The sequence below is a fragment of the Chryseobacterium sp. IHB B 17019 genome (assembly GCF_001456155.1).
Classification (GTDB): Bacteria; Bacteroidota; Bacteroidia; order Flavobacteriales; family Weeksellaceae; genus Chryseobacterium.
Genome location: NZ_CP013293.1, coordinates 1,438,816 through 1,496,486, shown reverse-complemented (window position 1 = coordinate 1,496,486; position 57,671 = coordinate 1,438,816). Strand labels below are relative to the sequence as shown.

55 protein-coding genes and 1 tRNA gene (1 of these 56 running past the window's edge) are annotated in these 57,671 nt (G+C 35.5%); 20 read left to right on the top strand and 36 right to left on the bottom strand.

Features of this window, described 5'->3' with window-relative positions:
• A protein-coding gene (locus ATE47_RS06775; protein WP_062161250.1) for an acyl-CoA dehydrogenase family protein crosses the window boundary here: on the top strand, positions 1-361 show its final stretch. The gene continues 1,427 nt to the left of window position 1, outside the view; 361 of the gene's 1,788 nt are visible here — the last part of the coding sequence; the start codon falls outside the window, past its left edge; its stop codon occupies positions 359-361.
• Between the two features lie 411 nt (positions 362-772).
• The gene (locus tag ATE47_RS06770; RefSeq protein ID WP_062161249.1) at positions 773-1,219 is read left to right on the top strand and encodes a phosphohydrolase; all 447 of its coding nucleotides are present in this window, start codon (positions 773-775) and stop codon (positions 1,217-1,219) included.
• On the opposite strand, the gene ATE47_RS06765 is transcribed toward ATE47_RS06770, so the two are convergent.
• Positions 1,216-1,932 carry a DUF2490 domain-containing protein gene (locus tag ATE47_RS06765; protein ID WP_062161248.1) on the bottom strand — a complete coding sequence of 239 codons (717 nt, stop codon included), beginning with the start codon at positions 1,930-1,932 and terminating at the stop codon, positions 1,216-1,218. The genes ATE47_RS06770 and ATE47_RS06765 overlap by 4 nt on opposite strands.
• 73 nt (positions 1,933-2,005) lie before the next feature.
• Complete coding sequence (locus ATE47_RS06760; RefSeq protein WP_062161247.1) at positions 2,006-3,817, bottom strand: TonB-dependent receptor; 1,812 nt, start codon at positions 3,815-3,817, stop codon at positions 2,006-2,008.
• Between the two features lie 472 nt (positions 3,818-4,289).
• Here ATE47_RS06760 and uvrA point away from each other — a divergent pair, with 472 nt between their 5' ends.
• Positions 4,290-7,082: an excinuclease ABC subunit UvrA gene (gene uvrA / locus ATE47_RS06755; RefSeq protein WP_062161246.1), complete on the top strand. Its 2,793-nt coding sequence runs from the start codon at positions 4,290-4,292 to the stop codon at positions 7,080-7,082.
• 126 nt (positions 7,083-7,208) lie between these two features.
• Here uvrA and ATE47_RS06750 read toward each other — a convergent pair whose 3' ends face one another.
• Positions 7,209-7,847 carry an NAD(P)-dependent oxidoreductase gene (locus ATE47_RS06750; RefSeq protein ID WP_062163474.1) on the bottom strand — a complete coding sequence of 213 codons (639 nt, stop codon included), beginning with the start codon at positions 7,845-7,847 and terminating at the stop codon, positions 7,209-7,211.
• Between the two features lie 526 nt (positions 7,848-8,373).
• On the opposite strand from ATE47_RS06750, the gene ATE47_RS06745 reads away from it, so the two are divergent.
• Positions 8,374-8,445, top strand: a tRNA-Arg gene (locus tag ATE47_RS06745).
• A gap of 20 nt (positions 8,446-8,465) precedes the next feature.
• Here ATE47_RS06745 and ATE47_RS06740 read toward each other — a convergent pair.
• The 3 genes from ATE47_RS06740 to ATE47_RS06730 form a co-directional block, all read right to left on the bottom strand.
• Entirely contained in the window at positions 8,466-8,927 is a 462-nt protein-coding gene (locus ATE47_RS06740) for a hypothetical protein (protein ID WP_062161245.1), read from the bottom strand.
• 35 nt (positions 8,928-8,962) lie between these two features.
• Positions 8,963-9,877: a helix-turn-helix domain-containing protein gene (locus tag ATE47_RS06735; protein ID WP_062161244.1), complete on the bottom strand. Its 915-nt coding sequence runs from the start codon at positions 9,875-9,877 to the stop codon at positions 8,963-8,965.
• 118 nt (positions 9,878-9,995) lie between these two features.
• On the bottom strand, positions 9,996-10,796 hold the full coding sequence (locus ATE47_RS06730; RefSeq protein WP_062161243.1) for an SDR family oxidoreductase: 801 nt from the start codon (positions 10,794-10,796) through the stop codon (positions 9,996-9,998).
• Positions 10,797-10,955: 159 nt separating this feature from the next.
• On the opposite strand from ATE47_RS06730, the gene ATE47_RS06725 reads away from it, so the two are divergent.
• Positions 10,956-11,354: a VOC family protein gene (locus tag ATE47_RS06725; RefSeq protein WP_062161242.1), complete on the top strand. Its 399-nt coding sequence runs from the start codon at positions 10,956-10,958 to the stop codon at positions 11,352-11,354.
• A 390-nt stretch (positions 11,355-11,744) separates the two neighbouring features.
• On the opposite strand, the gene ATE47_RS06720 is transcribed toward ATE47_RS06725, so the two are convergent.
• The 3 genes from ATE47_RS06720 to ATE47_RS06710 form a co-directional block, all read right to left on the bottom strand.
• Positions 11,745-12,113 (bottom strand): glyoxalase, encoded by a 369-nt coding sequence (locus tag ATE47_RS06720; RefSeq protein ID WP_062161241.1) that lies wholly within the window; start codon positions 12,111-12,113, stop codon positions 11,745-11,747.
• Between the two features lie 2 nt (positions 12,114-12,115).
• Complete coding sequence (locus ATE47_RS06715; protein WP_062161240.1) at positions 12,116-12,550, bottom strand: GNAT family N-acetyltransferase; 435 nt, start codon at positions 12,548-12,550, stop codon at positions 12,116-12,118.
• Positions 12,551-12,627: 77 nt separating this feature from the next.
• On the bottom strand, positions 12,628-13,671 hold the full coding sequence (locus ATE47_RS06710) for a M28 family metallopeptidase (RefSeq protein WP_062161239.1): 1,044 nt from the start codon (positions 13,669-13,671) through the stop codon (positions 12,628-12,630).
• Between the two features lie 88 nt (positions 13,672-13,759).
• Here ATE47_RS06710 and ATE47_RS06705 point away from each other — a divergent pair, with 88 nt between their 5' ends.
• Positions 13,760-14,899, top strand: coding sequence for an aminotransferase class I/II-fold pyridoxal phosphate-dependent enzyme (locus tag ATE47_RS06705; RefSeq protein ID WP_062161238.1), 1,140 nt, complete (start codon positions 13,760-13,762; stop codon positions 14,897-14,899).
• A gap of 128 nt (positions 14,900-15,027) precedes the next feature.
• On the opposite strand, the gene ATE47_RS06700 is transcribed toward ATE47_RS06705, so the two are convergent.
• The 10 genes from ATE47_RS06700 to pdhA form a co-directional block, all read right to left on the bottom strand.
• Entirely contained in the window at positions 15,028-17,766 is a 2,739-nt protein-coding gene (locus ATE47_RS06700) for a sodium-translocating pyrophosphatase (RefSeq protein ID WP_062161237.1), read from the bottom strand.
• Between the two features lie 482 nt (positions 17,767-18,248).
• Positions 18,249-18,860 (bottom strand): inorganic pyrophosphatase, encoded by a 612-nt coding sequence (locus ATE47_RS06695; RefSeq protein ID WP_062161236.1) that lies wholly within the window; start codon positions 18,858-18,860, stop codon positions 18,249-18,251.
• Positions 18,861-18,884: 24 nt separating this feature from the next.
• A complete protein-coding gene (locus ATE47_RS06690) occupies positions 18,885-19,397 on the bottom strand; it encodes a DUF7935 family protein (protein ID WP_062161235.1) in 513 nt (170 codons plus the stop codon).
• An 86-nt stretch (positions 19,398-19,483) separates the two neighbouring features.
• Positions 19,484-20,350 (bottom strand): hypothetical protein, encoded by an 867-nt coding sequence (locus tag ATE47_RS06685; protein WP_062161234.1) that lies wholly within the window; start codon positions 20,348-20,350, stop codon positions 19,484-19,486.
• A complete protein-coding gene (radC, locus tag ATE47_RS06680) occupies positions 20,347-21,024 on the bottom strand; it encodes a RadC family protein (RefSeq protein ID WP_062161233.1) in 678 nt (225 codons plus the stop codon). The genes ATE47_RS06685 and radC overlap by 4 nt, the downstream gene beginning before the upstream one ends.
• Positions 21,025-21,030: 6 nt before the next feature.
• Positions 21,031-21,795 (bottom strand): hypothetical protein, encoded by a 765-nt coding sequence (locus ATE47_RS06675; protein ID WP_062161232.1) that lies wholly within the window; start codon positions 21,793-21,795, stop codon positions 21,031-21,033.
• 6 nt (positions 21,796-21,801) lie between these two features.
• Entirely contained in the window at positions 21,802-22,383 is a 582-nt protein-coding gene (locus ATE47_RS06670; RefSeq protein WP_062161231.1) for a murein L,D-transpeptidase catalytic domain-containing protein, read from the bottom strand.
• 12 nt (positions 22,384-22,395) lie between these two features.
• Positions 22,396-23,064 (bottom strand): ABC transporter ATP-binding protein, encoded by a 669-nt coding sequence (locus ATE47_RS06665; RefSeq protein WP_062161230.1) that lies wholly within the window; start codon positions 23,062-23,064, stop codon positions 22,396-22,398.
• Positions 23,065-23,313: 249 nt separating this feature from the next.
• The gene (locus ATE47_RS06660; RefSeq protein ID WP_062161229.1) at positions 23,314-24,927 is read right to left on the bottom strand and encodes a pyruvate dehydrogenase complex dihydrolipoamide acetyltransferase; all 1,614 of its coding nucleotides are present in this window, start codon (positions 24,925-24,927) and stop codon (positions 23,314-23,316) included.
• Between the two features lie 87 nt (positions 24,928-25,014).
• Complete coding sequence (gene pdhA, locus ATE47_RS06655) at positions 25,015-26,016, bottom strand: pyruvate dehydrogenase (acetyl-transferring) E1 component subunit alpha (protein ID WP_062161228.1); 1,002 nt, start codon at positions 26,014-26,016, stop codon at positions 25,015-25,017.
• A 126-nt stretch (positions 26,017-26,142) separates the two neighbouring features.
• Here pdhA and ATE47_RS06650 point away from each other — a divergent pair, with 126 nt between their 5' ends.
• Genes ATE47_RS06650 through ATE47_RS06640 form a run of 3 tightly spaced genes read left to right on the top strand, consistent with a single transcriptional unit; the run spans position 26,143 to position 29,043 of the window.
• Positions 26,143-26,751, top strand: a complete 609-nt coding sequence (locus ATE47_RS06650) for a phosphatase PAP2 family protein (protein WP_062161227.1) — start codon at positions 26,143-26,145, stop codon at positions 26,749-26,751.
• Position 26,752: 1 nt separating this feature from the next.
• Positions 26,753-27,220 (top strand): BlaI/MecI/CopY family transcriptional regulator, encoded by a 468-nt coding sequence (locus ATE47_RS06645; protein ID WP_062161226.1) that lies wholly within the window; start codon positions 26,753-26,755, stop codon positions 27,218-27,220.
• A 35-nt stretch (positions 27,221-27,255) separates the two neighbouring features.
• Complete coding sequence (locus ATE47_RS06640) at positions 27,256-29,043, top strand: DUF4153 domain-containing protein (protein WP_062161225.1); 1,788 nt, start codon at positions 27,256-27,258, stop codon at positions 29,041-29,043.
• Positions 29,044-29,117: 74 nt separating this feature from the next.
• Here ATE47_RS06640 and ATE47_RS06635 read toward each other — a convergent pair whose 3' ends face one another.
• Positions 29,118-29,870: a PQQ-binding-like beta-propeller repeat protein gene (locus ATE47_RS06635; RefSeq protein WP_082632519.1), complete on the bottom strand. Its 753-nt coding sequence runs from the start codon at positions 29,868-29,870 to the stop codon at positions 29,118-29,120.
• A gap of 140 nt (positions 29,871-30,010) precedes the next feature.
• Entirely contained in the window at positions 30,011-30,415 is a 405-nt protein-coding gene (locus ATE47_RS06630) for an RNA recognition motif domain-containing protein (RefSeq protein WP_062161223.1), read from the bottom strand.
• A gap of 439 nt (positions 30,416-30,854) precedes the next feature.
• Here ATE47_RS06630 and ATE47_RS06625 point away from each other — a divergent pair, with 439 nt between their 5' ends.
• From ATE47_RS06625 to ATE47_RS06590, 8 genes are all read left to right on the top strand, one after another.
• Positions 30,855-31,253: an acyl-CoA thioesterase gene (locus ATE47_RS06625; protein WP_062161222.1), complete on the top strand. Its 399-nt coding sequence runs from the start codon at positions 30,855-30,857 to the stop codon at positions 31,251-31,253.
• A complete protein-coding gene (locus tag ATE47_RS06620) occupies positions 31,250-31,810 on the top strand; it encodes a helix-turn-helix domain-containing protein (protein WP_062161221.1) in 561 nt (186 codons plus the stop codon). The genes ATE47_RS06625 and ATE47_RS06620 overlap by 4 nt, the downstream gene beginning before the upstream one ends.
• A 177-nt stretch (positions 31,811-31,987) precedes the next feature.
• Entirely contained in the window at positions 31,988-34,837 is a 2,850-nt protein-coding gene (locus ATE47_RS06615) for a heavy metal translocating P-type ATPase (protein ID WP_062161220.1), read from the top strand.
• An 18-nt stretch (positions 34,838-34,855) separates the two neighbouring features.
• Positions 34,856-35,584: a DUF72 domain-containing protein gene (locus tag ATE47_RS06610; RefSeq protein ID WP_062161219.1), complete on the top strand. Its 729-nt coding sequence runs from the start codon at positions 34,856-34,858 to the stop codon at positions 35,582-35,584.
• Between the two features lie 127 nt (positions 35,585-35,711).
• Positions 35,712-36,578, top strand: coding sequence for a polysaccharide deacetylase family protein (locus ATE47_RS06605; protein WP_062161218.1), 867 nt, complete (start codon positions 35,712-35,714; stop codon positions 36,576-36,578).
• 122 nt (positions 36,579-36,700) lie between these two features.
• Entirely contained in the window at positions 36,701-37,360 is a 660-nt protein-coding gene (locus ATE47_RS06600) for a YggS family pyridoxal phosphate-dependent enzyme (RefSeq protein WP_062161217.1), read from the top strand.
• Between the two features lie 56 nt (positions 37,361-37,416).
• Positions 37,417-38,601, top strand: a complete 1,185-nt coding sequence (locus tag ATE47_RS06595; RefSeq protein WP_062161216.1) for a sigma-54-dependent transcriptional regulator — start codon at positions 37,417-37,419, stop codon at positions 38,599-38,601.
• Positions 38,602-38,691: 90 nt separating this feature from the next.
• Positions 38,692-40,050, top strand: coding sequence for an MATE family efflux transporter (locus ATE47_RS06590; RefSeq protein ID WP_062161215.1), 1,359 nt, complete (start codon positions 38,692-38,694; stop codon positions 40,048-40,050).
• Positions 40,051-40,065: 15 nt separating this feature from the next.
• On the opposite strand, the gene ATE47_RS06585 is transcribed toward ATE47_RS06590, so the two are convergent.
• The 10 genes from ATE47_RS06585 to ATE47_RS06540 all read right to left on the bottom strand — a co-directional run bounded on the left by ATE47_RS06585 (position 40,066) and on the right by ATE47_RS06540 (position 50,671).
• Positions 40,066-40,488, bottom strand: a complete 423-nt coding sequence (locus ATE47_RS06585; RefSeq protein WP_062161214.1) for a hypothetical protein — start codon at positions 40,486-40,488, stop codon at positions 40,066-40,068.
• An 18-nt stretch (positions 40,489-40,506) separates the two neighbouring features.
• The gene (locus ATE47_RS06580) at positions 40,507-41,010 is read right to left on the bottom strand and encodes a GNAT family N-acetyltransferase (protein WP_062161213.1); all 504 of its coding nucleotides are present in this window, start codon (positions 41,008-41,010) and stop codon (positions 40,507-40,509) included.
• A gap of 127 nt (positions 41,011-41,137) precedes the next feature.
• Positions 41,138-43,540, bottom strand: a complete 2,403-nt coding sequence (locus tag ATE47_RS06575; RefSeq protein WP_062161212.1) for an alpha/beta hydrolase family protein — start codon at positions 43,538-43,540, stop codon at positions 41,138-41,140.
• A gap of 127 nt (positions 43,541-43,667) precedes the next feature.
• A complete protein-coding gene (locus ATE47_RS06570; RefSeq protein WP_062161211.1) occupies positions 43,668-44,096 on the bottom strand; it encodes a DoxX family protein in 429 nt (142 codons plus the stop codon).
• A 66-nt stretch (positions 44,097-44,162) separates the two neighbouring features.
• Complete coding sequence (gene era / locus ATE47_RS06565) at positions 44,163-45,038, bottom strand: GTPase Era (protein ID WP_062161210.1); 876 nt, start codon at positions 45,036-45,038, stop codon at positions 44,163-44,165.
• 127 nt (positions 45,039-45,165) lie between these two features.
• Positions 45,166-46,005: a sugar phosphate isomerase/epimerase family protein gene (locus ATE47_RS06560; RefSeq protein ID WP_228376331.1), complete on the bottom strand. Its 840-nt coding sequence runs from the start codon at positions 46,003-46,005 to the stop codon at positions 45,166-45,168.
• A 42-nt stretch (positions 46,006-46,047) separates the two neighbouring features.
• A complete protein-coding gene (locus ATE47_RS06555) occupies positions 46,048-47,454 on the bottom strand; it encodes a carbohydrate porin (protein ID WP_062161208.1) in 1,407 nt (468 codons plus the stop codon).
• A gap of 3 nt (positions 47,455-47,457) precedes the next feature.
• Positions 47,458-48,705 carry an L-fucose:H+ symporter permease gene (gene fucP, locus ATE47_RS06550; RefSeq protein ID WP_062161207.1) on the bottom strand — a complete coding sequence of 416 codons (1,248 nt, stop codon included), beginning with the start codon at positions 48,703-48,705 and terminating at the stop codon, positions 47,458-47,460.
• Between the two features lie 38 nt (positions 48,706-48,743).
• Positions 48,744-49,640, bottom strand: a complete 897-nt coding sequence (locus tag ATE47_RS06545; protein WP_062161206.1) for a carbohydrate kinase family protein — start codon at positions 49,638-49,640, stop codon at positions 48,744-48,746.
• A gap of 35 nt (positions 49,641-49,675) precedes the next feature.
• Positions 49,676-50,671, bottom strand: a complete 996-nt coding sequence (locus tag ATE47_RS06540; protein ID WP_062161205.1) for a LacI family DNA-binding transcriptional regulator — start codon at positions 50,669-50,671, stop codon at positions 49,676-49,678.
• A 320-nt stretch (positions 50,672-50,991) separates the two neighbouring features.
• Here ATE47_RS06540 and ATE47_RS06535 point away from each other — a divergent pair, with 320 nt between their 5' ends.
• Both ATE47_RS06535 and ATE47_RS06530 read left to right on the top strand, forming a co-directional pair.
• Entirely contained in the window at positions 50,992-51,555 is a 564-nt protein-coding gene (locus ATE47_RS06535) for a Crp/Fnr family transcriptional regulator (protein ID WP_062161204.1), read from the top strand.
• A gap of 127 nt (positions 51,556-51,682) precedes the next feature.
• Positions 51,683-52,012, top strand: coding sequence for a DMT family transporter (locus ATE47_RS06530; RefSeq protein ID WP_062161203.1), 330 nt, complete (start codon positions 51,683-51,685; stop codon positions 52,010-52,012).
• Positions 52,013-52,098: 86 nt separating this feature from the next.
• Here the strand turns inward: ATE47_RS06530 and ATE47_RS06525 are convergent, their stop codons facing one another.
• From ATE47_RS06525 to gpmI, 5 genes are all read right to left on the bottom strand, one after another.
• Positions 52,099-52,866, bottom strand: coding sequence for a class I SAM-dependent methyltransferase (locus ATE47_RS06525; RefSeq protein ID WP_062161202.1), 768 nt, complete (start codon positions 52,864-52,866; stop codon positions 52,099-52,101).
• Positions 52,866-53,675, bottom strand: a complete 810-nt coding sequence (map, locus tag ATE47_RS06520) for a type I methionyl aminopeptidase (protein WP_062161201.1) — start codon at positions 53,673-53,675, stop codon at positions 52,866-52,868. Before map ends, ATE47_RS06525 begins: the two co-directional genes overlap by 1 nt.
• Before the next feature lie 168 nt (positions 53,676-53,843).
• The gene (locus tag ATE47_RS06515) at positions 53,844-54,275 is read right to left on the bottom strand and encodes a BT0820 family HAD-type phosphatase (RefSeq protein WP_062161200.1); all 432 of its coding nucleotides are present in this window, start codon (positions 54,273-54,275) and stop codon (positions 53,844-53,846) included.
• Positions 54,276-54,368: 93 nt separating this feature from the next.
• Positions 54,369-55,349, bottom strand: coding sequence for an acyl-ACP desaturase (locus ATE47_RS06510; RefSeq protein ID WP_062161199.1), 981 nt, complete (start codon positions 55,347-55,349; stop codon positions 54,369-54,371).
• Positions 55,350-55,492: 143 nt separating this feature from the next.
• Positions 55,493-57,034: a 2,3-bisphosphoglycerate-independent phosphoglycerate mutase gene (gene gpmI, locus ATE47_RS06505; RefSeq protein WP_062161198.1), complete on the bottom strand. Its 1,542-nt coding sequence runs from the start codon at positions 57,032-57,034 to the stop codon at positions 55,493-55,495.
• 203 nt (positions 57,035-57,237) lie between these two features.
• Between gpmI and ATE47_RS06500 the strand changes: the two genes are divergently transcribed.
• A complete protein-coding gene (locus ATE47_RS06500) occupies positions 57,238-57,561 on the top strand; it encodes a translation initiation factor (RefSeq protein WP_062161197.1) in 324 nt (107 codons plus the stop codon).
• Positions 57,562-57,671 lie beyond the last annotated feature (110 nt).

Genomic DNA, 57,671 nt, shown 5'->3' with positions numbered 1-57,671 from the left:
AATGGTTTCCGGAGCTGCACTTCAAAAATATATGATGGATATTGAGAAACAACAACATTTACTATTAAATGCTTCTGAAATTCTTAACCAGATCTATATGGCAGAATCTGCGATTTTAAGAGCAGAAAAACACTTCTCTCCTGATTCTGTGGAAGCTGCAATGGCTCAGTTGAATCTTTACAAAGCTGTTGAGAAGATCATTGTTGCTGCAAAAGAAGGAATTATTTCTTTCGCAGAAGGTGACGAACAGAGAATGATGCTTTCCGGATTGAGAAGATTCACGAAATATACAAACAATCCTAATGTAGTGGCATTGACTGAAAAAGTGGCTGCTCATTATATTGGAAAAGGAAATTATTAGTCTTATAATAAATTTGATTTTTAAACGTCTCAATTTTTGGGACGTTTTTTTGTATTTAAATTTTTCTTATTTTTAATTTAAAATACAACAGCAATAACCCAGACAAATTGATACTGCTAAGCTTCGAAAATATTACGAATCCAAAAAAGATCAGAAGCTTAAAGGTAATGATCAGGAATTTTGGTCTAAAAATTCCACATTGGGAGGATCTAAAAAAGATTATTCACCATTTAAAATTTTAAATGGTGTGCCACAGGAACAAAGAGCTGAATCCGATCATTTGGAAATCAACTAATTGTTGAAATCTTCTTTACAATATTTTTTAAGCAGAATTAATTTCTGTAAATAAATTTTGTTAAATGTCTCAATATTTTGGGGCATTTATTATTTTTGTAATCTACTTTATTTATAATGACAAAAGAAGAACTACTCCATAGGGCTATAAAAATTGCCGACAAGGCTCACAAAGGACAAACCGACAAATATCACGCTCCCTACATCGCCCACGTAATGAGGGTAATGGAATACGGTAAAACGATGGACGAAAAAATCGTTGGGGTTTTGCATGATGTTGTTGAAGATCATCCTCTCGAGTTTAGTCTCGATTACCTGAGAAGCGAAGGTTTCCCGGAATATATCATCTTTGCAATCAGCTGTCTGACAAAATTTGATCCTGATGAAGATTACGACGATTTTGTGAAAAGAACCGAACGTTCTCCGCTTGCTGTAGCCGTAAAACTGAATGATCTTCGTGATAATATGGATCTGAGAAGGGTTAATCGTGAGCTTACTCAAAAAGACATCAAAAGATTCAACAAATATTTAAAGGCCTATCATTATCTGATAGAAAAATATTAATCCGCACCCGGGTAATCATACGTTCTCACCGGATGATTTGTACCGTCGATATTGATATTTAAAGCAAGATAAACGAAATGAAGATTTTTGTTTCCTGATGCATCGAACTCCCTTTGCCAAAGATATCCCGATGCAATTCCGAAATGGTCGTCGATCTGATAACCGAATCCGCCATATACCCTGTTTCTGGCGAAAGTAGGTTTCATCGGGCTTACAAGGAAAATTTCGTCATAAACGTTAGCGAAAACGGTTCCTTTTTTCACTTCTTTAGCGTTTAGGGGAACACTGATATTCAGACGGTAACGGTAACGCATTCTTTGTGAAGACTTGTCTGTTTTGGGCTCGTAAAACCAGCTCTTTTCCGCACGCAGACGGTTTTCAAATTTTACAATACCTTTCTTTAAATCAATGACATCCTGAAGCCAAACACGGAACTCTTCACGGTTCAGGCTATGGTTTTTGTAAGTTACATATCTTCCGAGACCTACAAAGGGCTTATGATTTTTAGTAAGATAATATCCCACTCCCCCTTTTATTTCATAATAATCCGGGTAAGTATATTCTTCATTTCCACGAAGCTGGCCTTCTGCATACAGGAAAAATTTTGGATGAAACTTATACGTAAGAGTTAATGCATTAAAACTGGAAATATGTTCCTGAGCTTTTAATAAAGTAAGGCTTAAAAGTAAACTAAGACTTAAGAAAAGTTTCATCTAAAAAATTTTTGCAAATGTAAATTAATTAACAATTTCGTAATATTAACTTTAGTTCATTATTTATTAACATTTAATTAATATTAATAGTATATGAAAAGCCCACGTGGAACCATCTTTTCGGCATTTGTACCCCAAAAGTTTCTGTATATGAAGTATTTGTTAAATTATTGATTAAAACATACACTGAAAAGTCATTTTTAACGAAACTTATTTTTTCATCTAAAAGATTATAACTGCCAAGATTTTCTCTTTCATTATAACGATAAATAATTTCATTGGTGAAATTTTTGAGGAATTTTGTTTCTAGTTTCGCTATAAACTGATGCTTCAGGTTTTCCAGAACATATCGGGAAACAAACTCATCAGAAGCCTTAAACTCATTATCAAGATAAGTATATCCTGCCGTATATTTAAGCCAGCTTAAAACCCTTTGATTCAACTCTATTTCTATTCCTTTAGTATTGATATTCCCCACATTTTGAGCGTACCAGATAGGATCATCTAAAGTGTTTTTTATCCAGTCGATCGAATTGCTGGAATTCCTCATAAAACCACTGATTTTAGCCAACAAATTTTTATTCTGAAACTGATAGCCAACTTCTGCCGATACGGCATTCTCAGGCAATAAATTGACATTGCCTACTTCTGTTTTACTTACATAGTAAAGGTCTGTAAAAGTAGGAACCCTCGAAACCTTTGAAATATTTCCGTAAATTTTATTACTTTGATTAAAACTATATCCAACATCTAATCCCGGATAGAAAAAATTTCCTTCCTTGGAATAATTTGCCCATGAAAAGCCCGGACTGATATTCAATTTTTTGTCAAAGAATGAAAAATGATGCTCAAAGAAAACTTGCGAAACAAAACGGTTTCTGTCGCCCAAATTATTACTCGCTAAAAACTCCTTTCTCAGCTCAACACCAACTCCCGTTGTTCCCAATCCCCATTCATAGCTGGAATTAACCTCGCCGCCTACATTATTCCCGATGTGCATATTGCGATAAATTTCAGGTTTTTCCCTGTTAAAAAGATACATATCCTGGCCTCTTCTCCAATAGATATTAGAATGAAACTTTAGTTTTCCGAAGGTCTGCTGATGCGCCAGACTAACCACAGAAGCCTGCGTTTCCTCATATTGCTCTGTAGCTTTCGGTGAAGAATAAAACCCGTTTGCCCCGAATTTTTTCTCTGAAAAACCAGCCTGCAATCTAAGGTCGCCGTTTTTTATATTTAATTTACTCTGATAAAAAATATTCCTGATTTCATAATCGGTATTGTGCATATAGCCCTGTGAGGAATTGGTATTTGCCTGAAGGGAATTTGAAAACTTTTCATTCCCCAATTGAGCATTCATACCGAAACCATAGCTTTCGTAGTCTCCTCCTTCCGCACTTATTTTCACTCTTTTCCCAATATGGGTTTTGGTGATAATGTTAATGACTCCCGCAAAAGCATTTTGCCCAAACCTCCTTGCTCCGGGACCTTTTATCACTTCTATCCTTTCCACATCTTCCAGATCAATAGGTAAATTCATGGAATTGTGGCCGGTCTGAGAATCATTCATTCTGATTCCGTTCAACAAAAGAAGTACCTGCTCAAACGAACTTCCCCGGAAACCAAGATCGCTCTGTACGCCATTGGCTCCCCTTCTTCTGATATCCATTCCCGGAATCTGCTGGAGGATTTCATCAATACTTTTTGCCGGCGAATTTTGAATTTCTTCCCGTGTGATGACCATAATATTCTGGTTGGCAATTTTATAAGGTATGGAAATCAGTTTTCCCTGAATTTCAATGGTTTCAATATCAGTTGATCTTTCCTGTGCCTGAACAAAAAACAATGCTCCGAGGAAAAAAATACTTCCTATTTTTCTTATCATAATCAGAATATTCTCAATTAGTTTCGCAAGCCCAAAAGTAATGGAGTTCGGGAAGACACACAAATGATAGTTGTCATAAAAAAAGATGCAGTTGGGGACTGCATCTTCTGGGAAGTAATTTCGTTATCTTTTTCTCATTAAATGTGTAACTAGATCTCTGATTAGTTTTCTCATTTCTATATTACATATTTATGAATACAATTTTAAATAATTTTAAAATACAAAACAATAGTCTGAACTTAAAAAAACATAAAAATCTTAAAATTTAACATTGAGTATCAATTATATGCAATGAATAATATATTTGTAAATATATTTTATCACAATAATAAGTCTAATATTTGTCGAGGTTTTAAGCTATAAAGTTGATATCAAATCGAAATATTAAGTGAAAAACATTCATTCAATTTGAGTATAATTAAATCAAAAAAATCCGCTAAAAATTCGTAATTTTGTTAGTCTTAATTTTACTATGGCTCATACAACAGATATAGATATAAAAAAGCAGATTTTCGTTAAGAATGCACACCTTAACAATCTGAAACACATAGATGTACTCATCCCGAAAAATAAATTAATTGTCATCACAGGAGTTTCCGGAAGCGGAAAATCTTCCCTGGCTTTCGACACAATTTATGCGGAAGGACAGAGAAGATATGTAGAGAGTTTAAGCTCTTACGCCCGTCAGTTTTTGGGAAAATTAGAAAAACCTAAAGTTGATGATATTAAAGGCTTGGCGCCTTCAATTGCAATCCAACAAAAGGTAATTTCCTCGAATCCGCGATCAACAGTGGGAACTTCAACGGAAATTTATGATTACATGAAACTTCTTTTCGCAAGAATCGGGAAGACATTTTCTCCGGCTTCGGGTGAAGAAGTAAAAAAAGATTCGGTTTCTGATGTGATAGACTTCATTAAAGCTTCCAAAAAAGATACTTCATTTTTACTGACCGCCCCATTGGAATATGATATCGCAAATTTTGGTGAAAATTTGAATGTCTTAAAGCTGGCTGGTTTCACAAGACTGGAAATCAACGGAAATGTAGCAGGAATTGAGGATCTGGAAAGTTTTGGGTTCACTCCCGAAAAAGATATGGAAATCAATCTGGTAATCGACCGTTTTTCCTACGAAGAAGATGAAAGCTTTTTGCAGCGTCTGGCAGATTCTATTCAGATGGCGTTTTATGAAGGACGCGGATATTGTTCATTAAAGAATGCTGATACCGGAAAAATAAGAGAATTTTCCAATAAGTTTGAGTTGGACGGGATAGAATTTCTTGAACCCAATGTACATTTTTTCAGTTTTAATAATCCTTATGGCGCTTGTCCGACTTGTGAAGGTTACGGAAAAGTTATCGGGATCGACGAAGATCTTGTGGTTCCCAACAAAACACTATCCATTTTTGAAGACGCAGTCGTTTCCTGGAGAGGCGAAAGCATGAGCGAATGGAAAAAAGATTTTATTAAAAAAGCGAAAGACTTCCCTATTCATAAGCCTTATCATCAATTAACAAAAGAACAGAAAAACTATCTTTGGAAGGGTGACGGCAAAAGTACATTTCCATCGATCAATAATTTCTTCAAGATGCTTGAGGAAAATTTATACAAAATTCAGTATCGTGTAATGCTTTCCCGTTATCGCGGAAAGACGCTTTGCCCGACCTGTGAAGGACTTAGATTACGAGAGGAAACGAGCTGGGTAAAAATTGACGGACACAATATCCAGTCGATGATTGAGCTTCCTTTGGACGAGCTTTTTCCATTAATTAACAGCTTAAAACTTTCCGAACACGATCAGGAAGTTGCAAAAAGATTATTATATGAAATCACAACCCGCCTTGAATTTTTATTAAAGGTAGGTCTGGGATATTTAACAATAAACAGGACTTCAAATACCCTTTCCGGTGGTGAAAGTCAGAGGATTAATCTTGCAACGAGCTTGGGAAGTTCCCTGGTGGGGTCTATTTATATTTTAGACGAACCGTCAATCGGGTTGCATTCAAGAGATACTGAAAATTTAATTGAAGTATTGAAAAACCTTCGTGACCTGGGTAACACAGTAATTGTTGTAGAACATGATGAAGATGTGATGAAAGCCGCGGATTATATTATTGATATTGGTCCGGAAGCAGGATATCTCGGTGGCGAACTGGTTTTTGCAGGTGTTTATAAGGACTTGAAAAGTGCAGATACTTTAACGTCAAAATACCTGACCGGAAGACTAGAAATCAAAGTTCCGGAAAAACGCAGAAAAGCAAAGGAATGGATCAATATAAAAGGAGCCCGACAAAATAACCTTAAAAATATCGACGTTGATGTTCCTCTGGAAAGTCTGGTGGTGATTTCCGGTGTTTCTGGAAGTGGAAAATCTACTTTAATGAAGGAAATCCTTACGAACGATATTCAGATTCAATTAGGAATGGGCGGAAAAAAAGGAGATTATGATTCTGTAGAGTTTCCGAAAAAGCTGATTAAGCATATTGAGCTTATTGACCAAAACCCGATCGGAAAATCTTCAAGATCCAATCCCGTGACCTATCTGAAAGCTTACGATGATATTCGTGATCTTTTTGCGAAACAAAAGGTGGCAAAAATGATGGGCTACAAACCGAAACATTTTTCCTTCAATGTGGATGGCGGAAGATGCGATGAATGTAAGGGTGAAGGTGTGATCAATGTTTCCATGCAGTTTATGGCGGATATCGAGCTTGAATGCGAGGTTTGCAAAGGAACCCGTTTTAAAAACGAAATTCTGGATGTAAGATACGACGAGAAAAATATTTCCGATATTCTTCACATGACTGTTGATGAATCGCTTGAGTTTTTCAAAGATAATAATGAAGATAAAATTGTAACGAAATTAAAGCCATTACAGGATGTAGGTCTTGGATATCTGCAGCTGGGGCAAAGCTCTTCTACCCTTTCCGGCGGTGAGGCACAGCGTGTAAAACTGGCTTCATTCCTGGTAAAAGGTGTAACGACAGATAAAACGTTATTCGTTTTTGATGAGCCGTCGACAGGTTTGCATTTCCATGATATTCAAAAATTGCTGAAATCTTTGCAGGCTTTGATTGATCTGGGGCATTCCGTGATTGTTATTGAGCATCAGCCGGATATTATCAAATGTGCAGATTACATCATAGACATTGGCCCGGAAGCTGGAAAACACGGTGGCGAGGTTGTTTTTGCCGGAACACCGGAAGATCTCACAAAAAATAAAAAATCCCATACAGCAAAGTATATAAAAGAAAAGCTGGAAAATTAAAAATAAGAAGAGAGTCGGTTTGACTCTCTTTTTTGTTTGTTTAAAGACTAATATCACAAATACTTTCACAAATATTCACACATTTAAAAAAGTGGAATTTATGGAAAAAGTTACTGGAATTGGTATTTAAAGGATATTATACAAAAACGGACTCTGCCGAACAAAAGTTTTATCATCAATTTGAGAAACCAAAAATTCTGCAAGATCTGTTGCACTGATATTTCCTCCTTTGCAGTCTTCTAAGCTTGTTTCGGTTTTGAAACTTTCCGAAGTCAGATTGATTAGCGGAAGCCTTACCAAAGTCCAATCCAGGTTACTATCAGCGAGAAGTTCGTATTCTTTTTGCTTGTCTTCTGTGGTTTCGGGGTAATTTTGATACATCCAGTCGGTTGCCATTTTCATTTTTTCATTTTTACTGTCAAAAGGTGAATTTACACTCAAGCCGGTTGTTGCAATATATCTTTTAATCCCATTAAAATTCATTGCTCTGATAATGTTTTCCGCAGCATCACTGAAAATTGATTTTTCGTCTTTCGGCTGGCCAAGCGTACTTATTACAACGCTGCAATTTTTAATTAGATTATTGATTGATTCATAATCTCTTGCATCGCCTTTTACGATTTCAACTAAAGGATTTTTAATGGTGAAATTCTCAGGATTTCTTAGTAGTAATTTGATTGAATAGTTTTTATGTAAAAGATTCTGAACAAGATATTTTCCTGATTTTCCTGTTCCGCCGATTACGGCAATAGTATTTGTTTTCATAACTGTCTCTTTATAGTTATTGGCCAATTAGCAATTAGCAAATAAGCCTTTTTGATTTAAGATAATAGATAATTTTGGCCCGGAAAAATCAGGCCTTAGTTCTCAGGCTAGAAGATTTTGTCCTGAGTTTTATAGGTAATATTTATAAAGAGATTTTAATGGTTTAAAGTTAATATTTTTCTTAATTAAAACAACAGAAAGCTTTTTGGGGCACTTATCCACAAAAAAATGTGGATAACATGTGAATTTTAACATTTAGTTCATTGTTTATAAAGAAAATTATTCCTACATTTACTATGAAATAAAACTGAAGTGGAAACATATTTTGCTTTTTTCAGCTTTGAAATCGCAATTAAATTTATAAAAATTTAAGCACAGCATTGTCGGCTGTGCTTTTTTATTGTTGTCTAATTAAAAAAATGAGATGTATTTATCTACTGAATCCGTTCCTAAAGAGCGGATTCTTTCATCTCTTTTTACTATCCTATTGATTTTTTACAGATAAGTTTATAAATTTACAGCAATAGGCCTCATAGTTCAATGGATAGAATAGAAGTTTCCTAAACTTTAGATCCAAGTTCGATTCTTGGTGAGGTTACAAAATATAATATTTTAAAATTATGAACCTGTTTTTTTATTTTTTTTATTAATAGGTTTCTCTTTTGATATCCAAAGACCGCCAATAACATTTTTATCGTGATAAACCCAAGCACTTAAATATTTTAAAGTCTGATCTTTTTCATTATTAATATCGAAAATAAATAGCTCAACAGGATCATCATTTTTAGTACTATTTAGAATATAAGCAGAATTAAATTTTGAAATTTTCACTTTTTCAGTATTTGAACATGCTTTTTCCATTCCTTCATTTACTTCTTTTTCTATTCTTTTAGAAATAATAAAATCCTTAAATTCAGTATAATCCTTATTTCTACATTTGTCTAAATATTGATTGATAAATTTTTCTGCGATCTGAAGTCTTTCTTGATTTACTTTAGAATTGTCAATTTTTGTATAAAGTTTTTGAGCAAAACTAAAAGTTGAAAGAATTGTTAAGCTTGTTAATAATATTTTTTTCATTCATTTGTTTTAGAACACAAAAATAAAAATTATATTTAATTAAAAGATTGCTTATATCCCAACGGTGTCACATTCATCTTCTTTTTAAATAATTTATTGAAAGACTGTGAATGCTCAAAACCGAGCTGATAAGCCACTTCTGACACGGAAAAATTCGTTGTGGTGAGATATTCTTTAGCTTTTTCGATCAGTTTTTCATGAATATGCTGCTGCGCATTCTGGCCCGTAAGATTTCTAAGCATATCACTAAGATAATGAGGTGACAAATTCAGTTCGGAAGCCAAAAATTCTACTGTTGGAAGCCCTTTTGTTAAGGTATTTTGGGTATTGAAGTAGTTTTCCAGAAGATCCTCCATTTTGGTAAGCAGATCATGATTTACCACTTTTCGGGTAATGAATTGCCTTTTGTAAAAACGGTTGCTGTAGTTCAATAAAACTTCCAGGTATGAAATAATAACATCCTGACTTATTTCATCAATTGATGTATTCAGTTCATCATTAATATTATTCATTAATCCTGTAATTAAAGTTTTTTCTTTTTCTGATAAATGCAATGCTTCATTCGTATCATAAGAAAAGAAACCGTATTTCTTGATATTTTTCGCTAAAGGATAATTTCGCAGGAAGTCTGGATGAATAAACAATGTATATCCTTGATATTCAGCATCGCTATCAGTAAATAAAACCTGATTGGGTGCCGTAAACATCATTCCACCTTCATTAAAATCATAATATCCCTGCCCATAACCCATTTTGCCGTTTTCAGAAAATTTATAGGAAACTTTGTAAAAGCCTAATGTAAAACTTCTGTCAAGATAGTATTTATCAACACTCATTTTCGTATTGTCCACCAAACTGATCAGCGGATGAAGCGGTTTCTGAACACCCAAAACCTGGTGAAGCTCAGAAATTGAAGAAAATTTTAAAAGAGAATTGTCTTTTTTTTCCATGATTTAAAGGTACAAAATTAAGTTTTAGAGTTTTTGTATTGGAAGGTTTGAGTGTTTGAGTGTTTTAGTGTTGCTTGGAAAAATAAACCCTAAAACACTCTAGCCCTCAAGCTCAAGCTCAATTAATAAACTGCTTCCCAAACTGCTCTCTAAAAGCTTCCACACCCATTTCCAATCGCTGTGCATATAATGCTTTGGCATCTTCTCCTGCAATGTATGTCAATTGCTTTTTACCGTCTGTTGCAGCTTCGTACACTACTTCCGCGATACGTCCCGGAGCTGTTGCATGCTCCATCATGGCTTCCGTATTCGAGAACATGGTATTGACAAGACTTTCATATTCAGGCTGATTTCCCGTGTCCAAAGAACGGCTGATAAAATCTGTTTTAATTCCGCCCGGAGCAACGGTTTTAATATTGATGCCTAAAGTATTTAATTCAAAAGCCAAACTTTCGCTCCATCCTTCCAATGCCCATTTTGTTGCATGATAAATTGAGCTGATCGGGAAGGTTAATAATCCGCCAATTGAAGTTGTTGAAATAAACATTCCCTGTTTTTTTTCTCTGAAATAAGGAATAAAAGCCTGTGTCACACGGATAACTCCTAATAAATTTGTTGTGATCTGTCTCACCACCTGGTCATCAGTTAAGGATTCCAACGGCCCAATCAATCCGTAACCCGCGTTGTTGAATACTACATCAACATCACTGATTTCCAATGCTTTTTTTGTTGCTGATTTGATCTGTTCCAGATTTGTAACATCTAATGGAAGTAAAGTAACGTTATCCATTTGTGTTAATTCTGTTTCTGCTTCCGGGTTTCTCATCGTTGCAATGACGTTCCATCCTTTGTTCTGAAATAATTTTGCTGTTGCTTTTCCAAGTCCTGTAGAGGCGCCTGTTATGAAAATTGTTTTCATTTTTTTATTGTTTAAAAATTACATGACAAAGGTCTGCACTTCAAAAAAGATTAAAGTTGCCAAAACGGATATTGATGTAGTCAAAATGAATTGGTCTGAAAATTTCATTCTTTAAATCATTAAGGATTAATTAATTATATTCACCATAAAATATTCAATATGAAAACGAAACAAATCTGGGCAAATCTTGCAGTAAAAGATCTTGATGTGACAACGAAATTTTATATCGCATTAGGTTTTACATCCAACAATTCTATGAAATCTGATGAACTGACGAGCTTTTCTTTCGGAGAAAATAATTTTATCATTAACTTTTTCCTGAAAGATGTTCTCGAAACCAATACCAAAACGGAATTTTCTAATCTTCAGACCGGAAATGAAGTTATCTTCAGCTTCTCAGCCGAGAGTAAAGACGAGGTTGACCAATGGATGGCCATTATCATCAAAGCAGGTGGAAAAATTTTCGCCGATCCTTATGAAATTGGCGAAGGATATACTTTTGGATTCTCTGATCCGGATGGTCATAAATTCAATGTGCTGTATTGGCCGGGAATGTAAAAAATCTATATAAAAAAGGGAACTGAAAAGCTTCCTTTATTTATTTAACTGAACCGTAAGCTTTCGGTATTTATTAAAGAAAGTAAAAACAACAATCAGGATCAGGATTAAATAAATATTTTAATTAACATAAACCGAATTCATAAATAAAGAAAAAACCGACATAGATGCCGGTTATAAAAAACAAAATTGATATGGATATGATAAGATGTGTTTTTTAATGTGACAAATTTATATTTATTTAGAATTAATAAAAATAATATTCTAATGACATTTATCACCTTTTATGGAATTTATTAATCCAATTAAATCTTATCAATCATTTATTGTCTGTGAGCTGGTCCAATTTTTTAATAGTGCTATAATTCTGAATTACAATATCTGCTGTAATTATTTATCAAAAAACTCACCAAAATGCCACAAGATTCCGGAAGGATCGTGAACAAAACATTCTTTTCCCCAAGCCATTGTCCTGATTGGTATAAGTTTTACCCGGTCATATTTTTCTGTAAGATTTAAGCCTATAAGTTCCTGCCAGAATTCATCTACATTTTCTACCTCAATGAAAATCATGGTGTTATCAATCCAGTCTTTTACGTAAGCATCCTGGAGGTAGAAACCTGTTTTCTGCTTTTTAAATAAAGATAATTTGGGCTCTAGAATAATTTCTTCAAAACCTAAGTCCTTATAAAAATTACGGCTTACTTCGAAATTTTCAGCTCCGATGAATGGACGAATTGATTGTAAATTTTGTTTCATGATTACTTATTTTTCCAGTTATTGTAAGTCATTTCAAATTTTATTTCACTTTTTCCGTGTAGTCCGATTTCTTTCCAGCCGGTCTTCCGGTAAAAACTTTCGGCTCTTGTACGAGGAGAAGTTCCGAGCCAGACCTCTTGTCTTGTCCGTTCAAAATACCAATCAAGCATTATATTGTGAAGTTTTCTTCCAATCCCATTATTCTCGAAATCAGGATGTACGAACAAAGCCCAAATATTATTCTCCTTCATATCAACAATCGAAAACCCCACAATCTGTCCATCAGCTTCATACACCCAGCCTTTTCCTCTTTCAAATAAAAATTCTTCACAGTCTTTGTCTGTCACCAGATTTGGGTCAGACAGTGTGTTTTCTTTCACGGAATTCCTTACGATTTGTATCTGCGGAATATCTTCTAATCGGGCTTCACGGATCATTTTTAAAAGTATTTTAAAATAAAAAGGCAAACCGCTTATTTCGCCAATTTGCCTTTTATCCTTTATTAATTATATTATTATTTTTTATCAACGACAATTCTCGTTGGCATATTTGCTAATTCCCAGGCAGTTGCAAACACAAGCTGGGTTCTTTTTTCAAGCAGCTTATAGTCAATTTTTTCAACATCATCTGTCGGTTTGTGATAATCTTCGTGAATTCCGTCGAAGAAAAATGCTACCGGAACATTATTTTTTGCAAAATTGTAGTGGTCTGATCTGTAATACAATCTTTGAGGATCATTCGGATCGTCATAACTGTAGTTCAATTCAAGATTATTTGTTTTTTTATTGGCTGCTTCATTGATTACTTTTAATTGTGAGCTTAACATCTCAGAACCAATCACATAAACATATTGTTTTCCTCTGTTTTGTGGATCATCGCGGCCAATCATATCAATATTCAGGTCTGCAACCGTATTTGCCAACGGAAATACCGGATTATCAGTATAATATTCAGAACCGAATAAGCCGTGCTCCTCACCTGTCACATGAAGAAATAAAATTGATCTTTTCGGGCCTTTTCCTGCTTTCTTAGCACTCTGGAATGCTTTTGCAATTTCCATTACGGCAACCGTTCCGCTCCCATCGTCATCTGCACCGTTGTAAACAACACCTTTTTGTGTCCCGACATGATCATAATGCCCTGAAATAACAATAATTTCTTCCGGTTTTTCACTTCCTTCAATAAAAGCGAGAATATTTTCAGAATCAGGAAGGTTGCTTCCACCTCGCTGCTTCATATAATCCGCCGGAACTTTCTGATAATAAGATCCTAAAGCTTTAGGATAGGAAATTCCCAGGCTTTTATAATAGTTAACCATATATTCCCCAGCTTTTTTCTGTCCGGGACTTCCAGTATCTCTCCCTCCCATCTCATCGGAAGCAATTACATATAAGTTTTTCTTTAAGTCATCAGCTTTAATTTCCTTATATGCAGTAAGAAACGCTTTATCACCTTTTACATTTGAAGATTGATCGGTAGCGGCGTCAGCAGGAGTTTTTGCCGTTCCACAGCTCACCAGCATTACGATTGAAAATATTGGAATAAATAGTCTTTTCATTATAAAATAATTTGCTTAAAAATAACAAAATTTATTTAATGTTTAATGGATTGCTATTTTTCTTATATTTGAATTAAATGCAAAAAGGATGAACAATATTTACGGATTCAATCATTACTCATTTTTCACGGACATGTCTGAGTTGGCTTCAAAACACAAAAGTTTTGACCTGTCTCTCGGCTTGCCGGATTTTGATATTGATGTCCGTCTGAAACAGTATTTGAAAGAAGCTGCTGATCTTAATAACCATCAATATGAGCCACTTGCGGGAAATCCTTTATTGATAGAGAATGTGATTAAATTTAATCTTCAAAGAAAAAACTACATTAACATTCCAAAAAACGAAGTAACCATTGTTCCCTGTGCAACCTTTGCTTTATATACTTCCCTCAAATGTATTTTGAATCAGGGAGATGAAGTGATCGTAATTCAGCCTTCTTACTATACTTATGGACCATCAATTTTCCTAAACGGCGGGGTTCCTGTCTATTATGATCTTGATAATGATTTCACTGTAAATTGGGAAAAACTGCAAAATTGCATTTCAAAAAAAACAAAAGCGATTATTGTCAATTCCCCACAAAATCCTACAGGAAAAATCTGGTCAAAAGAGGATTGGAACCATTTATATGAAATAATAAAAGACCAGGAAATCTATCTGATTTCGGAAGAAATTTACGACACTTATTGTTATGACAGTGTTGAACATTACAGCTCGTTTCTCCATTCAGAACTTAAAAAAAGGACGTTTTGCATTTTTTCTTTCGGGAAAATGTTTCATACAACCGGCTGGAAAGTTGGTTATTTATTAGCATCAGAAGAGCTTACTGCAAAGTTCAGATGTCACCAGCAATATATTTCTTATAGTGCAAATTCGCCCTGTCAGTATGCTTTGGCAAAATATCTTGAAGTTTTTGAGCCTTCAAAAAATCAGGTTTTAATGCAGAAAAAGCGAGATATTTTTAATGAATTAATTAAAGAAACACCATTAATTGTCGAACAAAAAGCTGAGGGCGCGGTTTTTCAGATTGTCAATTTCAGGAATGTCTCAAAGACCATGACTGATGTAGAATTTTCAAAATGGCTGACTGTTGAGAAAAAAGTGGCCTGTCTTCCGCTTTCTGCTTTTTATAATTCGAAGCAGGATTCTGATTATGTTCGTTTTAGTTTTGCTAAAAATGATGATTTAATTATTGATGCTTTGGAACATTTGAGGAAAAATTTATAATTCATTTTTAATATAGAGTTTGTTATTCCGGGATCTCTGTGTCCATTTGTGAAAAATATTTGTGTGATTTGTATTTAAAAACAAAAAAGCACCGCAAAAGCAGTGCTTAATTATATTTTAAAATTGATTTAAAGCGCTAAAATCCTTACATCAATTCTTCTGTTTTTAGCTTTACATTCATCTGTATCATTTTCCGGACAAACAGGATATTGAGAGCCATATCCTTCCGCTTCTACCCGATCTCCCGCAATTCCTAGTTCCAATAATTTCAGTTTTGCAGTCTGTGCCCTTAAATTAGAGAGTTTTTGATTACTTTCCTCGTTTCCGGTATTATCAGTATAGCCTCCCAGTTTAATTTTTAAATCTGGATACGCAGTAAGAATTTCAACTAAATTTAATAACTGAACCTCTGAACCCGGTTTCAAATCACTGGAACCTGTTTGAAAATAAAGATTTTCGATAGTGTACCAGTTAGTAGGATCTAATACTTTCTGGTCTTTGGTTTTAACCGAATTATATAATTGAAACAATTGGCTGCCTTCACCAATGGAAATTTTCTTTCCGCCTTTTAATTCCACTTCCTGGATATTGCCTGTTTCATAAACAAAATCTCCGCTTTCATTCAAATGACCTTTGATTTCTTTTGGGCCTACAGGAATTATTCCGCTTTGAGAATTTGCCCCGGATACGGCATGTATTCCGGCAACTCCTGTTAAGGCTTCAATTTTTGCTTGTCTGTTAGCATCAATTTTATCTTTATGGATAACAGCTAAAGTAGGTGCTATTACCAATGAAACGATCGACATTAATTTAATCAAAATATTCATGGACGGTCCGGAAGTGTCCTTAAATGGATCTCCCACCGTATCTCCAGTGACTGAAGCTTTATGCGGCTCAGAACCTTTATAATAGGTCTGTCCGTTGATATCAACTCCTTTTTCGAAAGATTTTTTAGCGTTATCCCAAGCTCCACCTGCGTTGTTTTGGAACATTCCCATCAGAACCCCACAAACAGTAGCGCCGGCTAAGAATCCGCCTAACACTTCAGGCCCAAAGATGAACCCAATTAATAAAGGTGAAATAATAGCAATAGCGCCCGGAAGCATCATTTTTCTGATGGAAGCATCGGTAGAAATGGCCACACACTTTTCATATTCAGGCTGTGCCGTACCTTCCAGAATTCCCGGGATCTCGCGGAACTGTCTTCTTACTTCCTCTACCATTGCCATTGCCGCCTGTCCTACCGCCGTAATGGCCAGTGAAGAAAAGATAAACGGAATCATCCCTCCAACAAATAATCCAGCTAAAACATCAGCCCTGTAAATATCAATCCCGTCGATTCCTGCAATTCCCACGAAGGCCGCAAACAAAGCCAAAGCCGTTAACGCCGCCGAAGCAATAGCAAAACCTTTACCTGTGGCTGCTGTTGTATTCCCGACTGCATCAAGAATATCTGTTTTCTCACGAACTTCTTTTGGTAATTCGCTCATTTCGGCGATACCTCCTGCATTATCTGCAATCGGCCCGAAAGCGTCAATTGCCAGCTGCATAGCTGTTGTTGCCATCATTCCTGCTGCTGCAATAGCAACACCGTACAATCCGGCACATAAATAAGATCCGTAAATCCCGCCCGCCAAAACAATAATTGGAAGCAATGTGGATTCCATACCAACGGCAAGTCCGCCAATGATATTGGTTGCATGCCCTGTGGAAGACTGTCTTACGATACTTTTTACCGGCCTTTTACCCATCGCAGTATAATATTCTGTAATGATACTCATCAAAGTACCTACAACCAATCCCACCATGATGGCTCCGAAAACGCCCATTTTAGTGAATTCGTATCCTCTTAAAACCATTTTTTCCGGTAAAATATATGTTACCAGAAAATATGAAGCTATAGCTGTGATCACAATACTTCCCCAGTTTCCCAGGTTTAAAGCGTTCTGAACGCTTGAGGTTGAAGAATCTTCATTGTCATTAATTCTAACAAATAAAGTCCCTATCATCGAAAAAATAATTCCTGTTCCTGCAATAAGCATTGGTAAAAGTATCGGTGCAAAACCGCCGAAAGCATCTTCGGAAACGGTTTCCCTTCCTAAAACCATTGTTGCTAAAACTGTTGCAACATAAGAACCGAACAAATCCGCTCCCATTCCTGCAACGTCTCCCACATTGTCTCCCACGTTATCAGCGATTGTAGCTGGATTCCTTGGATCATCTTCAGGAATACCTGCTTCAACTTTTCCTACTAAATCGGCTCCAACATCCGCCGCTTTTGTATAAATTCCCCCACCAACTCTTGCGAAAAGTGCTATTGATTCTGCACCTAAGGAAAATCCTGTGAGAATTTCAATGGTTCTTTCCATTTCATGGGAATCCACCGGTGCATCCGGGGCGAAAATTTGTTTTATAATAATAAAAAGAGTCCCTAATCCTAAAACAGCCAATCCTGCAACTCCCATTCCCATTACCGAACCTCCTGTAAAAGAAACTTTAAGAGCTTTTGAAAGGGAAGTTTTTGCAGCCTGTGCAGTTCTTACATTCGCTTTTGTAGCGATTTTCATTCCGATAAAGCCGGCCAAGGCAGAGAATATTGCCCCTACCACAAAAGCAGCACCTATTGTCCAGTGCGAATTGGCATTGGTCATACCCATCACGGCTAAAAGAATGGCTACAATGACCACGAAATAGATTAAAACCTTGTACTCAGCTTTTAGAAAAGCCATTGCACCGTCAGCGATGTGTCCGCTGATAACTTTCATTTTTTCATCCCCGGCATCCTGTTTACTCACCCAGTTACTTTGAAGAAAAGTGTAGAGTAAAGCAACAACACCAAAGATTGGTACTAACGCAAATAGATCCATAGTTTAATATTTTTTTGGTAATAGAAATTTAAATATAATGAATAATTCTTATCATATTAATGAAAAATATTTATAACTATTTAAAAATTAATAGTTAAACGGTTAAGCGGAAATGATCTTAGTCTTAAAATTTGAGATTAATTTTATTGAATTATTATGTTGAATATTGTAATCACAGATTTACAGGTTTTGAACAGATTTTCTATAATTGATCCTTCGAGGTAAACTATTTACTGAATTATACTGCTAAAACATTGTGGGTAAAGACTGCCGTTCTACGGTGGCTGAGGCTCTCGAAGCCCCCAATCCTGCCATCCTAGCCCCGATTGCAGCATTTGTTTGAGCTCATTTTGTAATGTTTTGGCGCGGCGGCAAAACATTACAAAATAGCGAGTGCGGAAAGCGGGAAAAGCTCCTAAAAAACAAAAAAAGGATAAACGAAATTTCATTTATCCTTAATTTATTTTTCAATAAAGAGAATTTTATCCTCCGTATTTGTTTGCGTAATCTTCCTGAGAGGCTTTGATCACTTTTTTAGCGTGTTCAGCACCGTAAACCTCCTGGATTCTGCATTTTGCGGGCTCATCCGGCAAGTTTTTGTATGTTAAGAAGTAGTGCATTAATCGTTTCACTTCAGCTTCAGGCAATTCTGAAATATCTCTGAAATGTCCGAAAGCGTGATCACCGATCATTACGGCAACAATTTTATCGTCAGCTTCCCCTCCATCAATCATTTTGAAACCTCCGATTGGGATGGCTTCCATCAATAGACCACCTCCATGAATATTGTGAGAGCTTAAAACACAGATATCCAAAGGGTCATGATCTCCCATTGTAACGTCGTCCGCACCTCTTTCGATTGCTAAATTCATAACAGCATTGTCACAATATGTTCTTGGAACAAAACCGTAAAGGGAAGGAATAATATTTGAGAATTTCTGAGGTCTGTCAACCTTTAAAAATCCGGTTTCTTTATCTACTTCATATTTAATAGTATCTGAAGGAACGATCTCCACGAAAACATTTACAACATTCGGCGCATCTTCTCCTGCAGAAATTCCGTGCCATGGATGTGCTTTAAAATTTGGAATCATTATTTTTAAATTTTTATTTTTTTGTTAAGCTATTATTAAAATTTCTCTCCTTAAATCTTCTATTGTTGCAGAAATATAATCTTCACCATTGATGTAGTTCATGATGAAAATTGTTTTAAATTCTTCAAGGTTTGCATCACCTTTTAACCCTTCGTAGGTTGTATGAAGCAAATCGATGACAGCATTCTTTGAATCAACAATATTCTTCCAGGAATTTTTCGTTATATAAAGCTGTTGGGAAGAGTTGTATTCAAATTCTTCACTAATTACTTTTTCCGTAAGAAAGATAAATTCATGAACGGCCAGCTCTTTATCAAACCTTTGAACAATATTCGACGGTTTCATTCTTTCCAGAAACAGAACCATTCTTTCGTAAGACTGAGCCTTATTTTCAGAATTTGATTTTACGGTAAGCAACCTGATTTCCTGTTCTTTAAGTTTAATATAAGTAAACACAAATTGTCTGAGCAAAACCAAAAAAGGTATCGCAATGATCAATGCAAAAGCATAAGGTAAATATCCTGAAAAACTTGTCATAATTGAGGTAGCAAAATTACTAATATTTTCTGAATTTATCGCTGAAAAACACAGGATTGTGCAATAGCTGAAAACAATTAACTTTTTTAAGAGATTTTCTTTAAAATTTTATTTTCCAAGTGACAGTATTCTTGAAGTTCAGCCCCAAAGCTTTTGAAAAAAACTTCAATTCCGCGAATGTTGCTTCCCATAAAATTGAAACTTTTTTCATGGATATAAAGATGAAGGATTTTATCGATAAGAAAAGAAGGGCCATTTTCATTTTTGTAGGTTTCATCATTGATTAAAGCCAATAAAGAAAGCTGACCTTTTTCTGAAATAAGAATAGCCAAATTGATTAATTCTTCCCCAAGATAGGCTCCACAAAGTTGAAGGGCCTTAGTTTGATCAAGGAAACGGAGGTATTTGATAAATTTTTCAAAATCAGATTTTTTGGGAATGCCTTTATTGTTGTTTTCAATAAATTTCAATGAATCAGCATTTAATTCAATTTCTTTATAAATAAGATGCTGCGCGCATTTTGCCGTTGATTTTCTCCCCTTAAAATATTTTTTTCTTCTTAAAATTTCATAGTCTGAAATTGGAATTATATAATTTTTCTTTTTTTCAAGATTTTCGCTAAATGAATTATTTTGATTAAATGAATAAAAAAGCACCTGATATTTTTTCTTTAAATATTGCAATAACAGATTATTTATTTCAGGATTGTCTTTCCCTGAAAACACCCCTAATTGCTGGCAGAAAAGAGGCATTATTACAAAATTAATTCCTAGTTTTTTCCTCATCGGAACAGGCAGGACAGCTTCATAATCTCCATAGACAAGGGCTTCCCAGCTTCCCGACAGCTCGTCTAACACTTCTTTCTTCGCATACCAATTCCGTTGCTCAGAATTTTCTAAACATTCGGTGTACTTCTCAAAATCTATTTCATTGTATTTTAGTCTTCTAATCATAATAATCCGTCGTCTGCAAAACTAAAATATGAATCCTGTGTAATAATCAGATGATCTAAAAGCTGGATATTCAGCATATTTCCGGCTGCTTTTATTTGCTGTGTAATATCTATATCTTCCCTGCTCGGTTTTAAATTTCCCGATGGATGATTGTGGGCAATAATAATTGCCGTCGAGAAGTGATCCAAAGCAGTTTTAAATAGGACTCTCACATCGACAATTGACTGATTTATACCGCCCTGGGTCAACTGTGAGATATGAATCACTTTATTACTTTGGTTAAGGAAAATTGCCCAAAACTCTTCTGTCCGCAAATCGGATAAATGATTCCTGAAAATCTGATAGGCGGAATTACTGCTGGTAATAACGGGTTTTTCCGGAACTTCCTGCCCCATTCTCCTTCTTCCGATCTCCAGTGCTGTTGTGATAGAAATTGCTTTTACTTCACCAACACCTTTAAATTTCATCAGATCTTTAATTGAAAGTAAACTCAACTGATTCCAGCTATTGTCCACCGAAGCCAAAATTCTCCTTGCCAAATCAACGGCAGTCTCATCCCTGTTCCCGCTTCCCATAATGATAGCCAGTAATTCTGAATCGGAAAGTGAGCTTTTACCTTTCAGTAAAAACTTTTCACGAGGTCGGTCGTCTTCAGCAAGAAATTTTATGGACATAATTATTTATTCAAAACCTTTCATTTGTGGAGAAATTTTAAACGTTATTTCACCTGTTTCTTTCATCTTTAAGGACTTTTCTCCTGAAATTAACAATCCTGTTTTTCTATCCAGCACATAGGTGCCAATAATTTCGGCTTTATATTTATCCGAACTTCCATGATATCCCATTAATCCTCTGGAACTGATAGCAACAGACTGACTGTCTATTTTTTTAATAGAATAAGTAGTCTTCAATTCTACCGTTTTATCTATCGGGTTGGTTGTCGTTTCTTCCCAGGTAAGCTTTTCGATTAGCTTTCTTTCCGGCAGTGCAAATGGTAAAATATTATATTGTTCAATCAAAAATGGCTTAGCATCAATATTTTTGAATTTCGGTTTCTCGATAATTCGGCCGTAAGCATTTATTTTAAAAGAAAATTCTTTGTTTACTAAATTTTGTATATCATTTCCCAAATCAGAGCCAGCTTTACCGTTTTCACGGGTATCAATAGAAAAAGAATCACCTAAAATATTTTGGTTGGCGTTAACCCTTTTCAATTTTCCAGTCATATAATAGTCGCCATTTTTAGCAATTGAATCGACTTTATAGTTTACTACATTTACTTCGCTTAAAGTCGTTTGTGAGTTTGTAGCGGCATCTGTTTCATAGATTATTGATTGCTCAAAATCTTTTGGAAGGTTTAATTTGATATCTGCTACGGCGTAATTTTCCTTTTTACAGGAAACCAAAATCGCAGCAACAAAAAATGGCAATATAGTTTTTTTCATAATTAATTAATAAAAAGCATAAAGAATAATGGGTTGCTTAGAGCCATCAATATATTTTGCAGTTTGGTTAAATGAATTTTGAGAAAGCATCGGGCAGCCAAAGCTTAAACATGCGGGATCATCAGATTCTTGATCAGGAATGCAATGATAGGAATGAAGTACAATTGCTCTTGACCTTGCATTACTATTGGTTTCGTCTAAACCATCCAATCGATAGGCTTTCCCGAATTTGCCGGTGTAGCTTTCCCTGATTTCGTATTTCCCCAGTGATGATTGATGAGAGCCATCGGTATTGCTGAACTGTAAAATATCCGAATTTTTTACGGCCGATCCTTCACCATGAGCCACAACAGCTTTCTGTAATATTTTATCATTCTTCAAATCGTAAATAAAATACCTGTATTTTCCGGAATGTATTTTAAAATTGATGAAAACAGCCAAATCCTGATTATAATTTTTTCCTTTAATATAATTTTTGATTTCCAGAATTTTTGATTTCGGTAAATAATCAATCGTATTACTAACCTGAGATTCAACTTTTGAACAGGAAATAATTAAGAGGAATAAAAAAATAAAGTGTTTCATCATTTGCAAAGAAAATTAATCGATAATCATTCCGTCTTTCATTACTAATTTTCTGTCAGTGATTTCAGCAAGATTAGGATTGTGGGTTACAATCACGAAAGTCTGGTTGTATTTATCTCTTAAATCAAAGAATAATCTGTGCAGGTCATCAGCATTTTTTGAGTCCAGGTTCCCCGTTGGCTCATCCGCAAAAATAATTTTCGGTGAGTTGATTAAAGCTCTTGCCACCGCTACCCTTTGTGCTTCCCCACCAGACATCTGATTGGGCTTATGGTGTAGCCTCTGCTCAATTCTCAAATCTTCAAATAAAGCATAAGCCTTTTCCATGGCTTCTTTTTCGTTGGCTCCTGCAATTCTTGTAGGAAGCAAAACGTTTTCCAGAGCCGTAAACTCGGGAAGCAACTGGTGAAACTGAAATACAAAACCAATATTCTGATTTCTGAATTTAGAAAGCTGCTTGTCATTCATATTAATAAATGATTCTCCGGCAATGGTAATCTCCGTTTCATTTTTATGTGATGCAGTAGGCTGGTCCAAAGTTCCTAAAATCTGCAGAAGCGTGGATTTTCCTGCTCCGGACTCTCCAACGATAGAAACAACTTCGCCTACTTTAATATGAATATCAACACCTTTTAATACTTCTAAATTCCCATAAGATTTATGGATATTTCTTGCTCTAATCATGATTCAAAAATAGTGATTTGATTTTAAATATGGATAATTTTAGCGTGAATTGTGAAGGATGAATTTGGTTTGTTTAACAATATTTTTAAATTTGATTTTAAGCGCGGTGTCCGCAAAGATTTTTTGAAATGTTATCTGCATATTTTCCGGTTCGCAAGGGCGCTAACACTCAGCAAAGACAAAACAGGGCGATAAAAAAAACGCTTCCCAAATTTGAGAAGCGTTTTTAATATTTTAACAATTAGAAAATTACAGTAACAAAGTTAAAGGACTTTCTAAATATGTTTTTAATGTCTGTAAGAACTGAGCACCTGTAGCACCGTCTACCACTCTGTGATCACAAGCTAATGAAAGCTTCATGATATTTCCAACTACGATTTGTCCGTCTTTTACGATCGGTTTTTCTATAATTGCTCCTACTGAAAGGATCGCAGAGTTTGGTTGGTTGATGATACTTGTAAATGTTTCAATTCCGAACATTCCCAAGTTAGAGATAGAGAATGTGGAACCTTCCATTTCGTTTGCCTTAAGACCTTTAGATTTTGCTCTTCCGGCCATATCTTTTACAGCAGCAGAAATCTGAGTATAGTTCATCTGGTCTGTATTCTTAAGCACTGGAACTACCAATCCGTCAGGAATTGCAACCGCTACGCCAATATTGATATTTCCTCTGTGAATGATCTTGTCACCTGCCCAGCTTGAATTTACCTGAGGGTGTTTTCTTAAGGCAACTGCAGTCGCTTTAATGATCATATCGTTGAAAGAAATTTTGGTATCCGGTAAAGAATTGATTTCTTTTCTGGCCTCAATAGCTTTATCCATATTGATTTCTACCATTAAATAGTAGTGTGGCGCCGTAAATTTACTTTCCGCAAGACGTTTCGCAATGATACTTCTTACTTGAGAGTTTGGAGTTTCTGTATCTTCGCCCTGAACAAAACTTACTGCAACCTGAGCCGCTGGGCTTGCAGACGGAGCTGAAGCTGCGGGTTTTGCAGATGGCTGATAGTTTTCAATATCTTTTTTAACGATTCTTCCATTTTCACCCGAACCCTGAAGACTGTGAATATCAACTCCTTTATCCTCAGCCATTTTTTTAGCTAATGGAGAGATTGCAACTCTTTCAGAAGATGAAGAACTTACAGCCGGAGCTGCTTTTTCTTCTACTTTAGCTTCAGTTTTTTGCTCAGCCGGTTTTTCTGCTGATTTGGTTTCTGTTTTTGCTGCACCAACTCCTGAAACGTCTGTTCCTTCAGGTCCGATGATAGCTAATACAGAATCCACAGGAGCTGCGCCACCTTCTTCAACACCTTGCTTCAACAGTACTCCATTAAATTCAGATTCAAAATCCTGAACGGCTTTATCTGTTTCGATCTCAGCAAGAAGATCACCTTCTTTTACTGTATCGCCTACATTTTTGTGCCATTTCGCCACTTTACCTTCTGTCATTGTATCAGAAAGTCTCGGCATTGTAATCACTTCTACTCCTGCAGGAACTTCCGCAGAAGTTTGCTCTACGCTTGTAGCATTATTTTCTGTTTTATTTTCTTCTTCAGATTTTTTCTCTTCAGAGACACTTGCAGACGGAGCAGCAGCCCCACCCGTTAATCCTGAAATATCTTCTCCTTCATTTCCGATAATTGCCAGCACAGAATCTACAGCTGCAGCATTTCCTTCTTCTACACCTACATACAGAAGAGTTCCGTTCATTTCAGATTCAAAATCCTGAACCGCTTTATCTGTTTCGATTTCAGCTAAAATATCTCCTTCCTTTACTGTATCTCCTACTTTTTTATGCCATTTTGCCACCTTTCCTTCCGTCATTGTATCGGAAAGACGTGGCATTGTAATTACTTCTGCCATAATTTTCTAATATGATAATTTGTTAATGTGATGATGTGAGAATTAAAAATAATTAACTCATTTTGAAATTCTCAAATTATCTAATTATTAATTTTCTAATTTGTCTAAGAATGGATAATCTTCCTGTGCGTACACATACTCATAGATTTTTCCTGGATCCGGATATGGAGAATTTTCCATGAACTCGATGCATTCTTCAACGAAATCTCTTGATTTGTTGTCCATTGCTTCCAATTCCTCTTCAGTTGCCCAGTTATTAGATAAAATTCTTGACTTTAACAACTCAATTGGATCATCATTTTTGTGGATAGCAACTTCATCCTTAGATCTGTAGGGCTCAGCATCAGACATAGAATGTCCTCTGAAACGGTAAGTTCTGGCCTCGATGAAAGTTGGCCCGTCTCCTCTTCTTGCTCTTTCGATCGCTTCATAGGCAGCTTCCGCTACTTTTTCCGGATCCATTGCATCTATTGCAAGACAAGGCATTTCGTATCCTAAACCTAATTTGTAGATATCTTCGTGGTTGGCTGTTCTTTTTACGGAAGTTCCCATTGCATACTGATTGTTTTCAACAACAAAAACAACAGGTAATTTCCAGTTCATGGCCATGTTAAACGTTTCATGTAATGAACCCTGTCTTGCAGCTCCGTCTCCGAAGAAACAGATATTTACAGCTTTTCTATCAAAATACTGATCTGCAAAAGCAATTCCGGCTCCTAAAGGGATTTGCCCTCCAACGATACCGTGTCCCCCATAAAATCTGTGCTCTTTGCTGAAAATGTGCATAGATCCACCCATACCTCCGGATGTACCTGTAGCTTTACCACAAAGCTCTGCCATGATTCTTTTCGGATCTACCCCCATCGCCATTGGATGGATGTGGCATCTGTAAGCGGTGATCATACTATCTTTAGTTAAATCCATTGCATGAGTGAATCCGGCAGGGATTGCCTCCTGACCATTATACAAATGTAAAAAACCTCTGATTTTTTGTTTTAGGTAAAGAGAACGGCATTTGTCTTCAAACCTTCTCCACATTGTCATATCTTCATACCACTTCAGGTATACCTCTTTAGAAAATTCTTTCATGTGTTAGCCTTTGCTTATTTATTATGAAATAGTTGAGCAAAATTATAAAAAAAACTTTGTTTTTATTGTATATCGATCAATTGTTTTTTTAGTTATAATATTATATTTACATTATCAAACTTAATTATGGAAGAAAAGCAGCCTTCAATTATTCATAAAGCATCAAAAATTATCTCTGATTTTTTCAATCCTCTGGTATCTTTGTTTATCTTTTTTGTTTTTATGAGCATTATGAGGTATTCATTAAGAGAGTCCGTACTTTATTTTCTTCCGATACTTTTAATGGTCATTTTACCTGTAATCATCTGGCTGGTCTGGAATGTAAAAACCGGCAGATATACGAATATGGATGTTTCCAACCGGATCCAGCGAAAGACTTTATATATCTTCATTGCAGTGTGTGTGGTTGCCTATCTTACCTTTAATTATTTTAAAAACGGGTATATTGATTTTGTAATGCTTTTTATTTTAATATTACTTTTTGCATTACAGATCAGCAATTACTTCATTAAAAGCTCTATGCATACGGCTTTCAATGTATTTGTTGCGGCTTTATTCTTTGCTTTACACATAAAGGTAGGATTTATCTGGCTGGGAATTGCAGTGTTGGTAGGTGTTACAAGGGTTATTTTGAAAAGACATACTCCGCAGGAAGTATTGATGGGTGCCGCGATTGCTTTTGTGGTATCTTTTATTTATTTATATTGCAATATACAATTCAACAGTGAGATCTGATATGAAAATAAATCACCTGACGTCTGCGGAAGAGACCTTAATGAGACTATTCTGGAAGCTGGAATCCTTTTATTTAAAGGACATTATGGAACAACATCCGGAGCCCAAGCCACACCAAAATACAGTTTCCACCTATTTGAAAATCCTGGTTGAAAAAGGATATTTATCTACTGAAAAAGAAGGAAGAATCTTTAAATACAACGTTCTTGTACCTTTAAAGGATTACAGAAATTTCTTATTAAAGGAACTTTTGCATCATTTTTTTAATAATTCAGGGAAAGAAATTTTACAGTCTTTGATTCTTGAAAACCTTATTTCTGAAGAAGATCTGAAAGATTTCAATCTTACTATTGAAATACCGCCGGCAAAATCAAAAGAACCACATTTTGAATATGTCAACGAAATCCTGAATCCTAAAAAAGATAAGAAGAAGGACAAAAACAAGAAGAAAAAGAAGAAAAAGGATTAATCCAAATAATAAATTACCAGAAAAACACTAAAACCATGAAAAAATTAAAAGAGACCCTAAGCCGCGCGAATGAGGTTATTTTCCAATATCCAATAGTTCTGGTAATGGCTCTCCTGGCCTCAGTCGGGGCGATTTGTATGTTTGAAAACGATAATGATAAGGATTTATTTTTCGTCTATTCCAAATTCACCATCTGCGCATGCCTGGGAATTTCTTTGATGTTTGCCTTAAAAATGCTGTCTCAAAGAATCGGAAAGACTTTACTGTTGCAGCTTTTGGGAATCATTTTCCTTATCGGCTTTTATTTTATCCTGCCCGAAAAGCAGAAGGATTTCACAGAAGTCTACGGGTTTATCATTGCTGTTACGGCACTTTTGAGTCATTTATTAGTTTCTTTCGTTGCATTTTTGGAAAAAAACAAAGAGCTTGGATTTTGGCAATATAACAAAAACCTGTTTGTCAATATCTTTCTCACAGCCGTATTTACGGGCGTCTTGACCGGTGGTGTCGAATTAGCTATCCTGGCTGTTGACAAGCTTTTTGATTTCAATTTTAATGATAATCTTTACGTTGATACCTTATATGTGCTTGCCATTTTCGGAAGCTGTTTTATTTTCTTATTATTCAACGAAAAAGGTTTATATACGCTTGAAAAGGACGGGACTTATCCTATAATTTTAAAGTTTTTCACACAATTTATATTAATTCCTTTATTGCTTATTTATGTAGTTATCCTTTATTTTTACTCTTTTAAAATCCTGATCAACTGGGAACTTCCAAGAGGTTGGGTTTCATACCTTATTTTGGCATACAGTATCGTTGGGATTCTGGCGCTGCTTCTCGTTTATCCGTTAAAGGAAGAACATGCAAAATCTTGGGTTAAAATCTTTTCAAAAGCGTTTTATTTCACTATTGTTCCGTTAATTATTTTACTTTTTGTAGCTATTTTTACAAGGATCTTGGAATACGGCTACACAGAACCGAGATATTTTGTACTGCTTCTGGCTTTATGGCTGTTGAGTATCATTATTTACTTTATTTTCAATAAAAAAGCAACTATAAAGTTTATACCTGTCAGCTTATTCATATTTGCCCTTTTTGCTTTGATTTTTCCTTATTTAAATGCTTTCAGCGTAGCCAAAAGAAGTCAGAAAAACGAACTTTTAAAGGCTTTGAATGACCACAAGCTTTTAGATAACGGTAAGATAAATTTCAACAAAAAAATTACGGATACAATCAGTATTGAAATAGCAGATAAATTTGAATTTTTAGCCCGAAGAAAGCAAGGTGAATTTTTATTAAACCTATTAAATAAACAAGATCAGGCAAAATTAACAGAAACTATCAAAAAAGGTAATTTTTATAGTGTAAGATATGATATTCAGGACAAATTTTCTGATGTCCACAAAACATCTAAAACCAGGCCTGATGAAGTACAGCGAATTATGATTGTCCCGGAAAAACAGTCAATAGCAATCGGCGATTATCAATATTTACTCAACTTTTCCAGGTATGATGATGAGCCAAAAACATTGAACAGCGATGAATTTAAAATAGTAGATCAGCTAACTGAAAAATCTTCATTAAAATTACTATTAAACTCTAAGGATGAAGTAGATTTCGGCCCTCAAATTTTAAAATTATTTAAAGAAAATAAAGAAAAAAGAGGAACGGTAAAAGTTCCTGAACTTAGCATGGAAACTGACTTGGGTATGTATCATGTCAAGCTGATTTTTAAAGATATTATGAGTGAAAAACAGCCTTACAACAATCGGGTGAATATCTATTATACTGACGCTTACTTACTGATAAAATTAAAATAAGATTCAGTTTAATTCAAAATTTTGACAATAAAAAAGCATTACTTTTTGTAATGCTTTTATTTATATAAAGAGTATTAATATCGTTGTGTTCCAGAACTCCAGACCGGCGAAGAACCCGCATAAATAACCAGATTGCCATCATCTTGAATATCCAGTCTTGTTGCTCCTCTATTGGAAGTATTGGAAGTCCACACTGCTCTGTTATAAGAATCGTAAACAACCAGATTTCCGTCATTCTGGAACTCTGCCCTGCTGCCTTTATTGTCCGTTCCTGCTCCCCAAACCGGATCACCGTTATTATTTGATAAAACTAAATTTCCGTCGTTTTGAAATGCAAGGTAGTAATTGCGGTTAGCCGAAAAAACCTTACTTCCCCTGGTGAATTTATGTCCCGGGTTAAGATATCCTCCTCTAAATCCCCAACCATTGCCATTCCCGTTATCGGAGCCATTTTTAGACGCCCACAAAGCATTTGAATTACTGTAAATCACAAGATTTCCATCATCCTGTACAGCTAGTCTGTTGGCACGTTTTCCACTCGTGTTGGAAGTAAATGCAACGCCATTTCTCGGTGCGTACACTACCAGATTTCCATCGTCCTGAAAGCTGGCTTTTACTCCTCTTCCCTGTGTTTTGGATGCCCAGATTGAACTTCCGGCTCTGTTATAAAAAACAAGATTTCCGTCATTCTGAAATATAAGATAATATTGTCTGTTTGCTGACCAGTATTTCCTGTTTTGCTGTAGATCCTGGCCATTGTAGATGTTTTGTGCGCTTAATAATAATCCGCTGAACATCATTATTAATGCTAATAAATGTCTTCTCATTATAATAATATTTTAATTGGTTAAAAGTTTTCTAAAACTATGCCAATTTATGGCTGCTTATCAATCTAAGATACTAATTTAATGATATACTGTGAATTAATTATATAAAAAAAGCGGCTTATTTAAGCCGCTTATATTTTTTACCAACGTTTTCCGCCGTTTCCACCTCCGCTGTAGCCACCGCCACCGCTTCTGTTACCTCCGCCGTAGCCACCGCCACCGCTTCTGTTACCTCCACCGTAGCCACCGCCACCGCTTCTGTTACCACCTCCAGTGTTGTTACCAAAAGTTCTTCTTGGCTTCTCCTCTCTTGGTTTAGCTTCTGAAACGTTAAGTTCTTTTCCGTTAAATTCTTTCTGGTTAAGAGCTTCAATAGCTTGCTGTCCTTCAGCATCTTCCATTTCGATAAAACCGAAACCTCTTGAACGACCAGTTTCTTTGTCAGTAATGATTTTTACTGAAGAAACTTCTCCAAATTCTGAAAATAAATCTTGCAACTCATAATCTTTAGTTGCGTAATTGATGTTTGAAACAAAAATGTTCATCTGGGTTAAAAAATTAAAAATGTTAAAAATGATTTGGTTTATAAAAGAAAAACAACATAAAGTAATGAACAAATATTGATTCCAAATATAGACTGATGCAAGTTACAATTAATAATTTTATTTCAAAATTTTTTTTGAATAATTTTAATAAAATTTTCATCCAAATTTTTATTTTGTTAAAAAGTATTAATTTTTCATTAAAAAAATATGAATATTTATTAAAATATAACATTATTACTAATAAAATACAAAAAATGAAATCCGTTTGAAAACAATGATTTTAAAGAATTTAAACAGTTTTAAATGAAAATTTAAACCATAATTAGGTAATACGCTCAAAAAACAATCGAATATATAAATAATACTGTTTTACTAACTAAATCCAAATTCTTTCATAGTGCTGTTTTTTGCGCTAAATTTGTGGTGCAAATTATTCAATATGAACTATCACACCAGAAAATGGGTAAAACCAGAAGACCTGAATCCTAATCACTCTCTTTTTGGAGGAAGATTACTGCAGTGGATTGATGAAGAGGCCGCACTTTACGCCATTATTCAATTGGAAAATACAAAAGTCGTTACAAAATTTATTTCAGAAATTAATTTTGTGAGCTCAGCAAAACAGGGAGATATTATAGAAATCGGGATTGAAGTGATGAAATTCGGTTCTACTTCTCTTACGCTCGCCTGTGAAGTGAGAAATAAAATGACGCATCAGACCATCATTACTGTTGATAAAATCGTTATGGTAAACCTTGACGAGGATGGCAATCCTTCACCTCATGGAAAAACAAAAGTCGAGTTTGTAAAAGACAGGCTAAATCAGAATCGGTTATGAAAATTTTTGTAAAAAATATGGTCTGCAACAGATGTATTTCTGCTGTTTCAGCTATTTTTAATGAAATTAATATTAAGGTTAAAAGTATTAACCTTTGTGAAGTTGAAACAGAATCTGAAGTTTCGGATAAAGATCTTTCCACTATAGAAAATCTTTTACAGGAAGCAGGATTTGAACGAATAAAAGACTCTGCACATCAGCTTATTGAGAAAATTAAAAATTTTATCATCATAAAAATCAGTGAACTTGATATTGATGAAAATTTTCTTTTATCCGAATTTTTAAGTTCAAAACTTCATAAAGATTACAGCTCACTTTCAAAGGCTTTTTCCCAAAACGAAAATATTACATTAGAACAGTTTTTTATCCTCCAAAAAATTGAAAAAGTAAAAGAACTGCTTCTTTACAATGAACTTACCTTAACGGAAATCGCCGGAAAACTAGGCTACAAAAGCGTTCAGCACCTATCTTCACAATTCCGGAATATCACGGGCTTCACTCCCACCGAATTTAAAAAGTTGAAAGTCCACAGTAGAAAGCCGTTGGATCAAGTTTGAGAGGGTTAGCGTTAGAGGGTTATAGAGTTGTTTACTAAAGCCCTCAAACGCTACAACTCTATAACCCTTAAACCCTCCTACTCGAATTCTCGATCAAAATTCTATAAACATTATCCTTAAATTTATAACAAGCTTCCGTTTACATTGTAGAAATTTGTACTATAAATTGAAAGGATCATGGAACAACAATATAAAATACTTGGAATGACCTGTTCTGGCTGTCAGAAAAAAATCTCTGAAAAGCTGAACAGTATCGAAGGAATAAAAGCTGATGTCAATCTTGAAAACAACACAGCAACGATAGTTTCTGATAAAGAAATTGAATTAAATACTTTAAATAAGGCTCTTGAAGAAGTCGGAAATTACAAGCTTGAAGACCCCAACAATCCCGAAAAAGCATTTGTGAAACCGCAAGACAGGATTTCACCATCTTCCGTATACTATTGTCCTATGGAATGCGAAGGGGAAAAAGTCTATTTTCAGCAAGGAAAAAGGTGCCCCGTATGTAATATGTTCTTGGTTCCAATAGAGGAAAAGCTAGCAAAAGCCCCAAATTTTAAACCAACCTATTCTTCCACAAACCTGCCTGAAAATTTCAAGGATAATATTGGGAAATATTACTGTCCAATGTTTTGTGAAGATGATAAAATCTACCCCGAAAAAGGTGATTGTCCCGTTTGTCACATGCATCTTGAGGAAATTACAGAAACCCTGGTTGAAAATTCGCAAACTCATTCACATCATTCCCACCATTCACACGACCACGGCCATCATCATGAAACACCGATGGTTACAGATGAAATGGCAGGAAAATATTATTGCCCGATGTATTGTGAAGGTGATAAAGTTTACGACACCAATGTTGGCTGCCCTGTTTGCGGAATGGATCTGGTAAAATATCCCGAAAAGAAAACCGCAAAATATACATGCCCGATGCACCCGGAAATTATTCGTGATGAGCCGGGAAATTGCCCGATTTGCGGCATGGATCTGGTAAGAATGCCCGATAAAGAAGGTGATGAGGACGAAACTTACAATATTTTAAAAAGAAAATTCACCATTTCTTTATTATTCACCATTCCGGTTTTTATTCTTTCGATGGGTGGAATGTTTTTTAATTTTCCATTTTCACACCAGGTTCAAGGTGTTATAGAATTGATTTTAACGCTTCCTGTTTTATTTTATTCGGGTTGGTTTTTAATGAAAAGAGGCTGGGTTTCTTTCAAAACATGGAATTTGAATATGTTCAGCCTTATTGCTCTGGGAGTCGCCGCAGCCTTCATTTTTAGCATTGTAGCGTTGGTTTTTCCGGATATTGTACCGCATGAAATCCGTGGTCACAATCATGAGATTCCACTTTATTTTGAAGCTGTTTGTGTGATTTTGACATTGGTAATTTTGGGTCAGCTCATGGAAGCTGCAGCACATAAAAAAACAGGGAATGCGATCAGGGAATTATTGAATCTTTCGCCTGATGAAGCCAATCTTATCATAAATGGTGAGGAGAAAAAAGTGCTTCTTTCTCATGTGAAAATCGGCGATTTATTAAAGGTAAAACCGGGTGAAAAAATTCCTGTTGACGGAAAAATAACGGAAGGAAATTCTTACGTTGATGAAAGTATGATTACAGGAGAGCCCGTTCCTGTAGAGAAAAGTATCAATGATAAAGTTTCTTCGGGAACCATCAACGGAAATCAGGTTTTCATCATGAAAGCTGAAAAAGTAGGTGATGAAACGCTGCTTTCACAAATCATTAAAATGGTCAACGAAGCCAGCCGAAGTAAAGCCCCGATCCAGAAATTAACGGATAAAGTGGCTAAAGTTTTTGTCCCGACTGTCATTTTAATTGCTGTATTAACCTTTGTTTTATGGCAGTTTTTCGGGCCGGAAGGTAAGAAAAGCCTGTTCGCTTTTGTTAATGCGGTTGCGGTTTTAATTGTTGCCTGTCCATGCGCTTTAGGTCTGGCAACACCCATGTCATTGATGGTTGGGATTGGTAAAGGAGCAAAAAATGGTATCTTAATTAAAAATGCCGAAGCACTTGAACAAATGAATAAGGTAAACGTCCTAATTACCGATAAGACAGGTACTTTAACTGAAGGAAAACCATCTGTGGAGTATATTGAAACTATTAATAATGAAAACAATTCAATATTAAAATTAGCCTATTCATTAAATCAGAATTCCGAGCATCCTTTATCCAATGCTGTTATTAAAAAAGCAAGAGATAAAAATATTTTACCGGAAAAAGTAGAAAACTTTGAAAATATTTCAGGAAAAGGAGTAAGGGGAAAAATCAATGGAAAAACTACCTATCTCGGAAACGAAAGCTTGTTAACTTCAAATCAAATTTCAATCCCTGAAAATCTTAAGCAAAAAGCGGTTGAAGTCCAGTCAAAAGCTCACACCATCTCTTATGTAGCGCAGGAAAACGAAGTATTGGGATTCATCAGTTTTACGGATAAAATCAAGGAAACTTCTAAAAAAGCAGTTCAACAATTATTAAGTGAAGGAATTGATATTATCATGATGACAGGCGATAATGAACATACCGCCAAAGCCGTTGCAGACGAACTGGGAATCAAACATTTTAAAGCAAACTGCCATCCTGAGGATAAATTAAATGAAGTCAAAAAACTACAGCAACAAGGGAAAATTGTAGCCATGACCGGCGATGGGATTAATGACTCCCCTGCTTTGGCTCAGGCAAATATCGGGATTGCGATGGGTACGGGAACGGATGTCGCCATTGAAAGTGCAGAAATTACACTGCTGAAAGGTGACATTTTAGGCGTCGCAAAAGCTAAACTATTGAGCGAAAAGCTTTTGAAAAATATTAAGGAAAATCTGTTTTTTGCTTTTATTTATAATGTTTTGGGAGTTCCGGTTGCGGCAGGATTATTGTATCCGTTTTTTGGTATTCTCTTGTCACCGATGATCGCGGCTGCGGCGATGAGTTTCAGCTCTTTATCTGTGATTTTGAATTCATTACGGCTGAATTCCGTTAATCTGGATATTAAAAATTGATTTAAAGATTTTTAAACTATGAAAAAAGAAGATCTCTATATCGGGTGTTCAGGTTTTTATAATAATGACTGGAAGGGTTCATTATATCCTGAAGATGCAAAAAGCAAGAACTTTCTTTCGCTGTATTCTCAGAAATTCAATTCAGTGGAGATCAATTCTACTTTTTACAGGAAGCCAACTTCAAAAACCCTTTTGAAATGGGCAGATGAAACTCCCGATGATTTTAAATTTTTCATTAAAATTCCAAAAACAATTTCTCATGAAAAGCGTTTGAAAGATTGTAAAGAAGAAATTTCAGAATTTTGTAATCTTATTCAAGCCAGTTTGAAAGAAAAAGTTTCCGGATTTTTGTATCAATTCCCTCCATCCTTTAAAAATAGCCAGGAAAATATTGATTTAATTCTTACTAATCTTGATTTTAATTTTTTAAATGTAATTGAATTCCGTCATGAATCCTGGTGGCGAAATGAAATTTTTAAAATTTTAAAAGAACATAATATTGTATTTTCAGGGGTAACTTTTCCCGGAAACCTATCGGAGGACGTTATTGTCAATCATCCTGAAATTTTATATTACAGACTTCACGGAAAACCAATTCTTTACAAATCTGAATATAGTGAAGAATTCCTCCATAATTTAGCTGAAAAAATTAAAGCAAATCAAAAGAAAACATTTATATTTTTCAACAATACCTGGGGAGATGCAGCAATAAAAAATTCTTTGTATTTAAAGAAAATTCTCGAATAATCTTTGTCGCAAAATATAATATTAAAATAAGCTTAAAAGTAAAATTTCAGGAAGAATCGGCATAGATTTTGTTAATATTAATTAGGAGATTTTAACAATTTTTAACAAATAAATTCCAATTACTTTTATGAGAAAAACTTTTGCGGAAAAGTCTCGAAATAAGACTTTTCTTGGGATGCTTGCAGTGATGAGTGCAACGTCAATTTTATTTCACGGTTGCAGCCGGAAAAATGACAAAAAGGAATCTGAAAAACTGATTCCGAAAGAACATCCCGTCGCAAAAATAATCCTCAAAACCGACAAAGAAAATATAGATTCTGACAAACGTGTTATTTATCTCACTTTCGATGACGGACCAAACCAGGGAACAGAAAATCTTCTCAGAATTTTGAATAAAAGAAACGTCTGTGCCACCGCTTTTCTGGTTGGCAAGCATGTTTACGGAAGCAAAAGGCAAAAAGACGATCTTGAGCTTTTAAGAAAAGATCCATTGGTAGAGCTCGCAAATCACAGCTTTACCCATGCCCATAATAAATACACAGATTTTTACAAAAACCCGGAAGCTGTAGTAAATGATTTTAATATTGCTAAAGACAGCTTAAAATTATACGATAAAATTGCCAGAACTCCGGGAAGAAATATCTGGCGTTTGAACAATATTAATGTTACGGATCTTAAAAGTTCAGCAGAAGCGGCAAACAAGCTTAAACAGGCAGGCTACAAAGTAGTTGGCTGGGATTTGGAATGGAAGCCCACCAACAAAATGGTATTGAAAGGAAAACATGAAGAAATGCTGAAAAAAGTAGACAGCATTTTTTTTAATGACCTGGAAAAGACTTCAAGACACCTTGTTTTTCTCACTCACGATCAGTATTTAACGGATACGGATTCTGTTAATGAATTAGATTTATTTATTGAAAAACTACAGAAGAGCAACCGGTTTGTTTTCAAGAGAATATCCGAATATCCGAAGATTAATGAAGTTTTGAATTGATTTTAAAACATAATAGATTCCGAGCGAAGTCGAAGTATTACTTATAAAACTTTCATTAACAAATTTTAATTAAAATTCATATTTGTTAGTTTTTTGCCATCAAAATTCAGAAATTTGCAATTATGAGCATTCAGGAAAATTACAGCAATATAAAAGATCAGCTTCCGGGGCATGTGCATCTGGTAGCTGTTTCGAAGACGCATCCGGCTGAAGTCATTAAAGAAGTCTATGATTTGGGACAAAGGGTTTTTGGTGAAAATAAAGTCCAGGAACTGCTGGAGAAATATCCTCTCCTTCCAAAAGATATCCAATGGCATTTAATTGGGCATCTGCAAACCAATAAAGTGAAATATATCGCTGAATTCATAGATACCATTCAAAGTGTGGATTCCCAAAAATTATTGTCAGAAATTAATAAGGAAGGAGGGAAGCATAACCGGAAAATCAAAGTTTTACTTCAGGTAAAAATTGCTGAAGAAGAAACTAAATTCGGTTTGGAAGCTGAAGAAGCCAAAGATTTGTTTCAAAAATTTAAAAACGGGGAATTTCCCAATGTTGAAATTACCGGCTTAATGGGAATGGCAACTTTCACAGATGACGAAAACCAGGTCAGAAAGGAGTTTTTAAACTTAAAAAGAATTTTTGACGAATTAAATCAACTAAAATCATTGCAAACTTTATCAATGGGAATGAGTGACGATTTCCCTATTGCCATTGAATGCGGGGCAAACTCTGTGAGGGTTGGTTCAGCAATTTTCGGTAGAAGAGATTATTTAAAATAGAATGTTTAGGTATAGTTTTTGCTAATAATTCAATCAAAAAAATTAAATTTGCAATTATGCAAAAAATCCTTATTGTAGAAGACGAAAAAGCAATCTCAGGAGTACTTCACAGTATTCTTTCTGACGAACTCACTGACTATGAATTTGTTATCGCCGAAGACGGCCTCGAAGGTTATAAACAGGTAGAAAAAGAAGATTTCGCATTAGTGATTTCTGATATTAAAATGCCTAAACTTTCCGGTACCGAACTTTTAAAGCAAAGCCTGGCACTAAAACCGGAAACAACTTTCATCATGATTTCAGGACACGCAGATATAGACTCTGCCGTATCTTGTCTAAAGGATGGTGCATACGATTTTATTTCTAAACCAATTGATATCAACCGATTGATTACCAGCGTAAAAAATGCTTTAATTAAAGAAACGCTGAAAAAAGAAAATAAAAATCTTCAAACCGAAAACAAAACCTTAAAGAAAAAAGTCAGCAAAAAGTATCAAATGATTGGTGAATCTGCAAGCTTGCAGAAGATCCAGGATATGATTGTGAAAGTTGCTGTTTCTGATGCCAGAGTTTTAATTACAGGACCAAACGGTGCCGGAAAAGAACTGGTAGCTCATGCTATTCACAATCAAAGTGAGCGCGCAAGAGGTCCAATGATAGAGGTAAACTGTGCCGCAATCCCTTCAGAACTAATCGAATCCGAACTTTTTGGGCACGTAAAAGGCTCATTTACAGGTGCTATCAAAGATAAGCAAGGTAAATTTGAACAGGCTCACGGAGGTACTATTTTCTTAGATGAAATAGGCGACATGAGCTTAATTGCTCAGGCAAAAGTATTGAGAGCCCTTCAGGAAAACAAGGTTTCACCGGTGGGAAGTGATAAAGAAATTAAAGTTGATGTAAGAGTTCTTGCGGCAACCAACAAAAATATGCAGAAGGAAATTGAAGCAGGAAGATTCAGGGAAGACCTTTACCACAGACTTTCTGTGATCGAGATCTACGTTCCTCCATTGGATGAAAGAAAAGAAGATATCAAGTTGCTGGTAGACCACTTTGCAGGAATGATTGCTGATGAGCACGGCACTGCTGTGAAAAAATTTGATGATAAAGCTATTGATGCATTAAAGGCTCTTTCCTGGACAGGAAATATCAGAGAATTGAGAAATGTAGTAGAAAGATTAATTATTTTAGGCGGAAATACTGTTTCGGCTGAAGATGTTGCAAGTTTTGTAAGGAAGTAATGTAAACTTTACTTTAAAATAAATAAAAATTGCAGTATCATTTGTTACTGCAATTTTTTTTTGTTAAAACTATATATGAATTAATAAACTATGAATTTTTTACATAAAAACTATACAAAAGAATGCCTGACACTGGCTCTTCCTGTGATGTTGACGCAGGTAGGGCAAGTCTCGGTGAATTTATTCGACAATATTATTGTCGGGAAATTATTAGGTGCGGATGCTCTGGCTTCGGTTTCGTTGGGAAATGCAGTTTTTTTCTCAATGTTTGTGCTGGCTTTGGGGTTTTCCTTTGCCATTCCACCGTTGGTTTCTGAGGCGCATTCCAAGGAAGACCATAAAACTATCAATTCTGTTTTCAGTCATGGATTTATTATCAATATTTCTGTAGGAATTCTTTTGATGATAATCCTATTCCTGGGTACGCCGCTACTCTACCGTTCCGGGCAGCCTGAGAAAATTATTCCGGATACGGTTGATTTTCTTACGATTATGGCAATCAGTATTGTTCCGTTTATGGCATTTCAGACATTAAGAGAAGTTTCAGAAGGATTATCTTATACAATTGGGGTTACAAAGGCTACAATTATCGCCAATGTTATTAATATCGTCTTAAATTATGTATTTATCAAAGGGCTTTGGATCTTTCCTGAAATGGGGGTAAAAGGTTCGGCATTAGCAAGTCTGATTGCCCGGATTTTTATGGTGGTTTTCCTTTATTTTGTTCTTTTAAATGAAAAGAAAACGAAGCGCTATATCAAGGATTTTACTTTAAAAATTGAAATTTTCTCAAAACAGATGTTTGATAAAATGGTTAAGCTTGGTTTACCAACAGCTTTACAGATGTTCTTTGAGGTTACTGCCTTTGCAGGAGCTGCGTTTATTTGCGGACTGATTTCTGCGCATGATATTGCTTCCCACCAGATTGCGTTGAGTATGGCTTCATTTACATTTAATCTGTGTGTTGGTTTCAGTGTGGCTTCTACGGTAATGATCGGGAGAAAGCTGGGTGAGCAAAATTTTGTTGAACTAAGAAAAGTAGGAATCAATAATTTGAAAATAGCTTTTATTTTCATGTGTATTTGCGGAATTGTTTTTGTTCTGGGACGAAATATTCTTCCGACGTTCTTTACTAAAAAAGAGGAAATTGAAGTAATTGCTTTAGCTTCAAAATTAATGATTGTTGCAGCTTTATTCCAGTTATCAGACGGAATTCAGGTAACGGCTTTAGGAATGCTCAGAGGTTTGCAGGATGTGAAAATCCCCTCCGTATATACTTTTATTGCTTATTGGATCATTACTATTCCGCTAGGATATTTCCTTTGTGTTACCCTGAAAATGGGAGCTTTCGGAATGTGGATAGCTCTGGGATTGGGATTAACGATTTCAGCAGTGATGCTCGTCAAACGATTTTTGAATATGTCTGCGAAAAGAATTAAGAATTTATAATATCAAAGCGATCTTTTAGGATCGCTTTGATATTTGATTTAATGATTTTTCATTTAGCCATATGACTTCTTTAAATTGCCTAATCTGCCCTGTGTTGGCATTGACACCTGTTCCAAATGCTGCAACTTTTTCCGTTTTGATATTTTTAAATGAATAAAGATAATATCCATCAATAATCAAACTTGGGTAAAAATATCTGGATTGTGCAGTATCAGTTTTTTCATATTTTGAGATAAATCTTAGATAAATTTTATTGGATTCATTAAATTTTATCCGGGTTTTGGATTCAAATATTTTTGCTTCTTCTCTAAGTTTTTCATCACCATTAATAAAATTAGTGACAAGAATTACTTCGTGATCATTCAAAAATCTTTTCTCTTTACAATTAACAAGTATTAAAAATATACAGATTAAAGTAAAAAAATTAAAAAGTTTCATTTAATTATAGTTTTTTCATTACCCAATTCTCTTCCCCAAAATCACCAACGTCCGCTCCACTCCATCCAAAACCGCAACATCAGGAAAAACTCCCCAATCTTCAAAACCAAAATGCCTGAATAATTTTAAGCTCGGTTCATTGTGTAAAAAAATAAACCCTAATAAAGTTTTTACCCCAAATTTTCCAGCATTATCAATACAATACTGAAGGACTTTTTTGCCATAACCTTTTCCACGACAGCTTTCGTCCATGTAAATGCTCAATTCCACCGTCCCATTGTAGGCCGGTCGCCCATAAAATGAGGAAAAACTCACCCAGCCCAACACTTTATTTTGCTGATCTTCGATGATCCAAAGTGGGCGGATTTCAGCATTATGTTCGGCAAACCATTGTTTCCTGCTCTCTACGGAAATAGGCTCCGTATCGGCGGTTACCATTCTGGAAGGAATAGTTGAGTTGTAAATTTCTACGATTTTCGGTAAATCTTCAAGACTTGCATTCCTGAATGTTATTTCCTGCATTTTTTATAATTGAGTTGCAAAGATATAAAAGTGTGGCAAATTTTTAAAGCTGAAAATTAATCGCCTTTCAGATCTTCAAGCATGGTTTACCTAAAAAAAACTCGCCCAAACGAGCGAGTTTTAAAATTTATTTCTTCAAACATTTCTCCAAAAACTGATCCTGTTCCCAAAGCAAATGTAAAATATTTTCTTTGGCGGCATATCCGTGGGATTCTTTAGGCAAAAGAACCATTTTCACCGGTGCACCAAGGTTTTTCAAAGCCTGGAAATATCTTTCCGTCTGCAAAGTAAACGTCCCCGGATTGTTGTCTGCATCGCCATGAACCAATAACATCGGAGTCTTCATTTTATCCGCATTCATGAACGGTGACATGGTGTTGTAAATCTCCGGAACATCCCAGTAATTTCGTTGTTCGCTCTGGAAACCAAAAGGTGTTAAGGTCCTGTTATAAGCTCCACTTCTTGCAATTCCGCAGGCAAAAAGCTTGGAATGCGTCAAAAGGTTTGCGGTCATAAAAGCACCGTAAGAATGCCCTCCCACAGCTACTTTTTTCTTATCAATATATCCTAATTGATCCACCGCATTGATCGCAGCTTCCGCATTAGCAACCAATTGAGGAATAAATGTATCGTTCGGTTCTGTTTTTCCTTCACCAATGATCGGGAAAGCGGCATCATCCAGAACGGCATAGCCTTTTGTCGTCCAATACACAAAAGATCCGTAGTAAGGAAACGTAAAATCATTCGGGTTTTGGGTGTTCTGACCGGCTGTATTTTTGTCTTTGTATTCCGTTGGATAAGCCCAGATCAGCAATGGTAATTTTTCTTTTTTAGCTTTTCTGTCGTAGTTCGCTGGAAGATAAAGGGTTCCCGTTAACGTCACACCGTCATTTCTTTTGTAGGTAATTACTTCTTTGTAAACGTCTTTAATGCTTTCAAAAGGGTTGGCAAAATTGGTTACCGCCTCGGCTTTATTTGATTTAATATTCTTTTTAAAATAATTCGGATACAGGCTTGAAGACTGCTGAGTCGTCAGAATTTCCCCTTTTGATGGGTTTAAAATATCAATAATTTCTTCTTTGGCATTTTTAAGATTTGAAGTATAAAGCCTTTTTTTCTTCATCGTTTTCATATCCATTTCGTCAATAAAAGGATGCTGTCCGTCTTTTGTAAAACCGGCGCCAATCAGATAGGATTTTCCTCCTTTCATATCAACAACATATCTTCCGTATTGATTTTTTGTTGTATTGAAGTTCCCCGGATCGCTGTAAACGTCCTGATAATTTCTGTCATCAATTACTTTTGATTCGCCATTATTTAGATCAACCAAAAAAGATTTTGTATTTCTTGTATCATACCATCCTTCCGAAACGATGGCATACTGATCATTCGTCCAGCTCGTCCCTTCATATCGCTGTTTTGTTTTAAAGAATGATTTCGGGGTATTGCTAAATGGAGCATCCCAGGTGAAAATCTCATCTCTGTACTCCACTGTTTTCGACTGGTCACCACCATCCAAAGCTTCTGCATACACTAAAGTTGCGGGCATATCACTTCTCCATCCCAGATCTCTTTTACCGGTTCTTACGGATGAAAAACCTTTCGGCATAATTTCGTTCAACGGGACTTCATTTACCACTTTTACAACGTTACCGTTCATGTCATAAACGGTTGTTGTCATTGGAAATCTGCTAAGAGGAACAATGTATGAAAACGGTTTTTTGATTGTTGTTGCCATGAGATAATTTCCGTCAGGCGAAAAGCTCAATCCGGTGTACAGATCCTGCTCTTTTACTTTCTTCAAGCTTCCGTTGAGATCAACATTATAAATATCAGAAGCTGTGAGGATTTCAAAATTCTTTTCATCCTGCGGGTTTTTCAAAAGATCCTGATAAGTCCTGTTTTGTGAAACTTTTCCGTCTGCAGTGGAAACAATCGGGCCTGTCGGAAGATCTTTACTGGAATCAATTAAAGCCGGTCTATTTTGAGGAAGCGTTTTAATTAACAAATTTTGAGAATCTTTATACCAGACATAAGGGCTTCCCAAATTCGCGTTCAGATTATCGGACGTTATTTTCTTTGCTGTAGCGGTTTCCAGATCAACAATCCAAAGCTCTACCCCTTTGTTTGTGGTATTGGTAAATGCTAATTTCTTTTCATCCGGTGAGAATGAAGTATATGTTATTTTCGGGTTTGATGGTAAATTTTTAACCTGAACTTCTGTTTTATCGTTAATTTTTCTAACCTTAATATTATTAGAATACGTTGCCGAGCTGGAAATATTAGTTACAGGATTAATTCTCAGTCCGCCAAGCTTCATTTCCTGCTGACTAAGATCTTCCAGTGTTTTGTAAGTCGGACGATAGGTGAAAACGAGCCAGTCTTTTTTATTATTCATTAAAACACTGGGTGGTCTTTCATAATCTGCAAGTTTAAGAATTTCAGCAGATGGTTTTTGATACGTAATATTTTCCTGCGCATTGTAGAAATTTAAAAACGCAAGAAGGCAGATGGTTAGTTTTATCTTCATTATATATTCTCTTTTTGACGAATTTAATGAATTTTAAACTTAATTTAACAATAAAAGCACAAGTAAAATTTAAACATAAAAAAAGCAGCAAGAAAACTTACTGCTATATATTTTAAAGTAAAATTAATTACCAGTCATTGGCTCTTTTCCTTTTCTCAATCATATAATCGACGGAAAATTTTCCTGCCCCAAAAACAATTAAAAGAAGATATACTGATAAATAAACCAATCCTATTTCCTGTTTTTCAAATGGATCCGCACTATGAACTACAAATACAGCTACAATCATTGTAAACACCAAAAATCCTAATGCTACCCTTGTAAAAAGCCCTAAAATAAGAAGAATTGAACAGACAAATTCTGCAAAAACAGTTAATATCAAAGTAATTTGAGGCCCCAATCCCAGAAAGTCAAAAAAATCAATTTTTCCACCTTCCAGTAACATTTGAAGTTTAGGATAACCGTGAGACAGCATGGCGAAACCCATAAACACTCTCACAACCAATAAAATAATATCTTTTAAAACTGGATTAGAATTTGAGTTCAAATAGTTCATTAAGCTAAAATTTAATTAAAGATAATAAAAATCTTTTAGTAGAACGGCTGTGATCGTTTTTTTAGTTTACCTATACCCGAAATTTTTTAAATCTCTATCGTTTTTTCGCCAATCTTTTTTCACTTTTACAAACAGATTTAAGTGAATTTTTTTAGCAAAGAATTTTTCAAGGTCCAGTCTTGCTTCTGTACCAACTTTCTTGATGGCTTCTCCTTTATGGCCAATTATAATTCCTTTTTGTGTATCTCTTTCTACATAAATGATAGAATCAATGAAAATAATTCCTTCTTTTTCCTTGAACTGCTCCGTCACAACTTCTACCGAATATGGAATTTCTTTATCATAATTCAATAAAATTTTCTCCCGAATCGCCTCATTCACGAAAAATCTTTCAGGCTTATCCGTATACTGGTCTTTATCGTAATACGGCGGACTTTCCGGAAGCAAAGATTTTATTTTAGGTAAAATAATTTCAGTATTAAAAGCATTCAATGCAGAAATGGGAAGAATCTCCGCCTTAGGAATCCTGTTGTGCCACTCTTCTACCAGCTTTTCCAGGCCTTCCTGATCCGTCTGATCTACTTTATTTAATAAAAGAAGTACGGGAACGGGGATTTTATTTAGTTTATCAATTAAAAATTCTGAAGGCTCAGCTTTATCGGTAACATCCACAATGAAAAGGAAAACGTCCGCATCCTGCAAAGAATCCTTCACGAAATCCATCATTTTTTCCTGCAGCCCATATTTTGGATCCAACACTCCGGGAGTATCGGAAAATACGATCTGTAAATCTTCTTCATTATAAATCCCAAATATTCTGTGGCGTGTTGTCTGTGCTTTTTGGGTAACAATAGCCAGTTTTTCCCCCATTAATTGGTTTAATAAGGTAGATTTTCCGGCATTGGGTTTCCCAACTATATTTACAAATCCTGCTTTGTGCATAAAAAATTATATTATGAGCTGCAAAGTTACTAAAACAAATCTGGTCTTTCAGACTATTAGCCAATATTTAAAAATAAAAAGCCTTCCCAGTAAGGAAAGGCTCCATCATTGTGTTTACAGAATCGGATCAAATATATTTTTTCATAAAATTTAAGCTTCCTAAAGCCAGTTCTTCCGCATTGTAAGGCGATTTCTGCCATAGAGAAACCATCTGCTGCATGCCGGAAACAGAAGATGAAAAATTTTCCAAAACAAGATTTCCTTCAAAGTTGATTTTTTTCAGGGCACCGAAAAATTCATCCCAGTTTATGGTTCCTTCTCCCAGCATTCCACGGTGAGATTCTGTGATGTGGACATGTTTCAGTTTGTTTCCCGCAAGAATTACCGGATCATAAAAATTATTTTCTTCGATATTCATGTGAAAAGTATCCAGATGAAGAAATAAGTTGCTTTTTCCTGTTTTTGAAATTAAATCCAATACATTTTTCGCGGTATTACAAACATAGGTTTCATAACGGTTGATGGGTTCAATTCCAATATTTACTCCTTTTTCCTTAGCATAATCCGCCACATTACTCCAAACTTCAACAATAATCTCCGCTTCATCTTCCGTAAGAGGGTTCTCCGAAAAAACACCGATTCCACTATGAAGAACTCCGCCTAAAAAGTCTGTTTCCAGCTCAGAAGTTTTATCAATAGCCTCTTTCATAAGGCTTTCCGCTACTTTCGGGTGGAATGCAATATGGGCTTCTTTTGGAAGATTTAAAGAACAAACAGCTTCAAGGTTATTATTTTTAAGCTGGGCTTTCACTTCTTTAGCATTAAATTCCATGGTCGAAGGAAGCAGAATTTCAATCAGATCAAAACCTGCTTTTGCTGTTTTTTCAATGGCATATTTCCCGGCTTCTGCACTCCAAACCGGTGTTATCCACGACAGAAGAGATGCTCCAAATTTTACATTCATCATTAATTCTTTCTCTTTTAAATATTAATTATTCATTTAATTCTTCTAAAAAACCCACCATTCCGTTCGCACTCCAAAATAAGTCCCGAATCTTTTAGCTCCCGACTGTTGTAAAAATGGTGAATACAGGCTGTTCATCGCTTGATCATTATACCTTGAAACTTCTGCAATCAGCCTGATGTGAGGTCTTGCCCACACGCTCCTTTCTGCTGTCGGGACAATTGTTGGTGCGAGAACCAATTTCATCATAGAAGAAGGATCCTGATTACCATCTTTCCTTTGCGCGTAATGCAGTTCTGAAAGAATATGGAACCAATTATTAAAATAATATGTCGCCCTTATTCCTGTATTAAATTCAGTTTTTTTATTAAAAATTTCTCTTTTATAATAATCAACGGCTTTATTATCACTGTTGGCGCCACCTTTACTTTGCGTGTAGACTGCATAGGCATTCAAGGACCATCTGTTGGATAAATTCAACAAAATATGTTCAACTGCCGTTAATGAATATGCACCTTTATAAGTTCCTGTCATCTCGTCTGGTGCCCCATAAGTTCGCCATGTTTGGGTATTTCCGGCATCACCACCGTTTGCAATTCCGGAGCCATATCGCAATGAAACCTGATTAAAAGATCCCGGAAGCCTGGTTTTTAAATTTGAATTTAATTTTGCACCCAAAACCCACCCATGATCTGAAGGATAATTTTCAACAGAATGTTTTCCCGATTTGTCAACAGTATGGAATTCTGCCAGTAATTTGACCTTATGTTCATTATTTTTAAACGGAATCGTGTGCTCCAGAACAAAAACCTCTCTTTGCCTGTAAATAAGATTTTTTGCTCCACTAATCACATTTGTATACGAATAAGGCGTTGAATTACTTGCCGCTGTATCAATGGCGGCAGGAAAAAACATTGAAAACCTTGTGTTTTTATGTCTGACTCCCCAACCCGTCGCCGAATGATCATCGAAATAAAAATAATCTGCAATATGAACGTCATCAAATCTCAACCATCTGGAACCCACCCAAACATCCCAATCGCTTCCCATGATATTTCTGGCTTCTACAAAAGCTTCCGGTAAGGCAACAATCAGCCCCTGATTAGACTTTGAGTCTATATTTCCGAGGAATGTTCCCCCGGAATAGAAACTTAATCTCGCCTGCATATCAATCTGCGTCCTTTTTGCACTGTCTCCAACTACCGGTGTAAAATGGAATGCAGGCAAAAAATCAACATAATCTCCCTGATCCATTCTTCCACCCAAAGATCCCTGATTATTAAGGTTGAGCTGTCTTCCCGTTCTTCCGTCTGCATTGGGCGAATAAGCAGCCCCGATCCTTCCTGTTGTCCCGAATGAAAATTTCTTATTGGTAATCTGGATCTGTGCATAACTCTTCTGGCTGAACATGATTAATATCAAAAAACAGCCTTTTAAAATCGTATTTTTCATCGTTTACTTTAAGGTTTTTGGTTTATAAAGCTTTAAAGCAAACAAGACGATAATCACATAACAAATAATAGGAAGTAAATAAGCATGAGCTACATCTGTTTCTGCAATTTTCCCCATAATCGGGGTGAAAAAAGCACCTCCAAACATCGCCATGACCAGAAACGAAGAAGCCTGCTGAACTTTTCCACCTAATTTTTTTAAACCAAGGCTGAAAATGGTAGGATACATTACACTTAAAAATAGATTGAGCATAATTAAACTGATAAATGAAACCCACCCAAAACTCTGGGAAATAATAAGGCAAAGTACAATATTACAAGTCGTAAAAATTGCCAAAACCTTATTGGGAGCGATATATCTCATTAAAAACGTTCCAATAAATCTTCCGATCATCATCATGGCCATACTTAATGAAAAATAGTAAGAAGCCTGGCTTTCTTCAAGGTGCATTTTTTCCACACCGTAGTTGATAAAGAACGCCCAAGTCCCGCCCTGTGCTGCAATATTGAAAAACTGAGCTACTACTGCAAAGATAAAATGTCTCTGTTTCCAAAGTGGTGCACCGGAATCTACCATTTCATTATGATGGTCCTCTCCTGTGGCATGCTCCAGCATTTCCGTTTCTTCTGCGTGAGGATCTTTAAGTTGGGGAACTTTAATAAAAGAAAAAATCATGGCCAAAACCAAAACTACAACCCCAATCCATGTATAAAGGCTTTTCACAGAATCTAAGGAATGATCTTCAACTGCTCCTCCAAAAATAAAAACTCCACCCAACAGCGGTCCGACAATCGCTCCCAAACCATTGAAAGACTGGGCAAAATTCACCCTTTGATCACTCGTTCTCTCATCACCAAGAGAAGCCACAAAAGGATGTGCTACTGTTTCCAAAGTGGCCATTCCCAATGCAAGAATGAAAAGTGCAATTCTGAAGAAATCAAATGAAGCCATATTTGCTGCAGGAACGAATAGAAAACATCCACCGGCAAATAAAGTCAGCCCCAGAATAACTCCCATTTTATAACCAAACTTCTTCATAAAAAGTCCGGCAGGAATTCCCATCAATGCATACGCACCAAAAATGGAAAGCTGTACCAAACCTGATTCTGATTTTGAAATATGGAGGACGTTCTGAAAATGTTTATTTAAAACATCGCCCATCGTGAGGGCAATTGCCCAAAAGAAAAACAAGGAGATAACAAATGAAAGTACGACAATATACTTCTTCTCCGTAAATTTTACTGATTTCATAAATGTGTTTTTACATTAAACTTTAAGTGGTATAATAATTAGTGTGAATTCCTGAATGCTACAAATTCCGAATATTCATAATCCGGACATGCTCCTGATTTTGAAGTGATAAAAGCTCCTAAAGAAATGGCCTGCTTCATAATTTCTTCAGGACTTTCATTTTTAATCCTTTTAGAAATAAAACCTGAAAGAAAAGCATCCCCACTTCCTACCGTATCAGCAATTGTGATGGGAATAGCATTAAAGCCATAGTTCTTATTTCCAACAAAATATCTTGCTCCTTTACTTCCTTTGGTTAAAATAATCTCGTTAATTTTAAAATGATTTTGAATAAAAGCAGCACTTTCATCTTCACTTTTGTATTCTTCACCTAAAAACATCATGATTTGACGCATTTCTGCCTTATTCATTTTGACAATATCAGCCTTTTCTAACAGGGTCTTAACGAGTTCAATATCAATAAACGGAGGTCTGAAATTAACATCAAAAATCTTAAGCTTAGCATAATCCAACAATTGAAGAAGTGTTTCTTTTGTTTTTGGATTCCTTGCAGATAGACTTCCGAATACAAAAACGTCTGCATTTGAAACTAAATCTTTATGCTCCTGCAGCAATTCAATATAATCCCAGGCTACATTATTTATAATTTCATAGGTAGCTTCATTATGCTCATCAATCTTTGCAATCACCGTACTTGTAGGATGTTTTTCATCAACCTGAATGAAATCAGTAGTTATCCCCCAACTTTTAATCTGATCAGTTAATTTTTTTCCTAATTCATCATTACCGATTCTGCTGAGCATTTTTGCATTAATGCCCATTTTATGAATATTGTAGGCCGCATTGAAAGGCGCTCCACCCGCTCTCGAACCTTCAGGAAAAATATCCCATAAGACTTCTCCAAAACAAACTACATAAGATATATCATTCACCATAGGTTAAACGTTTAATTAATTGTTAAAATTTTTTTTTATACGGAGTTCCGTTCCATAAATTTAGCATGGAAAGTTACTCTTTTACCATCCGGAAGATAGTTATTTATCTGGCTGTCAAGAAGTTTTACCGATTCTTTGGCCATATCGATCAATGGTTGCTGTACAAAGCTCACTTCTGTTGGAAAAAGATGATACGCTTCCGTTTCGTCAAAAGCAATTACAGAAACATCTTTGGGAACTTTGATATTGTTATCGTTAAGGTATCTCAAACCTGCAATTCCTAACTTATTACTCGAAAAATAAATAGCAGTTTTTTTCTTAAGGTTTAAGTTTTCCTTGAGCTGAGTATGAACTTGTTCAGTAATATTATGAATACCAATCAAAAGCCTTTTCACGGAAACACCTGAAGCTGCAATCTTTTTATCAAAACCATCCTGTCTGTCAAGCAGATGTGGAAGTTGAGTATCATAACCTACGTAGATGATTTCATCAAAACCTTTTTTCACCAAATGATCACAGATGAATTCCGAGATTTCAGAATTATTGATCATAACTCCAGGAAGACTTACATTTTTCAAATATCGGTCTATGGTTACGATGGGATATTCTTCACTAATAAGTCTTTTGATCGCTTCATCGGAATCTACTACCGGTGCAATAATCATCCCGTCAACCTGTTGTTCGGAAAAAAGCTCCGTCAGCTTTCTGAATTTTTCCGGGTTTTCATCTGAACTCCCGATCAGAAGCGTGTATCCCAGCTTCATTGCTTCATCCTCAATACTACGGGCAATATTGGAATAAAAGTCATTTGAAATATCCGCTACAATGAGACCAATCAACTTGCTTTTGCTCATTTTCAGGCTCTTAGCAATTTTATTTGGTGTATAATTGATATTTTTGGCTACTTCAAGAATTTTTTTCTTGGTCGCTTCACTTATACGGCTTCCTTCTTTTTTATTTAAAACATAGGAAACTGTTGCTACGGAAACCTCTGCAATTCTGGCTATGTCTTTAATGGAAGCTCTTTTCATAATCATTAACTTTCAATGGCAAAAATTTCTATAAAAAAAATAAAAAACAATAGGTCAGTTTTTTTGGCTGTTTCAAAAATAATTGTATTTTCGCGACTTTTTAAAACAAGCAAGATATTTACATTTAATCATTGATTATCAATAGATTAAATCCATATTTGAAATTATTGAATTTTTATTATTAACTTAATGTTAACAAAAAAGAATCATTAAGCTGTATTTTGGTTAAACGTTTATCTGCATAAATTTATCAAAAATGTAAAAAAAATATCCTGTTAATGTTTTAGAACTAATATTTTTGATCTAATCAATTACAATTCATGAACATCGACGACATTATAAATAATATATATCCCCTACCGGAATCTTCAATATCAAATTTGAAAAAACATATTTCAGAGGTGTCTTTTACTAAGAATTTCTGCCTGATGGAAGCTGATAAAGTTATCCCTCATATTTATTTTATAAAAAAAGGAATTGTCCGTGCCTACGCGTCTGCCGATGATAAAGACATTACATTTTGGTTCGGGATTGAGGGTGAAACTATTGTTTCCATGAAAAGCTATGTTGAAAATAAACCCGGATATGAAAATATAGAACTTCTTGAAAATTGCGAATTATATAAACTTGAAACTGAAAGTCTAAGAAAATTATTCAATGAAGATATTCATATTGCAAATTGGGGAAGGAAATTTGCTGAAAGGGAATTGGTAAAAACAGAAGAACTGATTATCTCAAGGCAATTTAAAACTGCTCTGGAACGATATAAAGATTTAATTAAACATAAACCAATCCTTTTGCAACGCATTCAGTTGGGACATATTGCGTCGTATCTGGGAATTACGCAGGTAAGTTTGAGCAGGATTAGGGCAGAGATTAGGTGAGAGAGTTTATAGGGTTTTTAGAGTGTTGGAGTGTTTTATGGTAGGTGATAATATTGTTTTATTTTTTAACAATTGTAAAATTTTTCTTCCATTTAAATCCTGAACTTTGCGATAGAAAATATTAAAAATGAATTGGATCATCTTAATTATCGCAGGATTATTTGAAGTTGCATTTGCGTCATGCCTGGGCAAAGTGAAAGAAACGACAGGAACGACAATGTATTTTTGGTTTGCAGGTTTCCTGATCTCATTGACTATCAGTATGCTTCTCCTAATCAAGGCCACACAAACTTTACCAATAGGCACTGCTTATGCTGTCTGGACCGGAATTGGTGCTGTAGGAACAGTTTTAATGGGGATTTTTTTCTTTAAAGATCCGGTAAGTTTCTGGAGGATTTTCTTTATTGTTACTTTAATTGGATCTGTGGTTGGTTTGAAAGCAGTTTCTTCAAATTAATTAATTTTAATCATTGAAGGCAATTTTATTAAAGAATAATTTAATATAAACTTAAATAAAAGCGTCTCCACAATTGAAGACGCTTTTTATTTTTTATAAACAATGGGTAGGATTTCATTTTTCCTTAACCCGTATTTTTTTATTTCTTCTTCTGAGAAATTCTGAGAATAGAAGTTCGGTTCTGCTTCAAAACCGGCTTTTTTCAAGCGGTCAAAGTAATCCATTCCATACCAGCGGACATGATCGTACTGCCCGAAATGCTTCTGCCGTTCTTTAGGATCTTTTATGGTGAAATCTTCATACGTTTTTTGCAGAGAATTTTTCATCGGAACCTGTAAAATTCCCCATCCTCCATGACGTAAAACTCTATATAATTCACTCATTGCCCTTGCATCATCTTCAATATGTTCCAGCACGTGATTACAGAAAATAATGTCAAAGCTTTCATCATCAAACGGCAGATCCAGAATATCTGCTTTTACATCTACTATCGGGGAAAATAAGTCGGCTGAAATATAATTCAGGTTGCTCATTCGCTTAAATTTCTTCAGAAATTCCTGTTCCGGAGCGATATGTAAAACTTTATAATTTTTAATAAAAAAATCAGTTTCATTTTGAAGATACAGCCACATCTGGCGATGCCTTTCCAGGCTCAGAGTTCCGGGTGACAGGGCGTTTTCACGCTGATTTCCATATCCGTAAGGAAGAAATTTTCTGTATGACCTTCCATCAATAGGATCGAAAAACTGATCTCCTTTGAAAAACTGATAAATAAGCGGCCGCGCCCAAATACTCATCTTGATAAGCATTGGACGTGGAATTTTATTTAATAAAAGTTTCGTGATTTTTTTCATTAAAAATCCAATTGGAAAGGCTTTTCTTCATCACTCTGGATGCCTAAAGCTTCATAAATATATTTGAAGGTAGAAAGCAATACGGGCTTTCCGTTGATCACCGCCACATCATGCTCGAAATGTGCAGAAGGCTGATTATCAAGGGTTGTCACCGTCCATCCATCCTCATGGAACTTCACTTTTTCTGTCCCCAGATTGATCATCGGCTCAATGGCAATGGCCAAACCGTCTTTGATGACTTTTCCGCTTCCCTGTTTACCGTAATTCGGGACTTGAGGATCTTCATGCATTTTTCTTCCCAAACCGTGGCCAACAAGCTCTCTTACCACTCCATAACCTTCTTTTTCGCAATGCGCCTGGATGGCGTGGGAAATATCCCCTATCCTTTTTCCTCTGATACACTGCTCAATTCCTTTATAAAGGGATTCTTTGGCAACTTTCAGTAATTTTTTAGTTTCCGGCTTTACTTCTCCAATCTCAAAAGTATACGCGTGATCGCCTACAAAACCATTTAAAATAACTCCGCAATCCACAGAAAGCACATCACCTTCTTTCACTACTTCAGTGTTCGGGAAACCGTGTACCACCTGCTCGTTCGGGGAAATACACAAAGAGTTCGGGAAACCGCCATATCCTAAAAATGCAGGCTCGGCACCGTGATCTTTGATGAATTCGTATGCTAATTTATCTAAATGCAAAGTGGTAATTCCCGGTTTGATTTCTTTGGCCAACATTCCCAATGTTTTTGAAACCAACTGAGCACTTTGCTTCATCAGACGTAATTCGTCTATTGTTTTTAATTGAATCATGTTATTTAGATGTTAGATATTAGATGCTAGAAATTAGTTTTTAAAACTTTTATGAATAATTTTAAGTTTTAATTGAAAAATTTCGCAACATCTTATTTCTGATAAATTTTAAAATTAAAAGCAGCATTAAAAACTAATTTCTAATCTCCAGCTTCTAATCTCAATAATCTACCAGAATAATCCTTTTTTCTTTTCTTTTTTAAGCTTTGAATATGCTAAAACTTCTTTTCCTTCCACTCGGAATTCTATTCTTTCCTGAATAATATTGTAGATCTCACCCCAACCTGGGAATCCTCCAAGATTTCTGTCATCAATGAACCAGTCTGCATCCAGCTTTCTGGATTGAGTTTCGCAATCAAAAACTTCACCTTCAAAACTGGAGTTTACGGCATAAAATTCAACTCCGTTTTTTCTGCAGAATTCTACAGCTTCATCTAATGTTTTACCATGTCTATATGTCCAGAGAATCAATCTATAACCCTCAGCCTGAAGTCTTTTTAATGTTTCAAAAGCAAAAATTTTCGGTTTCCCAATTGCCGGATAAGCATCATCAACAATGGTTCCGTCGAAGTCTACAGCAATTTTTTTATTATTCATCATTTTGAATATAATTTTGAAGTGCAAAGATACAAATAAAAAGAGTGCCACAAATATCTGACACTCCTACTTTTATATTTTAATGATAAATATCGACTAACTTTTCACCCAATTGAACTGGAATTGTAAATCAGGTGTTGAAATTCTGTCTGTGATTTTCTGTAATCTTCCAGGCAGTTTCATTAGATATTCCTGAGCTTTTTCAGCCGTTTCCGAAAGGCCTTTTACATGCTCAATTTTCCATTCATCCAATAGATCTTTCAAAATATTGATGTAATCCTGGCCTGTATAAACCATACATCTCTGAGCCGCATCAGAAAAATGACCCCAAAGCTCACCTGCTTTCTGTCCGGATTGTCTCATCATGTGAGCCGGCATTACGATTTTTTTACGCATCATGTCTTCAAATGCGATAATCATTTCCGAAGGATCTATTTCTAAAATTCTTGCTACGAAATGTTTGTATGCTTTTGCATGTCTTGCTTCATCTGCCGCAATTACCCCACACATTTTTGCCAGTTTTCCGTTTCCGGATTGTTTTGCCAACGTACCTACCCTTCTGTGAGAAATATTGGTTGCCGTTTCCTGAAAACTTGTATAAATGAAATTTCTGTAAGGATCCATACTTGTTCCTAAATCGAACCCATCATTGATTAGATATTGAGTGGTAATTTCCATCTCTCTCATATTCACTCTTCCGCACAGATAAAGGTATTTACCCAAAAGATCACCATGTCTGTTCTCTTCACCAGTCCAGGCTCTTACCCAGCTTGCCCAGCTTACTTCAGGTTTTTCCTGATTTATACCTTCTACTCCCATCAACCAGGATTCGTAGGATGGTAAGGCTTCCTCAGTGATACAATCCCCGATTAACGTTACGAATAAATCATAAGGCATTTCACGTGCAAAAGTCTGGATTTCTTCTAAATCATATTTAAAATCTGCACTTGAAGGATCTGGAAGATAATCAGAAGGTTGCCAGATTTTTTCAATTGGCGTTAAAAATTTATCCAGAAAAGAACCTACTTCCTTTTCCAAAATACCCATTACTTCTTTCCTTACGAGCGTTTGATACATTTTTAGAATTTAGAATTAAACTACAAAGTTAAAATTTATTTATTATTTAAGACATAAGAATATGTTAATTCTTTCTGATATTAATCATAAAAATTGCCGTTATACAAATTATAACGGCAATCATTCTTTAATATTATTCAATTTTAGCTAACTAAAACATCTCCTGTCATCACTTCCGGAATGTCGATTCCCATTACTTTTAAAATGGTTGGAGCTACATCTCCCAGCTTTCCCGGTTTTAGGTTCCAGGTATGATCCTTATCCATTACGATGAAAGGAACAAGATTGGTTGAATGCTGTGTGTTCGGCGTTCCATCTGCATTAATCATTACATCAGAATTTCCGTGATCTGCAAGGATGAAAACTGCATAACCGTGTTCATAAGCAGTTGTGGCGACCTTTTCAATGCACTTATCTACTGTTTCTGCTGCTTTTACGGCTGCTGAGAAAACGCCGGTGTGGCCTACCATATCTGTATTGGCAAAATTTAAGCAAACAAAATCCGCGGTTTCATTTTCCAGCTCAGGAACAATGGCGTTCGTGATATCATATGCTGACATTTCAGGCTTCAAATCATAGGTCGGAACATCTTTCGGGCTCGGACAAAGCAATCTTTTTTCCCCTACAAACGGCTCTTCCCTTCCTCCCGAAAAGAAAAACGTTACGTGAGGATATTTCTCTGTTTCTGCAATTCTGATCTGTGTTTTATGGTTTCTTTCCAAAATTTCTCCCATTGTTTCATGCAGCACTTCTTCATCAAAAACAACATACACATTCTGGAATGTTTTGTCATAATTGGTCAATGTAACATAATATAAAGGCAATTTTCTCATGAAATATTCCGGAAAATCCTTCTGAGTAAACACCTCCGTGATCTCCCTTCCTCTGTCTGTGCGGAAATTGAAGCAGATTACAACATCATGGTCAACAATTTTAGCGACAGGAACTACATTCCCGATAGCCGTAGAATCAATCATGATAATCGGCTTCATGAATTCATCAGTAATATTTTCATCATAAGATTTCTGAATTGCCAGTAAAGCATTAGTTGTCTGATCTCCAACTCCTTCCACCATTGCATCGTAAGCAATTTTTACGCGTTCCCATCTTTTATCCCTGTCCATTGCGTAGTATCTTCCGATTACTGTTGCCAGCTTTCCTACGGTTTTTTCCATATGCTTTTCAAGGTCTTCAATGAAGCCTTTTCCTGAATGTGGGTCACAATCACGACCGTCCGTAAAAGCATGCACGAATACGTTTTCATGCAATCCGAATTCATGAGCTGCAGTGAGCAATCCCTTCAAATGGTTGATATGTGAATGTACTCCCCCATCTGAGACTAATCCAATAAAGTGTACTTTTTTATTTTCTCTTTTGGCATATTCAAAAGCATCCTGAATGATCTGTTGTTGTCCCAAAGAACCATTTTCCACTGCCATATTCAGTTTAACTAAATTCTGGTAAACTACTCTTCCAGCCCCTAAATTCATGTGCCCAACTTCAGAGTTTCCCATCTGTCCGAATGGAAGTCCTACGGCTAAACCACTCGCCTCAAGTGTTGTGTGCGGAAAATTTGTAAGACAGCTATCTATAAATGGTGTATTTGCTTTATCAATGGCAGAAACGTCCGGATTCATTCCCAATCCCCATCCGTCAAGGATCGCTAATATTGCTTTTTTTGACATTGTGTATAAACTTTTGTATTACAAATTTATTTAATTTGAAATGAATGGAAGAATTGATGTGCTTAAAATTTGTTTAAAATTGTTTTCTCCAGTGGATTTGAAATTATTTCAACTATTTATAAACCTTATAGGTTTTCAAAACCCTATAAGGTTTGTGGCAGTTATAATTAGCCCTTTTCACCATAATTTATTAATTTTGCATTATGGATTTAAGAGATCAATTAAAAAACCTTTTTCCTGAGCATGAAGAGCAGGATTTTGAGATGCCTGAAGAGCAATTCAAGCAGAAAGAGCCTTTGGTGTGCAAGTTTGAGAAGAAAGGCAGAAACGGAAAGCCAGTAACCATTGTTGAAGGCTGGGAAGGCAGTGAGGAAGATCTGAAGAAAATTTCAAAAAAAATAAAAACCACCTTAGGAATTGGCGGTTCTGAGAAGGATGGAACGATCATCATTCAAGGGGATAATCGTGATAAAATAATGGATATCCTTAAAGAAATGGGCTACAAAACCAAAAGAGTTGGCGGATAACCTAACTTTTTTACGCTTTATTTTACCACAAAGGTTTAACAACTTTATTTAATTAAGCTTATCATTAACCCGTTAATAAAGCGCACATAAGTTTTTAAAAATCTTTGATT

Bases quoted from the DNA above. Each gene is read 5' to 3' on its own strand.
- ATE47_RS06540 (WP_062161205.1), bottom strand. From the start codon at position 50,671: ATGAAAAGAGCTTCCATTAAAGACATAGCCAGAATTGCAGAGGTTTCC.
- ATE47_RS06735 (WP_062161244.1), bottom strand. From the start codon at position 9,877: ATGGAAAAAAAAGACAATTCTCTTTTAAAATTTTCTTCAATTTCTGAG.
- pdhA (WP_062161228.1), bottom strand. From the start codon at position 26,016: ATGAAAGAATTTTCTAAAGAGGTATACCTGAAGTGGTATGAAGATATG.
- ATE47_RS06670 (WP_062161231.1), bottom strand. From the start codon at position 22,383: ATGATGAAACACTTTATTTTTTTATTCCTCTTAATTATTTCCTGTTCA.
- ATE47_RS06685 (WP_062161234.1), bottom strand. From the start codon at position 20,350: ATGATTAGAAGACTAAAATACAATGAAATAGATTTTGAGAAGTACACC.
- ATE47_RS06690 (WP_062161235.1), bottom strand. From the start codon at position 19,397: ATGACAAGTTTTTCAGGATATTTACCTTATGCTTTTGCATTGATCATT.
- ATE47_RS06665 (WP_062161230.1), bottom strand. From the start codon at position 23,064: ATGATTAGAGCAAGAAATATCCATAAATCTTATGGGAATTTAGAAGTA.
- ATE47_RS06575 (WP_062161212.1), bottom strand. From the start codon at position 43,540: ATGAAGATAAAACTAACCATCTGCCTTCTTGCGTTTTTAAATTTCTAC.
- ATE47_RS06730 (WP_062161243.1), bottom strand. From the start codon at position 10,796: ATGAAAACAATTTTCATAACAGGCGCCTCTACAGGACTTGGAAAAGCA.
- ATE47_RS06645 (WP_062161226.1), top strand. From the start codon at position 26,753: ATGAAAATAAATCACCTGACGTCTGCGGAAGAGACCTTAATGAGACTA.
- ATE47_RS06620 (WP_062161221.1), top strand. From the start codon at position 31,250: ATGAAAATTTTTGTAAAAAATATGGTCTGCAACAGATGTATTTCTGCT.
- radC (WP_062161233.1), bottom strand. From the start codon at position 21,024: ATGTCCATAAAATTTCTTGCTGAAGACGACCGACCTCGTGAAAAGTTT.
- ATE47_RS06740 (WP_062161245.1), bottom strand. From the start codon at position 8,927: ATGAAAAAAATATTATTAACAAGCTTAACAATTCTTTCAACTTTTAGT.
- ATE47_RS06570 (WP_062161211.1), bottom strand. From the start codon at position 44,096: ATGAACTATTTGAACTCAAATTCTAATCCAGTTTTAAAAGATATTATT.
- ATE47_RS06725 (WP_062161242.1), top strand. From the start codon at position 10,956: ATGAAAACGAAACAAATCTGGGCAAATCTTGCAGTAAAAGATCTTGAT.
- ATE47_RS06635 (WP_082632519.1), bottom strand. From the start codon at position 29,870: ATGAGAAGACATTTATTAGCATTAATAATGATGTTCAGCGGATTATTA.
- ATE47_RS06760 (WP_062161247.1), bottom strand. From the start codon at position 3,817: ATGATAAGAAAAATAGGAAGTATTTTTTTCCTCGGAGCATTGTTTTTT.
- ATE47_RS06705 (WP_062161238.1), top strand. From the start codon at position 13,760: ATGAACAATATTTACGGATTCAATCATTACTCATTTTTCACGGACATG.
- map (WP_062161201.1), bottom strand. From the start codon at position 53,675: ATGATTCAATTAAAAACAATAGACGAATTACGTCTGATGAAGCAAAGT.
- ATE47_RS06600 (WP_062161217.1), top strand. From the start codon at position 36,701: ATGAGCATTCAGGAAAATTACAGCAATATAAAAGATCAGCTTCCGGGG.
- ATE47_RS06695 (WP_062161236.1), bottom strand. From the start codon at position 18,860: ATGATTCCAAATTTTAAAGCACATCCATGGCACGGAATTTCTGCAGGA.
- ATE47_RS06545 (WP_062161206.1), bottom strand. From the start codon at position 49,640: ATGGTGAATGATATATCTTATGTAGTTTGTTTTGGAGAAGTCTTATGG.
- ATE47_RS06510 (WP_062161199.1), bottom strand. From the start codon at position 55,349: ATGTATCAAACGCTCGTAAGGAAAGAAGTAATGGGTATTTTGGAAAAG.
- ATE47_RS06595 (WP_062161216.1), top strand. From the start codon at position 37,417: ATGCAAAAAATCCTTATTGTAGAAGACGAAAAAGCAATCTCAGGAGTA.
- ATE47_RS06750 (WP_062163474.1), bottom strand. From the start codon at position 7,847: ATGAAAACAAATACTATTGCCGTAATCGGCGGAACAGGAAAATCAGGA.
- ATE47_RS06765 (WP_062161248.1), bottom strand. From the start codon at position 1,932: ATGAAACTTTTCTTAAGTCTTAGTTTACTTTTAAGCCTTACTTTATTA.
- ATE47_RS06770 (WP_062161249.1), top strand. From the start codon at position 773: ATGACAAAAGAAGAACTACTCCATAGGGCTATAAAAATTGCCGACAAG.
- uvrA (WP_062161246.1), top strand. From the start codon at position 4,290: ATGGCTCATACAACAGATATAGATATAAAAAAGCAGATTTTCGTTAAG.
- ATE47_RS06720 (WP_062161241.1), bottom strand. From the start codon at position 12,113: ATGAAACAAAATTTACAATCAATTCGTCCATTCATCGGAGCTGAAAAT.
- ATE47_RS06640 (WP_062161225.1), top strand. From the start codon at position 27,256: ATGAAAAAATTAAAAGAGACCCTAAGCCGCGCGAATGAGGTTATTTTC.
- ATE47_RS06560 (WP_228376331.1), bottom strand. From the start codon at position 46,005: ATGATGAATGTAAAATTTGGAGCATCTCTTCTGTCGTGGATAACACCG.
- ATE47_RS06710 (WP_062161239.1), bottom strand. From the start codon at position 13,671: ATGAAAAGACTATTTATTCCAATATTTTCAATCGTAATGCTGGTGAGC.
- era (WP_062161210.1), bottom strand. From the start codon at position 45,038: ATGCACAAAGCAGGATTTGTAAATATAGTTGGGAAACCCAATGCCGGA.
- ATE47_RS06530 (WP_062161203.1), top strand. From the start codon at position 51,683: ATGAATTGGATCATCTTAATTATCGCAGGATTATTTGAAGTTGCATTT.
- ATE47_RS06500 (WP_062161197.1), top strand. From the start codon at position 57,238: ATGGATTTAAGAGATCAATTAAAAAACCTTTTTCCTGAGCATGAAGAG.
- ATE47_RS06615 (WP_062161220.1), top strand. From the start codon at position 31,988: ATGGAACAACAATATAAAATACTTGGAATGACCTGTTCTGGCTGTCAG.
- ATE47_RS06610 (WP_062161219.1), top strand. From the start codon at position 34,856: ATGAAAAAAGAAGATCTCTATATCGGGTGTTCAGGTTTTTATAATAAT.
- ATE47_RS06605 (WP_062161218.1), top strand. From the start codon at position 35,712: ATGAGAAAAACTTTTGCGGAAAAGTCTCGAAATAAGACTTTTCTTGGG.
- ATE47_RS06525 (WP_062161202.1), bottom strand. From the start codon at position 52,866: ATGAAAAAAATCACGAAACTTTTATTAAATAAAATTCCACGTCCAATG.
- ATE47_RS06650 (WP_062161227.1), top strand. From the start codon at position 26,143: ATGGAAGAAAAGCAGCCTTCAATTATTCATAAAGCATCAAAAATTATC.
- ATE47_RS06585 (WP_062161214.1), bottom strand. From the start codon at position 40,488: ATGAAACTTTTTAATTTTTTTACTTTAATCTGTATATTTTTAATACTT.
- ATE47_RS06715 (WP_062161240.1), bottom strand. From the start codon at position 12,550: ATGATCCGTGAAGCCCGATTAGAAGATATTCCGCAGATACAAATCGTA.
- fucP (WP_062161207.1), bottom strand. From the start codon at position 48,705: ATGAAATCAGTAAAATTTACGGAGAAGAAGTATATTGTCGTACTTTCA.
- ATE47_RS06590 (WP_062161215.1), top strand. From the start codon at position 38,692: ATGAATTTTTTACATAAAAACTATACAAAAGAATGCCTGACACTGGCT.
- ATE47_RS06580 (WP_062161213.1), bottom strand. From the start codon at position 41,010: ATGCAGGAAATAACATTCAGGAATGCAAGTCTTGAAGATTTACCGAAA.
- ATE47_RS06555 (WP_062161208.1), bottom strand. From the start codon at position 47,454: ATGAAAAATACGATTTTAAAAGGCTGTTTTTTGATATTAATCATGTTC.
- ATE47_RS06675 (WP_062161232.1), bottom strand. From the start codon at position 21,795: ATGAAAAAAACTATATTGCCATTTTTTGTTGCTGCGATTTTGGTTTCC.
- ATE47_RS06700 (WP_062161237.1), bottom strand. From the start codon at position 17,766: ATGGATCTATTTGCGTTAGTACCAATCTTTGGTGTTGTTGCTTTACTC.
- ATE47_RS06535 (WP_062161204.1), top strand. From the start codon at position 50,992: ATGAACATCGACGACATTATAAATAATATATATCCCCTACCGGAATCT.
- ATE47_RS06660 (WP_062161229.1), bottom strand. From the start codon at position 24,927: ATGGCAGAAGTAATTACAATGCCACGTCTTTCCGATACAATGACGGAA.
- ATE47_RS06630 (WP_062161223.1), bottom strand. From the start codon at position 30,415: ATGAACATTTTTGTTTCAAACATCAATTACGCAACTAAAGATTATGAG.
- ATE47_RS06625 (WP_062161222.1), top strand. From the start codon at position 30,855: ATGAACTATCACACCAGAAAATGGGTAAAACCAGAAGACCTGAATCCT.
- gpmI (WP_062161198.1), bottom strand. From the start codon at position 57,034: ATGTCAAAAAAAGCAATATTAGCGATCCTTGACGGATGGGGATTGGGA.
- ATE47_RS06515 (WP_062161200.1), bottom strand. From the start codon at position 54,275: ATGATGAATAATAAAAAAATTGCTGTAGACTTCGACGGAACCATTGTT.